Source organism: Streptomyces sp. NBC_00576, assembly GCF_036345175.1.
Taxonomy (GTDB): Bacteria; Actinomycetota; Actinomycetes; order Streptomycetales; family Streptomycetaceae; genus Streptomyces.
Genome location: NZ_CP107780.1, coordinates 7296084 through 7353754, shown reverse-complemented (window position 1 = coordinate 7353754; position 57671 = coordinate 7296084). Strand labels below are relative to the sequence as shown.

Here is a 57671-nt window from a genome sequence, read left to right as displayed (position 1 = left end):
CCGAACCCAGACTCGGTACGTCGATCCGGGCGACGCCGACGGCCGCGATGTCCCCCACGGCGAGGTCGGCGCCCCGGAGCCCGGTCACGCCGACCGCCCCGACCTGGCTGATCTGCCCCAGCTGCGGCATGCTCACGCTGCCGAGCCCGCTCAGCTGGGGCACGTTGACGCTGCCGAGCCCGCCCAGCCGGGGCACGTGCACGCCGCTCAGCCCGGAGACGGCCGGCAGGTCGGTGATGCGGGCGCTGATGGCGGGCACGGGCGCGGTGAAGGACCCGCCGAGCCCGCTCAGACCGCCGGTGAGGTTGATGTTGCCGAACGTGGGCGACAGGTTGAGCGGCGGCAGGCTCGTCAGCCCCGAGCCGAGCCCGCCGGCCGGGGTGGGGGTGAAGCCGGTCAGGTTGACGTGCGAGAGGCCACCCAGGTCGGCACCGGGCCGCAGCAGCGTGAGCCCCGACGCGGCGGCGCCGCTGATCTTGCTCGACATGCCGAGGAACTGGCCCCCGGCGAAGGCCCCGTACCGGTACATGCCGAAGACGCCGCGGTCGATGAAGCCGATCCTGAGCGCGAAGAGCAGGCCGTTGCCCATCTCGTCCGCGGCGACCGGCAGGAAGAACCGCAGCCCGTTGAGCCCGCGCACGCCGTTCAGCATCGCGCTGCCCAGCGAACCGCCGAGCCGCCCGATGCCGTTGAGGCCGCTGATCACGGTGCGCACCGCGAAGAAGCTCTTCACACCCAGCAGGTTGATGACGGTCAGCTCGCTGGCCACCGGGACGACACCGAAGCCCTTGCCCAGGCCGGCCCCGCCCATGGTGAAGCCCTTCAGCCCCGGCATGAACATCAGGGGCGTAAACTTCACCCCGTTGATGCCGCGCAGGCCGCCGTTCAGCCAGACCCCGGTGGCCCGGAAGGCGTCGTCGACGCCGAACGTCATGCGGCCGAGCAGCCCGAGCGCGTTGGGCCCGCCCAGGAGCAGGTTCTTGCCGCCCTGGAAGGCGGAGACACCGGCCCCCTTCAGCCCCTTGAACACCGCGCCGACGTTGATGCCCTTGGTGGTGGGCGCGATGACACCCAGGATGGAGAGCACCAGTTGGGTGACGCTCGCCTTGCCCTGGGAGAAGTCCACCGCCGTCTTGATCAGCAGTGCGACGTTGAGCCCGATGGCGAACAGCGCCAGCGGGCCGCCGACGATGATCGCGGGGATGATGAGGATCAGCGCCAGCCAGCCCAGCGCCTTCCAGAACTCCTCGCACTCGTCGATCGGCGAGGCGATGCTCTCCGCCGCCGTGGTCAGCGCGCTCGCCGCAGTGTCGGCGGCCTGTGACAGGACGTCCTTGGCGTCCTCGGCGGTGGCCTTGTGCGTCTCGCGTCCCGCGTCGTCGTCCTCGGCCAGCGCGGCCGCCGCGGTCAGGGCGGCGTCGGCCCGCTGCTGCTGGGTGAGCATCACGCCGACGAAGGTCCGCAGCGCTGCCTGGGCGTCCTCGTGGGCCTGGCGGAACGTGGTGACGTAGTTGCGCAGATCGCCGTCGATCACCTTGCGCAGCGCGTCCGCGGTCTCGCCGATGAAGGCGCCGTCCGTGGTGTTCTTGATCTCCGTCAGTCCGGAGTCGATGGTGTCCGCCAGGGTGACCAGGGCGCCCTGCGAGGTGATGATCTCGTCGATCCGGGCGGCGTCGCCCGGGGTGGGGTCACCGCCCATGCCGAGCGCGCTCCAGTCGGCGGGACGAGCCATCGGGGCGCCTCCTTCTGCTTCCGGGACGTACGTCGGGACGCACGCGGGACGTAACGCGGGACATTTCACGGGACGTGCTTGCGGGCCATCGTCCGTACCGTCCACGCACCAGGACCCCGCGATGGTTCAACGCCCGGGAAAATATTGCCCATTGAACCTTCCTGGGGTCCTCGTGCGTGGAGAGGTCGGAAGAGGCGGACAGCACCCCAGGAGGTACGACGCGTGGCGGACTTCTCCATCGACTACTCGGCCCTGCACACGGTCCAGAAGAAGATGCACGAGCTGGCCGACCAGGCCGACTCGGGCGGCGCGACCGGTGCGTTCAAGGAGGTGGGCGAGGACACCGCCAGCGAGCGCAGGGCGGTCTTCGGCGACTCCGGTCTCTCCTCGGCCTTCAACCTCTTCTACCGCCGCTCCAGCTCCCGTACGAAGCAGGCCAAGGACGGGCTCGGCGAACTGGCCGATGTCTTCAGCTCCGTCGCCAACACGTTCTTCGACGCCGACTCCCAGCTCTCCAGCGCGGCCGGACTCATGGGCTCCAGCATCGGCCTCGACGACTGGAAGAACGACACTGAGGCGTACGAGGACTGGCAGGAGGACAAGACCGCCTGGGACGCCTACCTCGACAAGATCGGCGCCGGCGAGTACTTCGACCAGCATCCCGACGCCGACATCGGTGAGGTCTGCCGGGCCGACGGCGCCCCCTCCTGGTGCGAGACCTGGCAGAACGACAAGGACGCCCCGGACCCGCCGGGCACCGCGCCGGAGAAGCCCTCCGCCGACCCGCCGACCACGTACACCTACGAGGACGAGAACGGGAAGGTCGAGGTCAAGGTCGAGCTGAACGACAAGTACGACGTCATGAAGGAGACGTCGACGATCACGACCCCCGACGGCCAGTCCTACACGTCGGTGACGACGTACGACTCCGCCCCGCAGGTCATCGATCCGCCGGGCAACGGCACCAAGGACGCCTTCGACGCCCGCGACTACACCATGGTCACCACCTACGCGGACGGTTCGAAGACCACCAGCGTCTTCGCGATCGGCGACGACGGCTCGGGAACCATGACGAGCACCGACCAGGACGGCAAGGTCACCGTCTCCACCCGCTCCGGCCCGGACGCGGAATGGGTGACCCCCGAAGACGAAGACGAAGAGTAGAGATCGGGAAAGGACCCCTCCCCCATGGCAGCCAACATCAGCCTCTCGTACACCGAGATCGAGCGTGTCGCCAACATCCTGGACACGAGCGTCGACCACACCCTCGTCCCGCGCATGGACGAGGCGAAGCTCGAAGTGGACGGCCTCCTGGAGACCGCCCTCGTCCTCACCGAGTCCAGCCCCGCCCTCCAGTCGCAGTACGAGAAGTTCACCAACTCCCTGAAGGAGGCCACCGACAGCATCAAGGGCTACGCCGAGCAGTTCCGCAAGATCATGGAGTCGGTGAAGGGGATGGACCACGACATCGCCGAGAAGGTCAACAGCAGCGGCCAGTAGCCCTCTGACCCCGTCACCAGCCCCGTAGCCCGAGCAGTCGGTCACCCCTCAGGAGGAACACGATGGCAGCAGGAAATCCCGATGTCCTTTTCGATTACGACGAGATCGCCCGGGCCGCCACGACCATGGGCAACAAGCTCACCGACATCTCCAACGAACTGGCCAATCTGGAGACGACGGTGAGCGGCCTGCTCCAGGACGGCCTCGTCTTCGAGAAGGCCAGCCCCGCGCTCAAGGACGCGTACGACGCCTTCAGCAAGCAGATGAAGTCCTCGGCCAGCAACATCGGGGAGTACGGCAAGAGCTTCACGGAGATCGGCAATTCGATCGCCGAGTCCGACCAGGACATCGCCAACGAGGTCCTCAAGGCCCAGAACGAGGCGAAAGCCTGACCCGGTAAGGCCAGTTACGCGTAAAGGGGGGTGGGGCCGCTGTCCGGCGGCCCCACCCCCCTTACGTCTTGCTCGTCCGCGGTGACCGGGCGGCTCAGCCGTCCAGCACGGTGAGCGGCACCTGGACCGCGATCGGCGCGCCCGCCTCGCTCGCCGTCCAGCCGCGGCCGGGGGCCAGCGGTGTACGGACCTGCTCGGAGGAGATCCGCACGCCGATGAGGTCGCCCTCGCCGATCGACTTCGGCCCGAGCAGGATGCCGCGCCGCGAGCGGCGGGCGATGCCGACCCAGCCGAGGGAGCTCATCGACTCGGGCAGCCCGGCCAGGAGCAGGCCCTGCTGCCGGTCGCGCCCCGAGGTGGCGACCTGCCGGAGCACCTTGTCGGCCCCGCAGGCCAGCAGGAGGTCGGCGTCGTCCACGACCACGACCACCGGTTTGCCCGCGACCGCGCGCAGGGCCTGGGTGACCGCGTCCGCCGACGGGTCGTGGTCGGTGATCACCTGGGCGAGGTCGTGCGCGGCGAGCTGCCGCAGCTGTGAGTCGCGCGGCGCGAGGACGACGAGTGCCGTGCCGCCCATCAGCAGGGACACGCACATGGAGGCGAGCGTCGTGCTGCGCCCCGAACGCGGGGGCCCGGCGACCATGAAGGAGCCGCCGCTGGCCGCGAAGTCGAAGCCGAGGGGTTCGGCCGCGTCGCCGCCGATGCCCAACAGGGCCCACAGCGGACGGCGCTCGGCCTCCGGTACGCGGTCCGCAGCCTCCTGGAAGCCGATCAGGGAGGGGAGTTCCTCGATGCGGAAGGGGCGGCGGACGACCGGGAGGGCGGAGTCGCGGGCGGTGGTGCGGCGGCCGATCTCGGCCAGGGCCTCGCCCTGGTCGACGCCTTCCTCGGTGGGCAGCAGCGCGATCTGCGCCTCGACCCCGCTGGGGGCGTGCCAGCCGCGGCCGGGCGGGATGTGCGCCGGGACCTTGCTGCGGCCCATTCCGGCGACGTTGTAGTCGCTGAGGTCGGCCTGCTTGAGCAGGAACCGGCTGTCGTTGTGGGCGGCGAGCCGGCCGCCCAGCAGGATGCGCTCGGAGGTGGCGATGACATGGATGCCGGTCGCCGCGCCCTCCCTCAGCAGCCGCACGACCTCGGAGTGCAGCCGGCCCCCGTCGTAGTCGTCGAGCATCGCGCTGAGCGCGTCCCAGCCGTCGATGAACAGCAGCAGATGGGCCGGGCGGCGGTCCTTGGGAAGCTTGGCGCGCAGTTCGCCGATGCCGGCGGCACTGTGCTGCGACACCAGACGCTGACGGATCGTCAACTCGGCGGTCAGGCGGGAGATCAGCCGCTCCAGGCGTTCCGTGTCGTGCCGTGAGACGACGGCGCCGCAATGCGGCAGCGACTCCAGGGCGGCAAGGCCGCCGCCGGCCGCGTCGATGCCGTAGATGTGCAGATCGGAGCTGGGGATGACGAGGGCGGCGGAGCCCGCGACGGTCCGCAGGAACTGGGTGCGTCCGGAGCGGGGCGAGCCGATGACGTAGAGATGCCCGAAACTCGCGAAGTCGATCGTGCCGAGCCGCTGTTGCTGGAACTGTGGGACGTCCATGAGGGCGTACGGCACCAGCGGCAGCCCACCGGGCTCGGGCGGCGGACAGGGCGGCAGGGACTCCATGCGGACGGTCTCGGCCAGCGGGGGCAGCCAGGGGCTGCGCTGCGGCTTGTAGTCGTCGAGGAGTTCGGCGGCCCGGCCGAGGGCCTCGACCAGGGCGCTCAGGTCGGTGACGGGTTCCTCGCCACTGGTGGCGTACTCGGCGAAGTCGTGCTCGTCCTCCGCGGCGGCCAGTTCGGCGGGGCGGCCCAGCCGGTTCCAGGTCAGCTCGACACCTCGTACGGGACGGGACGAAGTCGCCGACTCGGGTGCGGCGACGGCTCCGGCGCGCTCGGCGCCCACCCAGGCCGTCTGGAACGGGGTGGGGGCGCCGGCGCCGCGCCGGATGAGGGCGCGGCCGGGGGTGGAGGGCGAGATGCTGGCCGCTTCCGGCGCGTTGATGATGTCCTGGCTCTCGGAGCGGTCGGTCACGCGCAGGGCGATCCGGAGGTTGGTGTTGGCCTTGATCTCGTTGCTGACCGAGCCGCCGGGCCGCTGGGTGGCGAGCACGAGGTGCAGGCCGAGCGAGCGGCCGCGCTGGGCGAGGCTGATCAGACCCGGCACGAACTCGGGCAACTCCCTTACAAGGGTGGCGAACTCGTCGATGACCAGGAGCAGGCGGGGCAGCGCGGGCAGCTTCGGGTCGCGGGCCCGCTTGGCTCGGTACTCGGGGTGGTCCTTGGCCTCGACGTCGGCCAGTACGCGCTCACGGCGGCGCAGTTCGGCGTCCAGCGAGGCAAGCGCCCGCTGCACCAGATGGCCGTCCAGGTCGGTGATCATGCCGAGGGTGTGCGGGAGTTCGGCGCACTCGCGGAAGGCGCTGCCGCCCTTGTAGTCGACCAGCACGAAGGCCAGTTCGTCGGGCCGGTTGGCGGCGGCCAGCGAGGCGATCATGGTCTGGAGCAGTTCGGACTTGCCGGATCCCGTGGTGCCGCCGATCAGCCCGTGCGGCCCGTCCCTGACCAGGTCGAGGCGGAGTTCGCCCTCGTACCCGGCGCCGAGCGTGAACGTGGTGGAGGCGGGCCGGCGGGCCCAACTCGCCGCGATTGCGGCAGGGTCGGGCGGTTCCTGGCCGAGCAGTGGCAGCAGCCGTACGTCGGAGGGCAGCCCGGAGTCGCCGTCGACCGTGACGTCCCGTACGGGCGCCAGCGCGCGGGCGACCTCCTCGCACCAGTCGGCGCCGACCAGGTCGGCCCGGACGTCCTCGACGGAGGGTACTCCGGACGCCCGTACGGTCAGCCGGTTGCCCTCGGTCGTGATGACGGCGGTGCACTCCTCGGGCAGCAGCCGTTCGCGCTCGTCCACGCACAGGCTGAAGATCCGCACGCCGGGCCCGCTGGTCAGGACCTGGACGACGCCGGGCACGTCCCGCAGCCGCCGGGCCCCGTCGAGGACGACGAGGATGTCCGGTTCGCGCAGCAGGGTGTGGCCCAGCGCGGAGGTGGCGGCGGACGTCCTGGCCTGGATGTCGGCGATCAGTTCGTTGACGCGGTGGGCGGTGCTCTCCGGGTCGTTGCCGAGCGAGATGACCGAGCCGCCGCGGTCGGGCCGCAGATGCGGCAGCCAGCGCACCCAGTTCCAGGCGTCGGCGTGCGCGTCGTCGGTGAGGACGACGATCCGCAGGTCCCGGGGACTGTGCAGGACCGCGGCCTGCGCGACGGCCCAGCAGGCCACCGTACGAGGGGTGTCGCCGGGCCCGGACAGGCCCACCACCCCGAAGTCGGCCAGCTCGACGCCGAACGGCACGTCGGCCAGACGCCAGTGCACCTGGCGGTGGTTGGACTCGCGGGCCTGGTCGTCGATGCGCTTGAGGGACGGGCGGGTGACCGTGCCGAGCCGGAGGGTGAGGTGGTCGGGGTCGCGGCGGCGGCGCTGCCACAGCAGGCTGCCGGGGCCGGTGGCGGTGAGCAGGACGGTGGCCGGGTCGGGGAAGGTGATGTTGCGCAACTGCCGTTCCGCCACGGTCGCGTCGCGCATCTCCAGCTCCAGGGAGGCGCGGCGCAGCCGGTAGACGCGCAGTGCCTCCTCCTGCTGCTTGCGCCCGGTGCGGCGGCCCATGATCCAGTTGCTGACCGCCATCATCGGCGTGAAGAAGATGAAGATGATGAAGTAGAAGGACCGGAACAGGCTCATCATGACGAGGCCCATGACCAGCGGCATCAGCATCATCAGCAGTGGGAACGGCCGTGAGCCGCGTTCGCCGGGCGGACCCTGCATCCGGATCTGCTCGCTGTCCAGGTGCGGGGCGATGCGCGGCGGCCGGTTGTACTCGATGGCCAGGCCGTCTGCCGAGGGGTTGACGGCCGCGTCCGGGTCGAACAGCGGGCAGAGCCGCAGCAGATGGTCGCCGAGCGACAGATCGGCGTATTCGGGCCAGTCCTCCGAGCCGTCGTCCGGCGGCGGAAGCCAGCCGACCGGGGGCGGCGGGGGCTGTTGCGGCAGACCGTCGGGGCCCGGCCGGGCGGGCTGCGGGGTGTGCCCGCCGGGGCCGCCGTCCTGCGGGCCCGCCGGTTCCTCGGCGGTCAGCGGAGTCCCGGTCTCCGGGTCGACGGGCGGCGGCGGGGTCAGGCTGCGCAGCCCGCAGCGGGCCGGGTCTGAGTCCTCGGGCAGCCGGTAGGTCACCGTGCCGTCCGTCCCGACGGTGATCCACACGCCCTGCTCGGGCGCGCCCCCGCCGTCCAGCCGCAGGGCGCACCCCCGGTTGGTGCCGGCCTCGTGACTGCCCGGGCCCAGCCGCCAGGACCGCCCCGCGCCGGGCCCGCCCACATGCCGGATCTCCACCAGCTCCGGGTCGGAGGACGGCGGTTCCCAGGCGCGGGTGGCGGTGCCGGCCGGCACCGGGGCGCCCAGGCCGACCACGACACCCTCCCGGATGCCGCTGGCGCCGACGGGCAGATCGGGGCCGAGCAGCCGGTCGCCCAGATACAGCGGCCCCGCCTCCAGGGCGGCGCCGAGGTCGCCGACCGTGGCTCCCTCGGGCAGGTCGAGCAGATGGTCCGCCCGGCGCCCGGCCGGGTCGGCGGTGGTGAGGATGAGGTTCACTTGGGTCCAACCGTGCGCGGGGGTCAGCTGTGCGTGGACGTGGTGCCGGGGCCGGTGGCCCGAGCGGAAACCGGGCCGCGGGGATCGGCCGCGCGGGAGGCGCCGGGGCGGGGGGCCTCGGAGAGAGAAGCCTCGCCGCTCTCGTGCAGGGAGGTCACGGAGGTGGTGGCGGCCGTACCGGAGGTGGCGCGGGCGACGATCGCCGCTCCTTCCCCGGTCCCGGTCGGAGTGCCCCCCTCCTCCTCCTCGAACAGGTCGCGCGCCTGGCGGCCGTCCAGTCCCGTCGAGGCCTCGGCGGCCGGGGCGGGCGGTAGGACGGGCGGGATCGAGGGCAGCACCTTGGCCACGGCGCTGCCCAGCGGGCCGCAGCGGGCCAGCAGCGGGGTCCCGGTGACGGCCACCCGGCCGTGCCGGTCGGTCAGCAGCGAGCGGACGTACCCCCGGCCGGGGCCCAGGACCACGGCCCGGACCGTGGGGTCGTCCCCGGGCGGGGCGGCGAACTCCGGGGGCAGCGGGTCCGGCAGTTCGGCCGCGATCAGCACGGGCGCGATACCGAGCCGGGGCGGGGTCTCCCGGGCGGTCCGGTAGGCGGACCGCACCGGAGGGCCCGGGTAGTTCTGGTGCACGCCCTCGGCGACGACGACCAGCGGGCTCGGCAGCCGTACGTCGAGCTGCGCGGCGACCGCCTGGACCAGGGCCGTGGCCGCCCGGTCGTTCCCGGTGACGGAGAGCACGGGCGGACCGACGGCCAAGTCGAGGAAGGCCGCCGACCGGTCCACCTCACCGACAGCGACGATGATCGGGCGGATGTCGGCCGCCTCCGGTGTCACCGAGGGCAGGTCCGCGCGGGCCACGAGCCAGCGCTCCGGTTCGTCCGGCTCAGTCCACCACACCCCGTCGGGGTCGGGCTGCGGGAGTTCGGTCCCGGCGAGGAGCACGGCGACCGAGTCGGAGTCCACCAGCGCGGCGTACGGTCGGGCCGGTGCGGCGGCCAACCGGGCCGCGGCCAGGGCCCGTTCGGCGTCCCGCCAGGTCTCGGGGGCACCCAACCGCCGTACGAGCAGCCGCAGACTGCTCCGGTGGCGGTACCAGGCCCGCACAGGCGCGGTGAACGCGTAACGGGTGACGGCCAGTTCACGGCGCAGCCGCGCCCAGGCCGCGCGCCAGCCGCCCCAGCGCATCGCCCACACGCGCAGCAGCAGGAAGACCAGCAGCAGCGCCCCGGCGATGCCGAGCACCCGGTAGATGGTGTCGCTGTGCTGCCGGAAGAAGACGAAGGGGTCGGTGTTCCTCATGCCGCCTGGATCTGGTCTCGTAGCGCCAACAGGGCATAGTGGTTGCGGGACTTGACGGTGCCCTGCGGGACGCCGATGGTCCGCGCGGCCTCCGCCCGGGTGTGGTCGCGTAAGTGGATGTGGAACAGCACCTCGCGGTGCTCGGGCGACAGTCCCGCCAGGGCCAGCCGGACGACCTGGCGGGTGGCGACGCCGTCGGCCAGGTCGCCGGCACTGTCCGGCCGGTGCACCATTCCGTCCGGAATCACGCCGACCGGGATGGCCCGGTCGCGCCGGTGGGCGTCGACCGCGAGATTGCGGGCGACGCGGTAGAGCCAGGCGATCCGGCGGTCCTCGTCGTGCCGGTCGAGGTCGGCGGCGAGCCAGGCCCTCAACATCGTCTCCTGCACGATGTCCTCGGCGCGGTGCCTGTCTCCTGAGGTGAATCGGTACACGTAGCGGAGCAGACGGGCACGGTAGCGCTCAGCGGTGGGGGGAGGAGAGCCGGACGGTCGAGCGTGAGACATGGTTTGGCTCCAACGACGCTCTCTGTGGGGCGACATGGGGACCGCGTGCTTACTGAGTCGCGGCGGAACTCCGAGGCTATTGACATCCTGACGATTTTTCCTGTATCAGTTTTTGCCCAATACAGACAAAACCGAGCAGAGTTAGCTCAGATCCAGCTCAGAGTTCGATTTCCATTCCGTCACGACAACGCGCAAGTAGCCCAGTCGGGAAGGAATGCCGCGCCCAGCAGGAATGCCGCACGGCTCTACGGCAGCCCCCAGGGCTCCCCCCGCTCCCCCAGAAGCACCGGGCCGATCACGAGGTCGGGCCGCTCCCCCGCGTACAGCAGCACCTCCCGGCCCTTGGCCAGGTCGATCGTGAGGGTGCCGTCCTCCGATGTGTGCGTGCGGGCCGGGGTGCCGTCGTCCAGTACCGCCGTCAGCGGACCGCCGGTCAGGTCGTGGGCCAGGCGCAGGGGTTCGCCGGCCAGGCTTCGTATCCGGATGAAGCGGGTGGCGCCGGCCGTGCGGGCCGCGCTGACCAGGAACGCGCCCTGGGTGCGGAAGTCGTGCAGGGTGACGTCCGGCCAGGTGGACGGGACGGCCGGGAAAACCCGTACGACGCCGCCCCAGCTCTGGCAGAGCATGTCGTGCAGGGACTGGGAGGCCGACAGCGGGGTCTCGATGACCGGACCGGCCTCCGTGTAGTGGGTGTTGGCCCGGCACGGGTAGCGCGTGGTCGGGTCGAAGAACTTCTTCAGGTAGGTCAGTGACGTGTCGCCGCGGCCCATCATCGCGTACAGCGACGCGGCGCCCGTGTAGCTGTAGCCGCGGTGGGCGCCGGTCAGCGCGTGCCAGCGGACGACCGACTTCTCGATCAGCTCGCGGTGCTCCGGCTGGTCCCAGTTCACCAGGTACAGCGGATACACCATCAGCAGGTGGGAGTAGTGGCGGTGGGACTGCGCGTACGGGGTGTCCGCGCCGATCATGAAGCCGTTGCCGTCCACGGGGTACGGCGTCAGCCTGGCCAGGGTCTCCTGCCAGCGGGGTGCCAGGGGGTCGTCGACGCCCAGGCGTTCCGTCGCCTCCAGGAGTGCGGTGCAGCCCCAACGGATGAGCGACAGGTCGTAGTTGGTGTCCTGCGGGGGGACGACCGGGTACTCCGGGGAGAGGGTCGACGGGAGGTGCAGTCTGCCGTCGTCTCCTGGCTGGAGGAAGTGCAGGTAGTAGTTGATCGCCCGGCGGAGCAGGGGATAGACGGTGTCCCGCAGCAGCTTGTCGTCCATGCTGTGGCGGTAGCTCAGCCACACGTTGTGCAGGGCCCAGGTCAGATCGCCCACTTCGGCGCCGGTGCCGGGCCTGCCGACGCCCCGGTTGGCGAACATGTCGGAGCTGCGGCCCACTCCGGCACTGTCCGAGCGGTAGGCGGCGGGCACGTTCGCGGTCAGTTGTTCCTGGTTCTGGCGGAGGGTGGTGGCCAGCGAGTCGAGTTCCAGGTGGTTGGAGCCGTGGATGAGCCAGTACTCCAGTTGGACGTTGAGGTTCCACCACACCGCCGGCCAGGGCGTGGGCTCCAGCCAGGGGCCGCAGGTGGCCATCGGCGGGCCGCCGGCGACACTCGCCGACGCGACCTTGTAGAGCTGGATCCAGTGGAAGCTCTGCAGCCGCTCGTCGGGGAACGAGACGAAGCTCTTGCGGTAGTACGCGTGCCAGTTACGGGTGTGCGGGGTGCGCAGGGCCGTGTACGAGGCGGCGGTTCGGCGGATTCTGCTGAGCGAGGCTTCCCCCGCCCGCGTGTCCGACGGGTGGCTGTGCGCGACGGTGAGGACGAGGGTGTCGCCCGACTTGCGGTACGCCGTCGCGGTCTGGCCGCCGCCTGTCAGGGGCTGGAGGACCTGCTCGACACCGCCGGTGGTCCGGGTCGTCCACGGTGGGTTCGGGACGTAGTCCGCCGGCGGGGCCTCGCTGACCTTGCGGGGGCTGATCGCCTCCTCCGGGTGGAACGTCCAGCGGACCTCCTCGTCGCCGTCCGCCGTGACGCGGGCGGCTAGGACGCCGTCGTGGATGAGGGCGGCGAGGGTCAGGGTGCCCTTGTCCGTGGTGATCGTGCCGGTCAGTTCGGCGTTCCACAGGCTCAGCCGCCAGTCCACCGCGGTGATGGTGCCGACCGGGTCCAGCGTCAGGTGTCCCACGGGGAGCCTGCAGGTGCCCCAGCCGCTCCCCAACTCCGGGCGGTGGTCCTGGACTTCGCCGTGCTGGACGGTGAAGCGGATGGCGTTCGCGCCCGGTTCCCTGTAGATCATGCTGCCCAGCCGCCCGTCCCCGAGGAACGGGCCCTCGTGCCACAGCGTGGGCACTCTGCGCCACAGCAGGTCCTGCTTGCGCAGGAAGCCGGCCCAGGCCGCGTCCGAGTCCATGCGGTTGCGAAGCTTCCAGGGGCGGCGGCCGGCCACGGCGGCATCGCCTGCCGGACCGGCGGGATCGGCCTGGGCGGGTTGGGCTGCCTGGGCGACCTGGGGCAGGGCGGCAAGTGTCGTACCGCCCAGCGCCGAGCCGAGCACTGCTCTTCGAGAGGTCATGCGGGTGCCTCCAGGAGGGGGGAGTGTGGCATCGTCGGCGTCAGACCCAGTTGGCCGGTTCGGCCAGGGCATAGGTCGAGGCGATCCGATGGTTGTCGTGCAGGATCGTCAGGGTCCGCGGGCCGCTGGGCGTGCCATCGCGCCAGGCGGTGCAGTAGATCCCGTTGGACCAGCGGATCGTCCGCGAAGTGGACGGCAGTACGGTGATGCCGGTCCGGCTCACCGTCCGCGTGCCGTTCAGCCACACCTCGAAGGCGCCCCGGCCGTCGCCGTCGAGCTTCAGCCGGGTGACGATCCGGATCCAGGTGCCCCGCAGACCGCTGATCGACCCGGCCGTGCCGTTGATGCCCCCGGAACCGCCGAACCGGATCTCCGATCCGATGACGAACATCAACAGCCAGGGCCCTTCCGGGTCTTCGGGCGACCACTGCTGGAAGGTGACGTTCTGGTTGTGGAAGGTCCAGTCGGACGCGAGCCGGATCGCCTGGCCGTAGTACCGGTCCTCGCCGACGCTCTGCGCGCCGCGCCGGATCACCTCGGAGTGGTAGCCCCCGGTCTCGTCGATGTACGTCTGGGTCGCCGCGAGCGCGTGCGCGCCTTTGTAGGTCGGCGAGTCGACGGTCTCGATCACGCCGTCCTTCTGTGTGTAGGCGTGGTCCCAGCCCTCGACGCTGCCGCGGTTCTGGAAGTGGACCTCGTCGGCGGCCTGGGCCCGTCCCGGCAGGATCGCGGCGGTGGCGCCGGCGAGGCCGAGTCCGCCGAGCGCGGTGAGTGCGCTTCGTCTCCGCACGGCTCACCGCGTCCAGTAGGTGAGGTTGCGGAAGCGTGCTTCGGCCCGTCCGGCGCCGTGGTGGTAGACGCCGTTCTTGAAGTGGCGGGTGGCGGGGCCCCGGTCCTGCGTCGCGAGGACCAACTCGTCGTCGAAATAGACGTCCACGCTGCCTGCCGAGGCGTTGTGCGCGATTTTGACGTTGAACCAGGTGTCGTACGCATTGGTCTTCAGGACCGTGCGGTCGTACGCCCGTACGGTGCCGCCGTTCGCGTTGTAGGCGTTGAGCATGAAGTCCGTGGCCGGGGTGCCGGCGGGGTGGATCACGCGGAGGATCTGTACGAAGGTCGCGCCGTTCGTGCCGGCCGGGAGGTACACGTCGGCGTCCCACATGTGCCGGCCGGACGTGTACTCCTGCTTCCAGCGCATCTCGGTGCGCGGGTCGGTGGAACTGCCCTGCGAGAGGGGCTCGTCGGTGTCGTACACCCACATGCGGTGGACGCCGCCGCTGTTGCTGTACCGGTCGCTCAGGTCCAGGTTCCACGGCTTGTGCATGCCGTACGTGAACGTGGTCTTCGTCCAGCCGTCCGTGGGGGACGCGGCGGAGGCCGCAGGAGCCGCGGAGGCCGTCGACCGGGTCGTCGACCAGACGGCGCCCGAGGCGAGTAATAAGCCTCCGGCTGCCAGAACCGTACGCCTCGACGGAGTCGCGGGAGTCATGGGCATGCCAATACGACCTTTCCGGGGACCCCTTTCCAGGGGTTGGCGATTCATCGGATCTATCCTTCGAGGCGAGCGTAGGACTAGACCAGATGGGCGGTCAATATTCCCGTCCGGATTCACGTCCGCCGAAGATAGATCCGATGTACGCCGACCCCTGCCTGCCCGGCTACTCCCCTCGCGGACCCGGGTTGAACACCGGGTGGTAGCTCTCCGGCGGAGCCAGATAGCTGACCGGCAGTCCGCCCGTGTCGATCACGATCTGGTCCACGGCGATCGCCGCGTCGACCATGAAGAGCCGCAGTTCGTGTTCGCCGGGTTCGGTGACCGTCACCGTGGCCGTCAGTCTCTCGACACCGTCCTCCACCTGGCGGGCCCAGGCGTCACCCCGGTTGCCGGTGGCGACGGACTGCCCGGACAGGACCGTCACCGGCTGGTCGTCGAGCGACACCGCCACCCGTCGTCGGCCCCGCTCGTCGAGCGACGGCAGCCGGAAGACGGTGACCGAGAAGGTGCCGGTACTGCTGAAACGCACCCGGTATCTCAACTCCGGTGCCCGGGCGGCGAAGTCGGCCGTGACCGGCGCCGCCGTCGACGGCACCGCCTCCACCGCGCCCGTGCGACGGCCCAGCCCCCGCACGGTACGCCAGCGGGCCCCGCCGCGCGCCACCCGGCGGTCGGTGTGCGCGGCGTCGATCGAGACGTACCCGTGCGCCTCGACGAACCCGCGAGCCAGGCGGCGCGCCCGTTCACCGTCGTTGCGCACACTCAGCGGTACGTCGACCCGTTGCCCGGCGTCGGACCCGCTCACGGTGACCGTCGCGTCGTACGTCCCCTCGGGCACCCGGTCCCAGTCGATCTCCACCCACACCCTGGTCTGGTCGGTCAGGGAGCCGCCCGACTCGCTCAGCCGGACCCAGGGATGACTGGCCTCGGCGGTCCAACTCATCGCCAGGAAACCGGTGTTGAAGACATCCAGGAAGCGGCGGTCGCGGGTGCCGGAGAAGAAGGACAGCGGGCGGGCCGTCCCCGTCTCGTTGCCCTCCGACGCCACCCCGAGGCCCGACGTCTCCTGCCGGGCGACCCTGGTGACGGTCGGGCGGCCCGGGGCCTTCGGGATCTGCGAGGGGTACGGGTTGACGATCCCGTCCCATTTTCCGCCCGCCACCTCGGTGTTGTAGCGCTTGGTGAGCGCCGCCTCCGTGGTGTGGGCCGCCTCGGCCAGGTCGGCGAAGCGGTTCGTCCCGGCGCCGCGTCCCTGGCGCCGCGCGAGCGCGTTGCGGTCCGCCCAGTAGTACTTCAGGTTCATCAAGTAGGCGCCGTGCACCGGGTATTCGACCAGTTCGAAGTAGGCGTCCCGGTAGGCCTCGGGCAGCTTGGCGCCCAAGGTCCGCGCCCGCTCCAGCAGTTGCTCGTACGCTGCCGTCCGGCGGCTCGCCTCGTCGCCGTGGTGGACCACGGAGATCAGGCCCGGGGCGATGAACTCCGGGCGCAGTTCTGCCGCGAGGCGGTAGTACTCGGTGCGGATCGCGGCGATCTCGCGGCCGTGGCGGCGCCCGAACTGTCGGCCGGCCCACTCGACCAGGAAGCCCTCGACGTCGTCCGCGTCCCACCGGTTCACGTCCCAGGCGACGTCCATGGCGAAGGACAGCCCGTTCTCGATCGACTTGAGGTCCCCCACGTTGAAGATCCACATGCGGTCGGCGCCGTGCTCGTACACCCGGCGCAACTCCTGCCAGACCTTGGCCGGTTGGGTGGTGTCCAGCCACAGGTAGCTCTTCGGGCGGCCCCAGTAGGAGAGGTGGTAGTAGATGCCGTTGCCGCCCGCCCGCCGCCGCTCGGCGTCGTTGGGTAGCTGGCGCATGTTGCCGTGGTTGTCGTCCGGCCAGATGAGCGTGACGTCGTCGGGCACCTGGACGCCCGCGTTGTACAGGTCCAGCACCTCCTTGTACGGGATGAAGATCTGCGGCTCGGCCGCCGCACCGACCTCCTCGGTCAGGATCCGGCGCTGGTCGGCGATGATGTCGTTCATCACCACGACCTTCTCGGGGATCGTCGTGGCGTACTTCGTCTCCAGCGCGCTGTCGTGCAGGCCGCGCATGCCGAGCGTCCAACTGCTCTCGTAGGTGGCGTTCTGGCGGGCCCGGGCTCTCCAGTAGTCCGAGATGACAGCGGGGTTCACCGTGTAGTCGTACACCGGCAGGCTGCCGTCGGGGTTGCGGTGCTCGGCCGCCCACGGGTCCCATTCGTGGACACCGTTGCGGAGCAGGGCCTCGGGGTGGCTGGAGCCGACGACTATGCCGTAGTACTCGGCCAGTTCGGGGTTCTCGCGGTGCTTGTTGAAGAAGTCGGAGTACGGATGCATGGCCGGCCAGAGGTAGTTGGCCTTGAGGCGCAGGAGCAGTTCGAAGACCCGCTTGTACGTCTCGGGGCCGATGTTCTTGTCCGGTTCCTGGGTGCGGTGGGACCAAGTGGTCAGGTTCTGCTCGTCGTTGATGAAGATGCCCCGGTAGCGGACGGAGGGCTCGTGGCGGGTGCAGGAGCCCGCCGGCACGGTCACCTCGTCGCGGTGCTCCACGGGCACGTCGGCCCACCAGTACCAGGGCGAGACGCCGATGCGTTCCGAGGTGTCGTAGATCCCGTAGATCGTGCCGCGCCGGTCGCTGCCCGCGATCACCAGTGCGCGGTCCACCCCGGGTAGCGGACGGTCGACCACCTGGGTCACCGATGCCTCCCAACTCCCCTTCACCCGGGAGACGTTGAGGCGGCCCTGGGCGATGAGCCCGTCAATGACGGGGCTCGCGCCGATCGTGCCGACGACGACCAGGTGCGCCGCCTTCTCGGGGAGGGTGTGGATCAGCTGGGGGCGGGCGGCGGCGACCCGTTCGACGTCTGCCTGGAGGTCTCCGGCCGCGCGGATCACGGCGGGGTCGTCGGCCGCGTCCACGAACACGTCGGTGGCCGATCCGCCTCGCACCAGCGGGAATTCAGGTCTGGCCGTCCCGGCCGAGGGCGCGGCGTGGGCGGCCGTGGGGAGCAGACCGGGGAGCAGCAGTGGGGTCACTCCGGCGGCGGCCATTCCGCGCAGGAACGACTTGCGGGTCCATGGCAACGCCGGGGGCGGGGTCTGCGGTTGTCGCGACGGGCTCTGGGGTTCGTGGTGCGGCACGAGACGCTCCCTTTCCGCCCAGAGCCCCGCGTCGGCTCTTCGCACAGCCGGTCCGGGGAGCTGAGCGTATGAGTGGCTGTGAGCAGGCGAAAGGCGCGCTTGCCAACGACGGGCACGCTGGCATGGTCAGGCTAGAAAGCGCTTGCCATGCACCCTAGGACAGCCCCGGCCCGAACGTCCATACCCGGCATCACCCTGCGCCCCGCACGAACCACTCACCGTGCAGGGCGCAGGACGATACGGGAGTCGTGGAGTACGTCCTCAGACGTACTCCGTCGCCGCGTCGAGCAGCCAGTCCGTCAGATAGCCGGCGAAGGACGAGCGGACCAGTACCCAGAATCCGGCCCGGGGCTCGTCCCGGGCGACCAGCACGATCTGGGTGCGGCCCAGGGTCGTCTGGGCGCAGCGGCCGGCGCCGAAGGCGCGGGGATGCAGGTCCAGCGGGCAGCCGTGGGCCAGCAGGTCGCGGGCGCGGGGGCCCGTGACGAGGAGCGTGGTGCGCTGGGCGGAGACGTCGGTGACGGAGACCGGCTCATCGCCCGCCGCCGCCCTGATACGGCTCTCCAGGTCCCGTTCGCTGCCGGGCGGCCCCACGACCAGCCACTCGTCGGGCCCCAGCCACAGGGCGACCAACTCCCCTGTACGTACGACGGTGTTGGGCGCCAGTGGCAGCGGGATGTCGAGCGCCAGCCCGACCGCGTCCGCCGCCCCTCCCTTGGCGTCGAGGCGCACGTTGAGCTGGGCCAGGAAGGGGAGTTCGGCGAGTCGGACCGCGCCCGCGGAGGTACGGGTGGCGGCGGCCAGACGGCCGGCCGCGTCCGACAGGGGAGACACGGGGGACGCGGAAGGAAGGGGGAACGCTGGGGACGGGGAGGGCCGGGCGGCGCTCAGGGTGGTGGTGTCAGCCATCTCGGCGGGCTCCCTCGGGGTCGTAGAGGACGGGGCTCGCGACGGTCACGGGGACCAGACGGTCGCCCACGGGTGCGTACAGCCGTTCGCCGACGCGTTCCCGGCCGCCCTTGATCAGGGCGAGCGCGAAGGTCCGGCCCAGAGCGGCGCTGCGGTAGCTGGAGGTGACGTGACCGAGCATCGGGACGGGCGGCGCGGGCAGCACGCTGTCGGCGACCAGTTGGGTGCCCTCGGGGAGGAAGGCGCCGGGGTCGTCCGGGAGCAGGCCGACCAGGTGCTTGCGGTCGGGGCGGACGGCGTCGGCACGGGCGTAGGACCGCTTGCCGATGAAGTCGGGCTTCTTCTTCGACACCACCCAGCTCATGCCGAGGTCCTGCGGAGTGACGGTGCCGTCGGTGTCCTGGCCGATGATCGGGTAGCCCTTCTCGGCACGCAGGACGTGCATGGTCTCCGTGCCGTAGGGCGTGATGCCGTACGGGGTGCCGGCCTCGTACAGCGCCTCCCAGAGGGCGCGGGCCTCCCACGGCGACACGTTGATCTCGTAGGCCAGTTCACCGGAGAAGCTGATCCGGCACACCCGCGCGTCGATGCCCGCGACGAGCGTCTCGCGCCAGGCCATGAAGGGGAAGTCCGCGTTGTCCACGGCCAGTTGGGGCGCGAGGGAGCCGAGGACGTCCCGGGAGCGGGGGCCGACGAGGGCGACCGTCGCCCACTGCTCGGTGACGGAGGTGCAGTGGACGCGCAGGTCGGGCCACTCGGTCTGGGACCACTCCTCCATCCAGTCCAGTACGGCGGCGGCGTTGCCCGTCGTCGTGGTGACCAGGAAACGGTCCTGGGCGAGGCGGATGACGGTTCCGTCGTCGAAGATCATGCCGTCGGGGCGGCACATCACGCCGTAGCGGATCATGCCGACCTTCAGGGTGCTCATCATGTTGGTGTAGAGCAGGTCGAGGAAGACGCCCGCGTCCGGGCCCTGTACGTCGATCTTGCCGAGGGTGGAGGCGTCCATGAAGGCCACGCTGTCCCGGGCGGCGGCGCACTCACGCAGTACGGCCGCCTCCATGTCCTCACCGGCCCGCGGGTAGTACCAGGGGCGCTTCCACTGGCCGACGTTCTCGAACAGCGCGCCGTGCTCGATGTGCCAGGCGTGCAGTGCGGTCGTCCGGATCGGGTCGTGCAGCGCGCCCCGGTCGCGGCCCGCGAGGGTGGCGAAGGAGACGGGGGTGTACGGCGGCCGGAACGTGGTCGTGCCGAGGGCCGAGATGTCGACGCCGAGCAGTGCGGCGACGATGCCACTGGCCAGGAGACCGGACGTCCTGCCCTGGTCGTTGGCGGTGCCCGCTGTCGTGTAGCGCTTGGTGTGTTCCACGGAGCGCATACCGGCGCCGGTGGCGCGGGCCAGATCGTCCACGCTGACATCGCGTTGGAGGTCGACGAAGGAGTGGGTGTCGGAGACGTCCGGGATGGCGTACACGTGCATGGGCGGTGTGTGGGGCTGCGCGGCCGGGTCGGGGGCGGGGAGGCGGGGTGCCTCGGGTGCGTAGCCCTCCGCCGCGAGCGCGCGGGACGCAGCGGCCACGCCCTGGTCGAGGACCGAGGGCAGGTCCAGGACGCCGGCCGCGCTGCCCGCGACCTCGACGGCCTGCCGGCAGGTGTCGGGGACGAAGGTGCCGAGCGCGCCGTCGTAGCGGAGCTTGCCGCCCGCCTGGCTGAACAACTGGGCCACCGGGTTCCAGCCGCCGGAGACCAGGAGCAGGTCGGCGGCGAACTCCCGCTGTCCGGTGGCTTTTCCGGCTTCTGCGGGCTCTCCTTCGTACGGGGCGACCGATACGGCGGTCAGGCGCGCGTCGCCTTCCGCGTTGGCTTCCGCGTCGCCTTCCGTGCCGACGACTGCGTGTCCGGGCAGGACCTCGATACCGGCCGCCCTCGCGCGCTCGGCCCACTCCCCCGGGTAGGGGCGGGTGTCGACGATCGCCGCCACGTCCACCCCCGCTGCGGTGAGGTCCAGGGCCGCCGCGTACGCACTGTCGTTCGTGGTGAACACGACCGCCCTGCGGCCCGGCAGGACGCCGTGGCGGTTGACGTACGTACGCGCCGAGGCGGCCAGCATCACTCCGGGGCGGTCGTTGTCCGCGAAGGCCAGCGAGCGTTCGTGGGCGCCGGTGGCGAGGACGACGCGGCGGGCGCGGATGCGCCAGACGCGTTCGCGGGAGACGTTCTCGGGGGCGGCTGCGCCGAGGTGGTTGGTGCGGCGTTCGACGGCGAGGAGGTGGTTGTCGTCGTAGTAGCCGAAGACCGTGGTTCGGAGGAGGACTCGTACGTCGGGGGCCGCTTCCAGGCGGCCCGTGGTCTCCGCCACCCAGTCGAGGTGTTCGGCCGTGCCCAGGAGGCTGCCGCCCGGTTCCGGTCGGTCGTCGGCGAGGATGACTCGGGCGCCGGTGCGGGCGGCCGCTGCGGCGGCTGCGAGGCCTGCGGGGCCCGCGCCGACGATCAGCAGGTCGCAGTGGGCGTGTACGGCGTCGTAGCGGGCCGGGTCGGGGGTCGTGGCCAGGCGGCCCTGGCCGGGGAGGCTGGTTGCTGCCAGGCCGTCGTACAGCTCGACCGTGGGGGCGGGGAGCATCGGTTCGGGGAACGGGGCCTCGATCTGGATGACGGCGTTGGGTTCCTCGACGCCGGCCGAGAAGATGCCCCTGGGGCGGCCGAGCTTGATGCTGGTGCCTGTTTGGATGATGCCGTTGGCGAGGAGGGCGGAGGCGAGGGTGTCGCCTTCGTAGCCCTGGTATTCGGTGCCGTCGAAAGTGAACGTGAGCGGGTTGTTCCTGTTGATCCGGCCGCGGGTGGGGAGTCTGAACGGCTGGGATTCTTCCCCCACCCCGCCCCTTCCCGAAAGTTCTGGGGGCTCTGCCCCCAGGCCCCCGGTCGGCCCTGAAGGGGCCTCGTCCTCAATCGCCGGACGGGCTGAAAATGCCGCCGGCCGGGGCTGGGAGGTTGCCGTTCGCCTCGCTTCCTCCACCACCGGGCGCTCCTCTCCCGCCCGGTACACCGCCAGGATCTCGTTCGTCCCGGTGTCCCGTACCGCGTTGAACCAGCGGCGGCAGCCCGCCGCGTGGGTCCAGCGTTCGGCGAAGGGGCCCTTCGGGTTGTCGCGGAAGAACAGGTACCGGGCCCACTCCTCGTCGGTGAGGGCCGACGGGTCCTCCGGGTACGGCACATGTGCCTGGCCGCCGTAGTGGAACTCGGCCTCGTCGCGGGGCCCGCACCACGGGCAGGGGATGAGCAGCATGTCGTTCGGCTCCCTTGGGGATCCCTAGTGGGCCACCGCGGCCGCGCCGTGCTCGTCGACGAGCGCGCCGGTGGTGAAACGGTCGAGCGAGAAGGGGGCGTTGAGGGGGTGGGGGGTGTCGTGGGCGATCGTGTGGGCGTAGACCCAGCCGACGCCCGGGGTCGCCTTGAAACCGCCCGTTCCCCAGCCGCAGTTGAGGTAGAGGTTGTCCACCGGGGTGAGGCCGACGATCGGCGACGCATCCGGGCTCACGTCGACGATGCCTCCCCATGTACGCAGCACATGGGCCCGCGCGAAGACCGGGAAGAGTTCCAGGGCCGCCGACATCTGTTCCTCGATGATGTGGAACGCGCCGCGCTGTGTGTACGAGTTGTACGAGTCGATGCCCGCGCCCATCACCAACTCACCCTTGTGCGCCTGGCTGACGTACACGTGGACCGCGTTGGACATCACCACCGTCGGGTGCACGGGTTCGAGGAGTTCGGAGACCAACGCCTGCAACGGGTGGCTCTGGAGCGGGAGTTCGATGCCCGCCATCGCCGCCAGGACCGAGCTGTGGCCCGCCGAGCACAGCGCCACCTTGCCCGCCGCGATCGGGCCCAGGGTCGTCTGAACCCCGACCACCCTGCCGCCGACCACATCCAGGCCCGTGACCTCACAGTTCTGGATGATGTCGATGCCGGCCGCGTCCGCCGAGCGGGCCAGGCCCCACGCCACGTGGTCGTGCTTCGCGATGCCCGCACGCGGCTGGTAGGTGCCGCCCATCACCGGATAACGCACGTCCGGCGAGATGTTGACGATCGGGCAGACTTCCCTCACCTGCTCGGCGTCCAGCCACTCCGCGTCCACACCGTTCAGGCGGTTGGCCTCCACCCGGCGCACGCTGTCGCGGACGTCCTGGAGGCTGTGGGCCAGGTTCAGCACGCCGCGCTGCGAGAAGAGGATGGGGTAGTCCAGCTCCTCCTCCAGGCCCTCCCACAGTTTCAGCGAGTGCTCGTAGATGCCCGCGCTCTCGTCCCACAGGTAGTTGGAGCGGATGATCGTGGTGTTGCGGGCCATGTTGCCGCCCGCCAGCCACCCCTTCTCCAGCACGGCGACGTTGGTGATGCCGTGGTTCTTCGCCAGGTAGTGGGCGGTGGCGAGGCCATGTCCGCCGCCGCCCACGACGATCACGTCATAGCTGCGCTTCGGCTCGGGCGTGCGCCACAGCCAGTCGGGGTGCTCCGGCAGCTCGGCGCCGGGGGTACGGGGGCTCATCGCGCGTCTCCGTCTTCTGCGGTGAGTGGACTGGGGGTGCTGAGCGCCTCCGGCGAAGTCGGGTGCGCAACCGCGCCCCGAAAGGGGCGCGGGGCGGTACCCATCTGCGGCTCCGCCGCGGGGCGCGACCAGCCCCCACCGGCCCGCAGATTCATCGCCGCCCTCCCAGCGGAGCGCCTACCCACGGAGGCGGGACATCGTCGGGTCGAACAGAGGCTCCTCGGCGACCACGGCCTCTACGCGCTGGTCGAAGTAGCCGATGGTCAACGCCGTTCCAGGGATGGCCAGTTCGGCGGGCAGCCAGGCGTAGGCGATGCCCTTGCCGATCGTGTAGCCGTAGGAGGCGCTGGTGACGTAGCCGACGGGCCGGTCACCCTCGTCGTACACCGGTTCCTTGCCCATCACCACCGACCGGGGGTCCTCGATCGTCAGGCAGGTGAGCTTGCGTCGTACGTCCGTCTTACGGCGTTCCAGTGCCGCCTTGCCGACGAAGTCGCCCTTGTCGAGCTTCACCGCGAAGCCGACGCCGGCCTCGTACGGGTCGTGCTCGTACGTCATGTCGGTGCCGAAGGAGCGGTAGCCCTTCTCCAGGCGGAGGCTGTTGAAGGCGCCGCGGCCCGCCGCGATGCCGCCCAGCGGCTGCGCCGCCTGCCAGAGGGTGTCCCAGAGTTTCTGGCCCTGGTCTGCGGTGGTGTAGAGCTCCCAGCCGAGTTCGCCGACGTACGACAGGCGCATCGCCGTCACCGGGACGCTGCCGATGTAGGCGCGCTTGGCGCGGAAGTACTTCAGGCCGTCGTTCGAGAAGTCCTCGTCCGTCAGGGGCTGGAGGACCTTGCGGGCCAGCGGGCCCCACAGGCCGATGCAGCACGTGCCCGGGGTGATGTCGCGGACCTGGACCGTGCCGTCGGCCGGGAGGTGACGGGTGAACCAGTCGAGGTCCAGGTTGCCGTTGGCACCCACCTGGAAGAGGTCGCGGCCGAGGCGGGCCACGGTGACGTCGCTGCGGATGCCACCGTCGTGGTCCAGGAGCAGGGTGTACGTCACCGAGCCGACCGACTTGGCCACCTTGCTGGTCGTCAGACCCTCCAGGAAGGCGGCGGCACCCGGGCCGGTCACCTCCAGGCGTTTGAGGGCCGTCATGTCGTACATCGCGACCGTCTCGCGGGTCGCCTGGGCCTCGGCGCCGACGATCGGCGACCAGTACTGCGCCGCCCAGTCGCCCGGGGTGGGTACCGAACGGCCTGCCACCAGGGGTGCGTTGGCCTCGTACCACTGCGGGCGTTCCCAGCCGTTCGCCTCCAGGAAGAAGGCGCCCAGTTCCTTCTGACGGGTGTGGAAGGGGCTGGTGCGGATCGGGCGCGGGTGCCCGGACGGCTGGAGGGGGTGGAGGATGTCGTAGACCTCGACGAAGTTCTGGCAGTCGCGGGCCAGGACGTACTCCGGGGAGAGCTGGTGCGGCTCGAAGCGGTTGAGGTCGCACTCGTGCAGGTCGAAGGAGGAACAGAAACCGTCGACCAGCCACTCGGCCATGGCCCTGCCCACGCCCGCCGAGTGGGTGACCCACACCGCCTCGGCGACCCAGAAGCCCTTGACGTCCGGGGACTCGCCGAGGAGCGGGAAGTTGTCGGTGGTGAAGGAGAACAGACCGTTGATGCCCTCCTCGACCTTCGCTTCCTTCGTCGAGGGGAGGAGTGACTGTGTCTCCGTCCAGGCGGGCTCGAAGTCGTCCTCGGTGAACTTCAGCACCGAGGGCATCCCCCCGGCCGTGTCCGCCTCGTCGAAGGAGAGGATGTCGTCGGCCGAGATCGGCATCGGGCGGTGGCCGTAGTAGCCGATGCCGATGGTGTCGAAGCGGTCGCGGTAGTAGAGGTCGGCGTCCTGGTGGCGCAGGATCGGGCGGACCGCCTCCTCGGTCTGGCCCGCGAGGGCGGGGACCGGGCCGGTCCAGGCCAGCTGGTGGGCCAGGGGGGTGAGGGGGAGGTTGAGACCTACCATGCGGGCGATCTTCGGGCCCCAGATGCCGGCGCAGCACACGACGATGTCGGCCGGGATCTCGCCCTCGGAGGTGAGAACGCCCGTGACCTGGCCGTCGGTCTGCTGTACGTCCAGTACCTCGTGGCGGGGCAGGAAGCTCACGCCTCGTTCGGTGGCCCGGCGGATCTGCGCCTCGACGGCGAGGACCGCCTTGGCGAGGCCGTCCGTGGGGACCAGGAGGCCGCCGAGGACCCGGTCGCGGTTGACCAGCGGGTGGTGTTCCACGCACTCGTCGGCGGTCAGCAGGCGGGACTCGATGCCCCAGGACGTGATCCAACCGTGCCGGCGGTGCAGTTCGGTGAGGCGCTCGGGGGTGGTGGCCACTTCGAGGCCGCCGACCTGGAGGAAGCAGGGCTGGCCGTCGACGTCCAGGGAGCAGAACTTCTCGACGGTGTAGCGGGCCAGCTCGGTCATCGTCTTGGACGAGTTCGTCTGGAAGACCAGGCCCGGGGCGTGCGACGACGATCCCCCGGTGGCGGGCAGCGGGCCCTGGTCGACCACGGTCACTTCGGTCCAGCCTCGTGCGGAGATCTCGTCCGCGAGTGCCGCGCCAACGACGCCCGCTCCGATGATGACCACTCGGGGTCCCGCCATCGCCGCACCTCCGGTTGAAAACCAGTCCAGGCCCTCAGTGTCAGTTGCTGTCTACGCAACATGACTCAGGTTGCGCAACTCAATGTGCCTGTCGTGCAGGTGGGTGTCAAGGGCCCACCCACCAGCCCGTCCGGCGTTTGAGGACGAGCGCTTTCGGCGCGAACGGGGGTTCGGGGGCAGCGCCCCCGAGGATGGGACAGGTAGGGGCGGCGGGGGCGAAACACAGCAGTGCCCGGCAGCCGGCGCACGCGTACGCGCACCGCCCACCGGGCAGCCGTGCTCAACCCACTCCAGGCACTACTTGATCCAGGCGTCGACCTTCGCCTTGTTGGCGTCGACCCACTTCTTCGCCGCCGCCTCGGGGGTCATCTTGTCCTCGGCTATGTACTTGGCCACGGTGTTCTGGTCGTCGTTCGTCCAGGTGAAGTTCTTGACCAGGTCATAGGCCGGGCTGCCCGACTTGGCGAACTTCGCGCTGACGATCTTGTCGAGCTTGTACACGGGGTAGTCGCACGCGACCTTCTCCAGGTCGGCGTCGCAACCCGCCTTGTACTCGGGCAGCTTGATCTTGACGAGGGGCACCTCGGCCATGAACCACTGGGGCTCGTAGAAGTAGCCGATCACCCATTCCTTGTTCTTCTCCGCCTTGCGGAAGGCCTGGATGAGCGCGGTCTCGCTGCCCGCGTACACCACCTTGAAGTCCAGCTTCAGGTTCTTCACCAGCGCCTCGTCGTTGGTGACGAACGACGGGTCGCCGTCGAGGAGCTGGCCCTTGCCGCCCGACTCGGAGGTCTTGAACTTCGCCGCGTACTTGTCGAGGTTGTTCCAGTCGGTGATGTCCGGGTGCGCCTTGGCCAGCCACGGCGGCACGTACCAGCCGATCAGACCTTCGTTGCCGGTCGCGCCGACCTCGACGGCCGTCTTCTGGTCGGTGATGTACTTCTTCTTCAGGTCGTCGTGGCCCCAGTTCTCGATGACGGCATCGACCTCGCCCGTCCCGAAGCCCTGCCAGGCGATCGCTTCCTTCAGGTCCTTCTTGGTGACCTTGCAGCCGAGGTCCTGCTCCGCGACGTACGCGACGACCGCCGCGTTCGCCTCGTAGCCGACCCACGGGTTGACCGCGAGGTTGAAGGTGCCGCACTTCGCGGAGGACCCGGAAGAGGTGTCGGAGCCCGCGGGGTCGTCGCCTACCTTCGCGCCGCCGCAGGCGGTGAGGGTGAGGGCGAGGACGGCTGTGCCGACCGCGCCGGCTCTCCACTTCGTTGCTTGCCTTGCCATGGTGGGTTAGCTCCTTACGCGCTGGTACGCCGCGCCGCTGCCTGAGTGATCCGGTCGAACATGACTCCGAGAAGGACGATGGCCAGCCCCGCCGCCAGCCCCTTCCCGTACAGCTGCCCCTGCGAGAAGCCGGCCACGACGTCGTAGCCGAGGGCGCCCGCGCCTACCAGGCCGCCCACAACAACCATCGACAGCACGTAGATCAGACCCTGATTGGTGGCCAGGGTCAGGGCTCCTCGTGCCATCGGCAGCTGGACCTTGGTGATGATCTGCCAGGTGTTGCACCCGGCGGAGGTGGCCGCTTCCACGGTGGTCGCGGGCACGTTCCGTATCCCGTCCGCGATGATCTTCATGGCGACGGGTGCCGCGTAGACGATGGCCGCGACGATCGCCGTGAAGCGGGTCGCGCCGAACAGCGCGAGGAACGGTACGAGGTAGACGAACGGCGGCATGACCTGTGCCGCGTCCAGGGTGGGACGGATCAGGCGGTCCGCGAGCGGGCTGCGCCCCATCCACACGCCGACGACGACGGCCAGCAGCAGCGTCATGACCGTGGCCACGAGCGTGGACGCCAGGGTCGTCATGCTGTCCGACCAGACACCGGTGGCGACCAGCAGACCGACGCACACGGCCGTGGTGACCCCGGACCGCCAGCCGCCGAGTACCGTGCCCAGCCCGATCAGGACCGCGCCGACGAGCCACCAGGGGGAGTCGGTGAGCAGGGTCTGGAACGGGTTGAGCAGACCGTTGGTGAGGGCGTCCCGGAAGGCGTTGGTGAGGCCCGACAGGTTGTCCTGCACCCAGGTGCTCGCGGTGTCGGCGCCGCTCGCGACGGAGCTGCCGACACTGCCCTCGCCGGGGAACTCTGCCGCCCATAGGTAGGTGTGCGACAGGTAGACGAGGACGGCGGTGACGGCCGCTCCGGCCACCACCAACTGCCGCCGCCTGGCGAGGAGTCGGCCGCCCGAGCGCCGGGCCGCCTCCTCACGCACACTCGCCGCGGTCGTGACGCGGTCGAGGACGATGGCCATGACCACGATGGCTAGGCCCGCATTGAAGGCCGTACCCACGTCGAGCGACTGCAGGGCCTGGATGACGGTCTTGCCCAGGCCGGGCGCGTCGATCAGGGCGGCGATGGTCACCATGGCGAGGGCCGCCATGATCGTCTGGTTGATGCCCATCACCACGGTCCGCTTCGACATCGGCAGCAGGACCTTCAGCAGCGACTGCCAGCGGGTCGCGCCCAGCGAGTCGGCCGCCTCGACGGTGGTCTCCGGCACGGACCGGATGGCGTGCGCGGTGATTCGGATCGCCGGCGGCGCCGCGTAGATGACGGTGGCGATGGTGGCGGAGGCGCCGCCGATGAGGAAGAACAGGGTCAGCGGGGCGAGGTAGACCATGGTGGGCATCGTCTGCATGAAGTCGAGGAACGGCGTCATGATCCGGTTGACCCGGTCGGACAGCCCCGCCCACACGCCCAGCGGGATCGCGAACAGCAGCGCCACGAACACCGCGGAGAGCGTCAGCGCGAGCGTGTCCATGCTCTCCTGCCACAGGCCCTGGAGCCCGAAGAAGGTGAACCCCGCCACGGTCAGCAGCGCCACCCGCCAGTTGCCCACGGCCCAGGACACGAACCCGGCGATGCCGACGACACCGAGCCACCCGATCTGCGGCAGGGGGCGGGTGTCGGACGGCTGGGAGATCAGGTGCTGGACGAGGGTCGCCAGGTTGTCGATGACCAGGCGGATCTCGTTGAAGAAGTAGAGGAAGAGCGGGTTGGAGTTGCGGTTGGCGCCGATCGAGTCGTTGACGTCGTTCAGCCACCGGTGCAGATCGGTGAGGTCCGCCGCCGCGAGCGTCAGGGTGTTCGTGCCGCGCAGTACGGCGAACAGCACCAGCCAGACGACCAGGATCGCCCCGACCACCATGCGGCGGCTGACCCGCCGTACGGCCGCTGCGGGCGCCGCCTCGGACACGGCGTCCGTCTCCTGCGGCGGCTCCGGTACCGGGGGTTTCTCCATGGCGACGGTCATCGCTTGTCGCCGCCTTCCTGCCCGGCGACCACCGCGAGGATCTCCTCGTCGCCGACCAGGCCGATCAGCTTGCCGTTCTCGACGACCTTGACCGGCTTCTCGGCGGCGAGGACAGCCCGGGTGGCTTCCCGCACCACGACGTCCGGACCCAGCTCGGGGCCGCCCAGATCGTCGCCGTCCACCGGCGGGCGCATGATCCAGCGCAGGGTGAGGACGTCGGCACGCGGCACGTCCTTCACGAACTCGCGTACGTAGTCGTCGGCGGGAGCGCCCACCAGCTCATCTCCCGTACCGCACTGAACCATCTTGCCGTCGCGCATGATGAGGATGCGGTCGCCCAGTTTGAGCGCCTCGGAGAGGTCGTGGGTGATGAACACCATCGTCTTGCCGACCTCGTGGTGCAGCCGGATGACCTCGTTCTGCATGTCACGGCGGATCAGCGGATCGAGCGCCGAGAACGGCTCGTCGAAGAGAAGGACTTCCGGATCGCCCGCCAACGCCCTTGCCAGGCCCACGCGTTGCTGCATACCGCCGGAGAGCTGATCGGGGTAGGAGTTCTCGTACCCGGAAAGCCCGACCAGCTCCACAACCTCCAGGGCCCGCTTCATACGCTCGGCCTTGCCCATCCCGCGGATCTCCAGCCCGAAGCTGACGTTGTCGACAACGCGCCGGTGCGGAAGCAGCCCGAAGTGCTGGAAGACCATGGAGAACTTCTCGCGGCGCAGCTCGCGCAGCCGCTTGTCGTCGGCGTCGCGGATGTTCTCGCCCTCGAAGACGATCTCACCGGCGGTGGGTTCGATCAGCCGGGTGAGACATCGCACCAGGGTCGACTTGCCGGAACCCGACAGACCCATGACCACGAACACCTCGCCGGGCGCCACGTCGAAGTCGATGTCGCGTACGGCGGCGGTACATCCCGTACGGTCCATCAGCTCGCGTCGGGTGAGCCCGCACAGCTCCTCCGACTCCGGCACCCGCTCGGCCTTCGGCCCGAACACCTTCCACAGGCCGCGCACGGAGATGACCGGCGTGCCGTCCGAGTCCTGGGGCGTGCCGCGCCGCTGCGGCACCTCGGTCTGTACTGGGGTCACGATCGACCTCTTTTCGGCGTTCAGCCGCGGAACCAGTGCTGCGGCCGGGGTTGGATGTTCTGCCAGATGTGCTTGGGCTCTCGGTACTCGTCAAGGCCGCTCGGTCCCAGCTCCCGGCCGACACCCGAGTGCCCGAAACCACCCCATTCCGCCTGCGGCACATAGGGGTGGTAGTCGTTGATCCACACGGTGCCGTGGCGCAGCCGCCGGGCGACCCGCTGGGCCTTCCCGGCATCCTGCGTCCACACGGCCCCGGCGAGTCCGTACTCGGTGTCGTTGGCGATGCGTACGGCATCGTCCTCGTCGCCGCTGAAACGCTCCACGGTGAGCACGGGCCCGAAGGACTCCTCGTGCACCACCCGCATGTCCTGAGTGCACTCGTCGAGCACGGTGGGCGGATAGTAGTGGCCGTCGGCGAGCGAGGGATCGCTCGGCCGCTCACCACCGCAGCGCAGTACGGCACCTTCAGCCAGCCCGGCCGCGACATACGCCTCGACCTTCTCCAGGTGCTGGGCGGAGATCAGCGCGCCGGTCTCGGCCTCGGGGTCGAAGGGCCCGCCGAGCCGGATCTGCCGGGCGCGCCGCACGACCTCGTCCACGAACCGGTCGTGGAGGGAATCCTCGACGATGAGCCGCGCACCGGCGGAACAGACCTGCCCGGAGTGCAGGAACACGGCGGTGAGCGCGAAGTCCACGGCCGTCTCGAAGTCGGCGTCGGCGAACACGACGTTGGGGTTCTTGCCGCCGAGTTCCAGGGCCACCTTCTTCACGCCGGCGGCGGCGGTGGCCATGATGCGCTTGCCGGTCTCCAGGCCCCCGGTGAAGGAGACCATGTCGACGGCGGGGTCCTCGGAGAGCGGCGCACCCACCTCGGGCCCGGCACCCAGCACGAGGTTCGCGGCACCCGCCGGGAGTCCGGCTTCCGCCAGCGCCCGCATCAGGAGGATCGAGGTGGAGGGGGTGAGCTCACTGGGCTTGAGGACGATCGTGTTGCCGGCGAGGAGGGCCGGGGCGACCTTCCAACTGGCTTGCAGAAGGGGGTAGTTCCAGGGAGTGATGAGCCCGCACACACCGATGGGCTCGTACACCACCCGGCTGACGGCGTCGTCGCGGCCGGTGTCGATCACCCGGCCGGCGTCGGTGCCGCCGATCCCGCCGTAGTGGCGGAAGCAGGAGACGACGTCGGCGATGTCGTACTCGCTCTCGACCAGCCGCTTGCCGGTGTCCAGCGACTCGGCGCGGGCGAACTCCTTGGCGTCGCGCTCCATGATGTCCGCGGTGCGCAGCAGCAACTGGCCACGCTCCCGTTCGGGAGTACGCGGCCAGGGTCCTGTGTCGAAGGCACGGCGGGCGGCGGCGATCGCGGCCTCGGCGTCGGGCCGCGTCCCTTCCGAGACGGTGGCGGCGAGCCTGCCGTCAGCGGGACATCGTATTTCCCGGCGGCCACCGGCAACCGGTTCCCGCCATTCACCGTCCACATACAGGTCTGCCACGCGCCAAGCCTTTCCACAGGAATTCGTTGCGCATCGTGCACCCAATTGCTCGTGGTGGAACACCCTCGCGAATGTGCGGACATACGTCAAGTAGTTGGCGGATGACGATTTCGACAGGCGGGCGGCTGGGCGCGAAGCCGCGAGCGCGGTGGCGTCGACAGTCATGAGCGCAGTTCCTCGGCCGCCCTTGACCGGAGCGGTCACCGAGCCGACCATGTTGCGTATCGCTCACCATGTTGTGCAATACGCACCGACGGAGGTCGACGTGTCCCCTAAGTTTCCTCGACCCGTACCTGGCAGTGAGTACGTCCTCACCCTCTCGTGCCCCGACAGCTCGGGGCTGGTCCACGCCGTGAGCGGCTTTCTCGTCCGGAACTCGGGAAACATCCTGGAGAGCCAACAGTTCGATGATCGGCTCCAGGGCCGTTTCTTCATGAGGGTCCACTTCGATGTTTCCGATCCGAACGCCGACCTGGAAAACCTGCGTTACCGATTCGGTCCCGTCGCCGAGGCCTACGGCATCTCCTGGACCCTGCGGGACGCGTCGACGCCGACCCGGACCCTGATCATGGTGTCCAGGTTCGGCCACTGCCTGAACGACCTCCTCTTCCGTTGCCGCACGGGCGGCCTCAACATCGAGATCCCGGCCATCGTCTCCAACCACCGCGACTTCGAGGGCCTGGCGGAGAGCTACGGCATCCCCTTCCACCACATCCCGGTGACGCGGGACACCAAGCCGGAGGCGGAGGCGCGGCTGCTGGAGCTGGTGCGCGAGCTGGACGTCGACCTGGTGGTGCTGGCCCGCTATATGCAGGTCCTCACCGACGACCTGTGCAAGCAGTTGGAGGGGCGCGCGATCAACATCCACCACTCCTTCCTCCCGAGCTTCAAGGGCGCGCGTCCGTACGAGCAGGCCTACGACCGCGGCGTGAAGCTCGTGGGCGCGACGGCGCACTATGTGACGTCCGACCTGGACGAGGGGCAGATCATCGAGCAGGACGTGGTCCGGGTGGACCACTCGCTCGACCCCGGGGAGCTGGTGACGGTGGGGCGGGATGTGGAGGCGCAGGTGCTGGCGCATGCGGTGAAGTGGCACAGCGAGAGCCGGGTGATGGTGGAGGGGAATCGGACGGTGGTTTTCCGCTGAGGTTCGTATACAGGCCGGGTGAGTACAGCCCAGGTCGCGCGCTTTTCCCACCCAGTCGGGCCCTCGCGGCGTCGGGCCCCGCTGCGACGGCTTCGATCATCTCCCACTCACCGCGCCAGGCCGCGAGGGCCGGGCGGCGGTCGCGCTCCTTTGTCGCTCCCGGGCGCCTTTGACGACATGGCGGTTCCAACACCTCAGGTGTTGTCCATGCCCCGGGCGGCGGGGCTGCGGGAGATCAGTCCGGTCTCGTACGCGAAGACCACCGCCTGTGCCCTGCTGTTCAGGGTGAGCTTGCTCATGCAGCGGTGGACGTGTGTCTTGATGGTCGCCGTGCTGAGCACGAGCCGCTGGGCGATGTCGGAGTTGGACATGCCCGCCCCGACGAGCCCGAGGACCTCCAACTCCCTGGGGGTCAGGGTGTCCAGCGCGGAGTGCGGCTCGGATGCGGCCGGGCGGGGGGTGTAGGTCTCGATGAGTCCTTTGATCACTGGGGCGCTGAACAGCATGTCGCCGGCGTGCACGGTGTCGATGGCGGCGAGCAGCCGGTCCGGTGGAGTGTCTTTGAGCAGGAAGCCGCAGGCGCCGACCTTGAGAGCGCCGTAGACGTACTCGTCGAGGTCGAAGGTGGTCAGGACGAGGACCTTGGGGGGCGGGGGCGCGGCCTGGGCGAGGATGCGCTCGGTGGCGGTGATCCCGCTGATGCCCGGCATGCGAATGTCCATCAGGATGACGTCGGGTCTGGTCCGCGTGGCGATCTCGATGGCCTCCCCGCCGTCCCGCGCCTCGCCGATGACCTCGATTCCCGGTGCGGCCCGCAGGAGTGCGACGAGTCCCGAGCGGATGAGGAACTGGTCGTCTACGACAAGCACTGTGGGCATGCGTGGTGTCGCCTTCCTGCGGCTGCCCGGCCTGGAGCCGAGACGCTTGTTCACCTGTCGCGGGACACCGGAACCATCAGCGCGACTTCGAACCCGCCCTGCGGGCCAGGGCCTGCCGTCACCGTCCCGCCGTAGACACCGGCCCGCTCACGCATCCCGATCAAACCATGACCGCCGGGCCCCGCGGTGGTGGCGACGGGAATTGCCTGTCCGTCGTCGGCCACCCGGACACGGACCGCGGCCTCGTCGAAGTGCACCGCGACACTCGCGTTCGCCGCCGGCGCGTGCTTCATGACGTTGGTGAGAGCTTCCTGGATGACCCGGAAGACACACAGATCGACACCCGGCGGCAGCGCGAACGAGGCACCCGTGATCCGGACGTCGACGGAGACACCCGCGGCTTCGACGCGCCGGGCCAACTGGTCCAGCCGCCCGAGTCCGGGGGCCGCGGTGTGGTCACCCCCCTCTTCCTCCTGGGCACGCTCGGTCCCTTCCTTGAGCACGACCAGCATGCGGCGCATCTCCGCCATGGCCTCGTGAGCGCTGCCCGCGATGGTCTCCAGCGCCTCACGGGCCGTCCCCGGGTCGGAGGTGAAGACGTATCCGGCCAGGCCGGTCTGGACGGAGATCGCAGACACGTGGTGGGCGACCACGTCGTGCAGTTCACGCGCTATGTTCATGCGCTCGGCCATGACGGCCCGCTGCGCCTTCTCCTCCTGCTCCAGGCGCAGTTGCTCGCTGAGCACCGCAAGGCGCTCGCCGCGCTCCGCGAGCCGGCGGGACCGGTCGCCGGTCACCCAGGTGACGGCGACCGTCACGGTCACGAAGACCACACTCAGCGGGCCGATCCCGGGCTCGGCGAGCCGCGTGCCCCACAGCAGCACGAGCAGCGACCCCACGGCGCACTTCGCCACGAGCCTGCGCGGGCACCGCGCCGCGACGGTGTAGAACGCCAGGCACAGCCCGCAGACGACGACCGGGTGGTAGTAGGCCAGGGTGAGATAGCACAGCGCGCAGGCCGCCGTGCCGATGAGCACGGTCAGGGGAGCCCGGCGGCGCACGGCCAGCGGCAGATAGACCAGGGCGAGCAGCACGTAGGCCCATACATCGGTGTGCCGCCAGTAGCCCTGCGAGTTCGGCAAGTTGCGCAGCATCGTGCCCATGATGCCGAGCGACACCACCGCGTAGACGAGGTCTGCCACCTGCGGGAAGGCCCTGCGAACCGCCGGGCTCCACGTGCGCTGCGCGAACATCGTCCGAGCGTAGGCCCCGAGCAATCGCTCCACCCCGCTTTCCACCCCAGCTACACCCCAGGTGGTACACCGCCAACCGGCGTCAAGCGGCGAAGGCTGACGTGCGCGCGCTTCCCTGGCCGAAGGTCAGCTCGGACGACTCGTGGTTACGGATCTCCGCGCAGATCAACGAGCACTGTGGGCAGGCGTGGTGTCGCCTCCCTCGCGGCTGCCCGGCCGGGAGCCGAGACGCTTGTTCACCTGTCGCGGGACACGGGGACGGTGAGTTCGACTTCGAAGCCGCCCTGCGGGCCGGGGCCGGCGGTCACCGTCCCGCCGTAGACACCGGCCCGCTCACGCATCCCGATCAGGCCATGGCCGGCGGGCCCCGCGGTGGTGGCGACGGGAATTGCCTGTCCGTCGTCGGCCACCCGGACACGGACCGCGGCCTCGTCGTAGTGCACCGCGACACTCGCGTTCGCCGCCGGCGCGTGCTTCATGACGTTGGTGAGAGCTTCCTGGATGACCCGGAAGACACACAGATCGACACCCGGCGGCAGCGCGAACGAGGCACCCGTGATCCGGACGTCGACGGAGACACCCGCGGCTTCGACGCGCCGGGCCAACTGGTCCAGCCGCCCGAGTCCGGGGGCCGCGGTGTGGTCGCCCCCCTCTTCCTCCTGGGCACGCTCGGTCCCTTCCCTGAGTACGACCAGCATCCGGCGCATCTCCGCCATGGCCTCGCGAGCGCTGCCCGCGATGATCTTCAGCGCCTCACGGGCCGTCTTCGGGTCGGAGGTGAAGACGTATCCGGCCAGGCCGGTCTGGACGGAGATCACGGACACGTGGTGGGCGATCACGTCGTGCAGCTCACGGGCAATCTTCATCCGCTCGGCCATGACGGCCCGCTGCGCCTTCTCCTCCTGCTCCAGGCGCAGTTGCTCGGTGAGCACCGCGAGCCGTTCACCGCGCTCCGCGAGCCGGCGGGACCGGTCGCCGGTCACCCAGGTGACGGCGACCATCACGGTCACGAAGGCCGCGCTGAACGGGCCGTTCCCGGGCTCGGCGAGCCGCGCGCCCCACAGCAGCACGAGCAGCGACGCGGCCGCGCACTTCGCGGCGACCCTGCGCGGGCACCGCGCTGCGACGGTGTAGAGCGCCAGGCCCAGTCCGCTGACAACGACCACGTGGTAGTAGGCCAGGGTGAAGTAACACAGCACGCAGGCCGCCGTGCCGATGAGTACGGTCAGGGGAGCCCGGCGGCGCGCGGCCAGCGGCAGATAGACCAGGGCGATCAGCACGTAGGCCCATACATCGGCGTGCCGCCAGTAGCCGTGCGGGTCCGGCCAGTTGTGCAGCATCGTGCTCGAGATCCAGACCGAAACCACCGCATAAACAAGGTCTGCCACCTGCGGGAAGGCCCTGCGAACCGCCGGGCTCCACGTGCGCTGCTCGAACATCGTCCGAGCGTAGGCCCCGAATAATCGCTCCACCCCGCTTTCCACCCCAGCTACACCCCAGGTGGTACACCGCCAACCACCCTGGTTGCAGACGGAGTTCAACCCACAGTGGGGCGCGAGGGGAAAGCCCTTCCGGCTAGCTTTCCATCTGCGACAACGACCGGCCGCTCATCCCCGGTCGCATGCGGTGCGATCGCCACGGCACCGCAGGAAACAAGGGGACTGCGCAAATCGAAGCTCTCTGACATGCAACCCGAAGCGCGAAGGAAGCGTTCGCGCCCTTGGATTCGCGCACCACGGTCCACCGCTCCTTAGCCCTTTCCGAAAGGCTGATTCCCGTGAGTTCACGACTGCTCAGAACAGTTCTCCCCCTGCTGCTGGCCGCCAGTTCGTCTCTTCTGCTCACCAGCAACGTCCACGCGGCTTCCTACGACGGGCAGGACCCCACATACAGCGGCTGCGCACATGGGGCCTACGTGGCCAAGTCGGCTACGGACCGCTACTACAGCTCGACGTACGGGAAGACTGTCTCCGTCCAGGCGAACCTGTGGTACAGCCCCACGTGTCGAACAGTGTGGGCCGTGGTCGACAACACTGTTCCTGAGCAGTACTGGTCCGGCATGGGCTGCAACGTCTGGCGCAACAGTGACGGCAAGCGCTATGGCTGCTCGCGCAAGACCGGCACCAACGAGATGATCTCGATGATGCTCAACGACAAGGATGTGACCAGCTACGCCACTGCCTGGAGCTACATCGGCAACGACCCTCACGAAATGTACGCGCGCACTGGTTCGTTCTGACGAGGACCAGACCGCCAAGGGCCTCAGGTCGGTCTGTACGGCGCCGATCGAGGACGCGACCTCCGCCCGGCCCATTCCCCCTGCATGCCTACAAGACTGGCCCCGACTCGCCCGAGCCGGGGCCAGGGCCAGGGCCCGAGATTTTCAGCAGCGCTCCACCTTCCGCGGGACAGATGACACACCCCGTCAGGAGTGATGCGGACGGTCACGCCGCGGTTGACCGCTTCCCGAATGTTGCACCGAGTACGGACATAGCCGCCCGCCCTCCCCGGGGTCGTCGCTGTAGTAGCTCGTCCCGACGGCACCCCGTGACGATCGAATCCCCGGTTGCCGCGAACCTCGTCGTCTCGCGCGGCGTGGTCCCCGTCCGCGACTCCAAGAACCCGGACGGTCCGGTACTGGACATCCCCGCCGCCTCGTTCGCCTCCTTCGTGGCGAGCGTCAAGACCGGAGAGTTCGGCACCTTCTGACCACCAGGCCGGCTGCCGCCCCCTCAGCCCGTCCGGCGTTTGAGCACGAGGCCCCTGCAGGGCCGAAGCGGGGGTCTGGGGGCGGCAGCCCCCAGTAACGCTCACCACTCCCAGCGCGCCCACGAGGCGAACCTCAGCCGCCCAACCGTTCCAGCACAGCCCGCCGCCACCGCTCCGTCTCCGCGACCTGGTTGAACGTGAACAGGTGCAGCCCCGCCACCCCCGCCCCAGGCGCCGTGAGCGCCCCCTCCGTCCGGGAGAGCAGCCGCTCCGGCGAGTACCCCCCGGGCGCCGCGAACCGCAGGAACCACGACGCGTGCTTCGTCAGGAAGCGCGTCGACTCCCCCACCCCGATCTTCGTCGCCATGGACAGCAGCTTCGCCCGCTGCACAGGCCCCGCGACACCCACGTACACGGGCAGGGAGACATCCCGGCGCCGCACCCGCCCGACCCACTCCCCCAGCACGCGCGCGTCGAAGCACAGGTTGCTCACGATGTACGTGGCGTGCTCGCGCTTGTCCCACATCGCCTGGATGGTGACGTCGTCGTGGATGAGGGGATGGCTCTCGGGGTAACCGGTGACGCCGACGTGCGTGAACGGGCTGCCCAGCTCACCGAGCCTGCGCAGCACCGGCAGGGCACCCTCGTAGGCTCCCGCGGGCGGATTCGCGTCGCCCGCGGGCACGAAGACGTCGTCCACGCCCACCTCGCGCAGCCGGTCGACGACGTCCTTCAGATGCGCGTCGTCCCGCAGCAGCCGGGCCGGCACATGCGGGACGACGCGATAACCGTGCGCCGCCAGCCGCCCGGCAAGGTCGAGGGTCGGCTCCAGCCCCTTGACCGGCGACGCCGTCACGGTGATGACGACATCGCGCGGAACGTGGGCGAGGACCTTCTCCTCGGTCGCCTTCGCGGGCAGCACCTCATAACGGACGCGCTCCAGCAGCGCCCTCAGTCCTGAGGCACCCACCCTCTACCCGGCCTGCGGGGCGTCGGCGTCACGGTGGCGGTAGTACGCGGCCTTGGAGGCAGGCAGCGGCTGCTTGCCGAGAATCAGATCGGCGGCCTTCTCGGCGATCATCATCACCGGCGCGTAGATGTTGCCGTTGGTGACGTAGGGCATCACCGAAGCGTCGACGACCCGCAGCCCCTCCACACCGTGCACCCGCAGACTCTCCGGGTCGACAACGGCCATCTCGTCCGCCGAGGGCCCCATCTTGCAGGTGCAGGACGGGTGCAGAGCCGTCTCGCCCTCCTTGGCGACCCAGTCGAGGATCTCCTCGTCCGTCGCCACCTTCGCCCCCGGCGAGACCTCTCCGTCGTTGTACGGAGCCATGGCCGGCTGGTTGAGCAGCTTGCGGGCCACGCGGATCGCCTCGACCCACTCGCGCCGGTCCTGTTCGGTGGAGAGGTAGTTGAAGCGCAGCGCCGGATGTTCGCGCGGGTCTGTGCTCTTGATCTTCACCGAGCCGATGGCGTCGGAGTACATGGGGCCCACGTGCACCTGGTAGCCGTGGCCGCCGGCCGGGGACGAGCCGTCGTAGCGGACGGCGATGGGCAGGAAGTGGAACATCAGGTTGGGGTAGTCGACGTCCTCGTTGCTGCGGGCGAAGCCCCCGGCCTCGAAGTGGTTCGTGGACGCCGGTCCCTTGCGGAACAGCCACTGGAGCCCGATGAACGGGGCGCGCCACTTCGCCAGGTACGGCTGCATGGACACCGGCTGTTTGCAGGCGTACTGGATGTACACCTCAAGGTGGTCCTGCATGTTCTCGCCGACACCGGGGAGATCGTGGACGACATCGATGCCCAGCGCCCCCAGCTCCTCGGCGTTGCCGACGCCCGAGAGCTGGAGCAGCTGCGGGGAGTTGATCGCGCCGCCGCAGAGGATGACCTCCTTGGCGCGGACCTGCTGGGGCGCCCCCTTGCCGCGCTGGTACTCGACACCGACGGCCCGCTTGCCCTCGAAGAGGACCCGGTTCACGAAGGCACGTGTCTTGACGGTGAGGTTGGGCCGCTTCCGTACTGGCTTGAGGTACGCCTTGGAGGCCGAGAGCCGGCGTCCCCGGTGGACGTTCCGGTCGAACTTGGCGAAGCCCTCCTGGCGGTACCCGTTGACGTCGTCCGTGGGCGCGTACCCGGCTTCCTCGGTGGCCTTGAGGAAGGCGCCGAAGAGCGGGTTGGTGGCGGGGCCGCGTTCGAGGACGAGGGGGCCGTCGTGGCCGCGGAACTCGTCGTCCGGGTCGGCGGCGAGACAGTTCTCCATGCGCCGGAAGTACGGCAGACAGTGCGCGTAGTCCCAGCTCTCCATGCCGGCGTCGGCTGCCCAGCGCTCGTAGTCCATGGGGTTTCCGCGCTGGAAGATCATGCCGTTGATGCTGCTGGAGCCGCCGAGCACCTTGCCGCGCGCGTGGTACACGCGCCGGCCGCCCATGTGGGGTTCGGGCTCGGACTCGTACTTCCAGTCGTAGAAGCGGCTGCCGATGGGGTAGGTCAGGGCCGCGGGCATCTGGATGAAGACGTCCCACGGGTAGTCGGACCGGCCGGCCTCCAGGACCAGTACCTGGTTCGCCGGGTCCGCGGACAGCCTGTTCGCAAGTGCGCTGCCGGCCGATCCGCCGCCGACGATGACGAAGTCGTATTGCAGGGGAGCCATGATCTCTCGTCTCGCTCGCGCCGTAGATACGCGAGGCATGCTAATCGAGTAGCGTTATGCGCACCAGGTTGCGGGACACGCAACGTGAAAGGTCTTGGTTTCCGAGCTGTTACTTGCAGTGGTGTTGTTTACTGCGCGTATAGTTTCGTTGTGAGCAACCACAGCACAGACCCCGAAACGTCCAATTCACAGGCCGGCGGAGTGCAGTCGGTCGACCGCGCGATCAGCGTTCTGGAGATCCTCGCCCAGCGTGGCGAGGCAGGCGTCAGCGAGGTCGCTGCCGAGATCGATGTTCACAAATCCACGGCGTTCCGGCTGCTCGGCGCGCTGGAGGCACGCGGTCTGGTGGAGCAGGCAGGCGAGCGCGGCAAGTACCGGCTCGGCTTCGGCATCGTGCGGCTGGCCGGCGCGGTCACGGGCAGTATCGACATCACCCAGCAGGGCCGTCCGGTCTGCGAACAGCTCGCCGAGGAGATCGGCGAGACCGTCAACATCGCCGTGCTGCAGGAGCACTACGCGGTCAACCTGTTCGAGGCACGCGGCCCGGGAGCCGTCAGCGCGTACAACTGGGTCGGCCAGCTGACCCCGCTGCACGCCACCTCCAGCGGCAAGATCCTGCTGGCCCACCTGCCCGCGAAGGAGCGCGCCTCGCTGCTGAACGGGGCGGGCCTGAAGAAGGTCACCCCGCACACCATCACGGCGAAGACGAAGCTGGAGAAGGACCTCGCGGAGGCGCGGGAGCGTGGGTACGCGTGGACGCAGGAGGAGCTGGAGATCGGGCTGCACGCGATGGCGGCGCCGATCCGGGACCACACCGGGACGGTTGTCGCGGCGGTGAGTGCGTCCGGGCCTTCTTACCGGTTCACCGAGGAGCGGTTGCATGAGCTGGCTCCGGTGCTGGTGAAGGGTGCGGCGGAGATCAGTCACCGTATGGGGTATCTGGGGTGAGTTCGTTGAGTGCGGGCCGGTGGGGGCTTGTCGCGCAGTTCCCCGCGCCCCTTACACGCGCCCCTTAAGGGCGCGTGCCCAGGCGCTCGCTCACCCAGTCGTGGAAGGCGCCGATGTGGTGCTCGCTCGGCACCAGGACGCCGCCCTTCGCGTAGAGCCGGGAACGCATCCCTGGCTGGGTGCGCTCGCAGGCCTCGAAGTCCTGGCGGTTGACCCGGTCGAAGAGTTCCACGGACCGGCTGACGTCCTTGCCGCTCTCGACGACGTGCGGGAGGTACAGCCAGTCGCACTCGACGATCGTGCGGTCGGCGGCCACCGGGTACATGCGGTGGAAGATCACATGGTCGGGTACGAGGTTGATGAACACCTGCGGTTTGACGGTGATCGCGTAGTAGCGGCGGTCCTGGTCCTCGGCGACGCCCGGGATGCGGTCCAGGCCCTCGGAGCCGTCGATGGTGAAACCCTGGACCTCCCCGCCGAACTCGGCGCCGTGGCCGACGTAGTACTGAGCGGCGTAGCCGTCGGCGAACTCGGGGAGCACCTCGGTGAGTTCGGGGTGGATCGTGGCGCAGTGGTAGCACTCCATGAAGTTCTCGATGATGAGCTTCCAGTTGGCCTTCACGTCGTAGACGATCCGCTTGCCGACCGAGAGGTTGTCGACGTCGTAGTGCTCGATCGACTCGACGTCACCGAGCCGGCCGATGACCTCGCCGATGACGTCCTCCTCGAAGGACGGCGGGTTCTCCGCGAGGCAGACCCAGACATAGCCGAGCCATTCCCGGACGGCCACGCTCACCAGGCCGTACTCGGTGCGGCCGACGTCCGGCATCTTGGTGAGGTTGGGCGCGGCGACGAGCTTGCCGTCCAGGCCGTAGGTCCAGGCGTGGTACGGACATTGGAAGGCCCGCTTGACCTCGCCGGACTCCTCCGTGCAGAGCTTGGCGCCACGGTGCCGGCACACATTGAAATAGGCACGGACGGAGTTGTCCCGCGCCCGCGTCACGAGGATGCTCTCGCGACCCACGTCAACGGTCCGGAAGGCGCCGGGCTTCGCCAGCTCGGACGCGCGCGCGACACAGAACCACATGGTCTCGAATATGTGCTCCTGCTCCTGCTCGAAGATCCCCGCGTCCGTGTAGGAGGAGCCGGGAAGGGTGGCGATCAGACTGTCGGGCAGGCTGTTCGAGGTCACGGTGCACTCCTCGGAGAAACGTTGTGGTGGTCAGGATCGGTCAACGAGATATCGCGTAGCGCCCCGTAGGGGCGCACGCGATAGGGGCGCGGGGAACTGCGCGACCAGCCCCCACCGGGCCCGCAGCCAAAACTCACCGCACCCCCGGCACAGCACTCAACTGCTTACGCCACCGCACAAACAGCCGAGGCTGATTCATCCCCAACACAGCAACCGCCTCCCCGGCCCGCCGATAAACGGCCAGGACGTTACGGTCACCAACCGCACCCTCCTCGACCGTCACGCTGTCCGCCCCAACCGCAAACCCGGCGAACTGGATCTTCACCCCGTACTGATCGGACCAGAAGTAGGGCGGCCGGGGCACCCCCGGCTCCACCGCACCCCCGGCCAGCAGCGTGGCCACAGCGGCAGCGGGCCGCTCCATCGCGCCGGTCCAGTGCTCGACCCGGCGATGCGCGCCCACCCGGGGGTCGTACCAGTTGGCGCAGTCGCCGACCGCGACCACACCGGCGAGGCTGGTGCGGCCGTCGGCGCCGCACTTGACGCCGTTCTCCAGGGCGACGCCGGATCCTGCCAGCCAATCGACGCAGGGCCGCGCACCCACGCCGACGACGACGATGTCGGCGGGAACGCTGCGCCCGTCGTCGAGCAGCACGGCCTCGACCGCCCCTTCTCCGCTGAGCCCTTTCACCCCCACCCCGCACAACAGCCGTACGCCGTGGTCCGCGTGGAGGCCCGAGACGACGGCGCCCATGGTCTCGCCCAGCGGTCCGGCGAGCGGTGTCGGGGCGGCCTCGATCACTGTCACGTCGAGGCCGAGGGCGTACGCGGTGGAGGCGACCTCGGCGCCGATGAACCCGCCGCCGATCACCACCAGCCGTCCACCGCGGGCCAGTTCGTCGCGCAGGGCGCGGGCGTCGTCGAGGGTGCGCAGGGTGTGCACGCCGACGAGACCGTCCGCACCCGGCAGGGTGCGGGCGGCGGCGCCGGTCGCGATGACGATGCCGTCGGCGCGGATGTTCCGGCCGTCGGCGAGGCGGACGGACCGGTCGGTGCGGTCGAGGCCGGTTGCGCGGGTGCCGAGCAGCCACTCGGCGCGCAGGTCCTCGCCGTCCGTCTCCAGTCCGAGATCCGCCTCGCCGAGGGTTCCGGCCAGGAACTCCTTGGACAGTGGCGGCCTGTCGTACGGGCGGTGGGCCTCGTCGCCGATGAGGACCAGCCGCCCGTCGTAGCCCTGTGTGCGCAGGGAGCGAGCCGCCGACAGTCCGGCCAGCGAGGCGCCCACCACCGCCACTGTTCTCACGCGGGACCCCCGGCGAGCCGGGACGCGATGCACGGGGGCAGGTTGGGGGCGTCCGTGGACACCCGTACGTAGATCATGCCGTCCTCGACGACGACCTCGTGCGTCCGCACCGGCAGCTTGGCCGGCGGGGAGTCGACCGCGCCGGTGCGCAGGTCGAACTTCGAGGCGTGCAGCGGGCATTCCACCTCGCAGCCCTCCAGCCAGCCGTCGGCGAGCGACGCATCCTGGTGGGTGCAGGTGTCGTCGATGGCGAAGACCTCGCCGTCGTCGGTGTGGAACACCGAGACCGGCGGGTCGATGTCGAGCCGGAAGGCCTCACCTCGCGGAAGATCCGCGAGACGGCACGCGGGAATCATCATGACACCTCGGTGCGTATAGCGAAACGGATTGCGGTAAGCGCAACGTCAGTTTGAGGGCGCCCAGAACCCTTGTCAAGAAGTCCAGGGGGCCGGGACAAGCCATTGCACGGGTTGCGTCCTGAACAACACTACGCACATTGCACAACTTGAAACCAAGCGAGCCCGATGCCGGAATGAGCGCGTCAGAGCAGCTCAGACAGGTATCGGGCAGGCATTGGGTAGATATCGGCAAGCGAAGTCCCCCACTCCGGGGGCGTACGGCTCGCCGGACGGACCGAACGGTCAGAAACCGCGGTCGATCCACTCCTGGAGGTGCGGGGCCTCGGCGGCGACGGTGGTCGTGTCCCCGTGCCCTGTGTATACGACGGTGTCCCCGGGCAGGGTCAGCAGCCGGTCCCGGATCGAGTCGACGATGGTCGGGAAGTGGGAGTAGGAGCGGCCGGTGGCGCCGGGGCCGCCCGCGAAGAGCGTGTCGCCGCCGAAGAGGGCGCTCAGGGCGGGTGCGTACAGACAGACCGCACCCGGGGCATGGCCGGGCGTGTGCAGCACGGTCAGCTCGGCCCCGGCGACGGTCAGCACCTGGCCGTCGGTCAGCGAGGCGTCGGGCTCCCGGTCCGGGTGGGTCTGCTTCCACAGCGGCAGATCGTCGCCGTGGAGGAGGATCGGGGCGCCGGTGCGCTCGGCGAGGGCGGGGGCCGCGTCGATGTGGTCGTTGTGGGCGTGGGTGCACACGATGGCGGTCAGGCGCCGGTCGCCGACGGCCGCCGCGATGGCGTCGGCATCGTGAGCGGCGTCGATGACGACCGCTTCACTCTCATCGCCGATGATCCACACGTTGTTGTCGACGTCCCAGGTGCCGCCGTCGAGCGAGAAGGTGCCCGAGGTGACCAGGCGTTCGATACGGACGCCGGCCATCACAGCACCACCACCGAACGCAGCACGTCGCCACCGTGCATCCGCTCGAACGCCTTCTCGACGTCGTCGAGCGCGATGGTCTCGGTCACGAAGGCGTCCAGCGGAAGGCGGCCCTGCAGGTGCAGGTCGATGAGCATGGGGAAGTCGCGGGAGGGCAGGCAGTCGCCGTACCAGGACGACTTCAGCGAACCGCCGCGCCCGAAGACGTCGATCAGCGGGAGTTCGAGCTTCATCTCCGGCGTCGGCACCCCGACCAGGACCACTGCCCCGGCGAGGTCGCGGGCATAGAACGCCTGCTTGTACGTCTCCGGGCGGCCCACCGCCTCGATGACCACGTCGGCGCCGTGGCCGCCGGTCAGCTCACGGATCGCCTCGACGGCATCGGTCTCCCTGGAGTTGACCGTGTGGGTCGCGCCCAGTTTGCGGGCGGTCGCGAGCTTGTTGTCGTCGATGTCGACGGCGATGATCTTCGCCGCGCCGGCCAGGTTCGAGCCGACGATCGCCGCGTCCCCGACCCCACCGCAGCCGATGACCGCGACGGAGTCGCCGCGACCGACGTTCCCGGTGTTGATGGCGGCGCCGATACCGGCCATCACGCCACACCCCAGCAACCCGGCGACGGCAGCGGAGGCCGACGGATCGACCTTGGTGCACTGCCCGGCCGCGACGAGGGTCTTCTCGGCGAAGGCACCGATACCCAGCGCCGGCGACAGCTCGGTGCCGTCGGTGAGGGTCATCTTCTGCTTGGCGTTGTGCGTGTTGAAGCAGTACCAGGGCCGCCCGCGCAGACAGGCCCGGCAACTCCCGCACACCGCACGCCAGTTGAGGATCACGAAGTCACCGGGAGCCACATCCGTGACCCCCTCCCCCACCGACTCCACGACACCGGCGGCCTCATGGCCGAGCAGGAACGGGAAGTCGTCGTTGATCCCGCCCTCGCGGTAGTGCAGGTCGGTGTGACAGACCCCGCAGGCCTGGATCTGGACCAGCGCCTCGCCCGGACCGGGGTCCGGCACGAGGATCGTCTCCAGGCTGACGGGGGCGCCCTTGCCCCGCGCGACGACAGCACGGACCTGGTGAGTCATGGCCACTCCTCGGCTGGTACGAAACGGCTGACACAGAACCGGGATGTTGCTCATTACGGCACACATCTCACGTGTCGCAACACAGCATCATCGAGTGCCGACCACCGGTCAAGGATTCAGACGTTCCTCCGGTACTGGCCCCCGATCTCGAAGAACGCCTCGGTGACCTGGCGCAGGGTGCACACCCTGGCTGCGGCCATCAGGGCCTCGAAGGCGTTGTCGCCACCCGTGGCGGCCTCCTTCAGCCGGGCGAGCGCCTGCGTGGCCTCCGCTCCGTGCGTGTTCTGGAAGTCGCGGACGCGCGCGAGCTGGGACTCCTTCTCCGTCTCCGTGGCGCGGGCGAGCTCGACCTCCTGGGGTGCTCCCCCGCCACCGGGCCGGCGGAAGGTGTTGACGCCGATGATCGGCAGCGTGCCGTCGTGCTTGCGCTGCTCGTACAGCATCGACTCGTCCTGGATGCGCCCGCGCTGGTAGCCGGTCTCCATGGCACCGAGTACGCCACCGCGCTCGTTGATCCGGTCGAACTCGGCAAGCACGGCCTCCTCGACCAGGTCGGTGAGCTGGTCGATGATGAACGACCCCTGGAGCGGGTTCTCGTTCATGGCGAGGCCCCACTCGCGGTTGATGATGAGCTGGATCGCCAGCGCCCGCCGCACCGACTCCTCGGACGGGGTGGTGACGGCCTCGTCGTAAGCGTTGGTGTGCAGGGAGTTGGCGTTGTCGTAGATGGCGATCAGGCCCTGCAGGGTGGTGCGGATGTCGTTGAAGTCCATCTCCTGGGCGTGCAGGGACCGCCCGGAGGTCTGCACGTGGTACTTCAGCTTCTGGCTGCGCTCGCCCGCCCCGTACCGGTCCCTCATCGCGACGGCCCAGATCCGGCGGGCGACCCGGCCCAGCACGGAGTACTCCGGGTCCATGCCGTTGGAGAAGAAGAACGACAGGTTGGGCGCGAAGTCGTCGATGTGCATACCGCGCGCCAGGTAGGCCTCGACGTAGGTGAATCCGTTGGCCAGGGTGAAGGCGAGCTGGCTGATCGGGTTCGCCCCGGCCTCGGCGATGTGGTAGCCGGAGATGGACACGGAGTAGAAGTTGCGGACCTTCTGCTCGATGAACCACTCCTGGATGTCGGCCATCATCCGCAGACTGAACTCGGTGGAGAACAGGCAGGTGTTCTGCCCCTGGTCCTCCTTGAGGATGTCGGCCTGCACGGTGCCGCGCACGTTCGCGAGCGCGTGTGCCCGCAGCTGGGCAGCCTCCTCGGACGACGGCTGACGTCCTTCCGCCGCACGGAACTTCTCGATCTGCTGGTCGATGACGGTGTTGAGGAAGAACGCCAGCACAGTCGGCGCAGGGCCGTTGATCGTCATCGACACCGAGGTCGTCGGCCCGACGAGGTCGAACCCGTCGTACAGCGCCTTCATGTCGTCCAGGGTGGCCACGGAGACACCGGACGTGCCGACCTTGCCGTAGATGTCGGGGCGTTCGTCGGGGTCCCGGCCGTAGAGGGTGACGGAGTCGAAGGCGGTGGACAGCCGGGTGGCCGGCTGGCCCTCGGACAACAGCTTGAACCGTCGATTGGTACGGAACGGATCACCCTCGCCGGCGAACATCCGCGCCGGGTCCTCGCCGTCGCGCTTGAAGGGGAACACACCGGCGGTGAACGGGAAGAGGCCCGGCAGGTTCTCCCGGCGCCAGAACCGCACCAGCTCGCCGTGGTCGGTGAAGGCGGGCAGCGCGACCCGGGGGATCTTGTTGCCGGAGAGGGACTCGCGGTTCAGCTTCGTACGGATCTCCCGGTCCCGTACCTTCACCACCTGCTCGTCACCGGAGTACGACGCCACGACCGCGGGCCAGTTCCGGATCTGGTCCCCGATGTCGTGCGGGAGATCCCGGTGGGCGTCGGCAAGCAGCGACTCCACACCCCCCGCCTCGGCCCCGGCCTCGACGAGCTCGCCCCTGACGGCGTCCAGCCGCTGCACCCGGCGGGCAGCCTCGGCCAGCGACTCGGTCTCGGCGTGGTACGCGCGGACCGCGTCCGTGATCTCGGCGAGGTAGCGCACCCGCTCGGCGGGTACCACGCGCCGGATGCCGGAGGAGTGCCGTACGGCGACCGGCGCCAGGGCGCCCTCGGACAGCGGCAGCCCCCGCTCGGCCAGACCTGCCCTCAGGTGCTGGTAGAGCGCGGTGACACCGTCGTCGTTGAACGTGGCAGCCGAGGTGCCGTACACCGGCATGTCCTCGGGCTTCTTGCCGAACGCCTCGCGGTTGCGCACCAGCTGGCGGCCCACGTCGCGCATCGCGTCCTTGGCGCCGCGCCGCTCGAACTTGTTGATCGCCACGACGTCGGCGAAGTCGAGCATGTCGATCTTCTCCAGCTGCGAGGCGGCGCCGAACTCCGGCGTCATCACGTACATCGACGTGTCGACGTACGGAACGATCGCCGCGTCACCCTGGCCGATGCCCGGCGTCTCCACGATCACCAGGTCGAACCCGGCGGCCTTGACCACGTCGATCACGTCGGACAGGTGCTCGGGCAGCTCACGGCTGCCCCGGGTGGCCAGGCTGCGGAAGAAGACCCGGCTGCCGTCCAGGGAGTTCATCCGGATGCGGTCGCCGAGCAGCGCCCCGCCGCCACGACGCCGGGTCGGGTCGACGGCGATCACCGCGATCCGCAGCTTGTCCTGCTGGTCGACCCGGAACCGCCGTACCAGCTCGTCGGTCAGCGACGACTTCCCGGAGCCGCCGGTACCGGTGATCCCGAGAACGGGCGTGACCCGTGCCGCGGCAGCAGCACGCACCTGCTCCAGAAGCTCCGGGGGCAGCTTGCCCAGCTCCGCACCGGTGATGGCACGGGCGATGGCGAACCGGTCGCCGGTGAGGACGGCGGCGGCGTCGACCGCCTTGCTGTCCCAGAGATCGAAGTCACAGTCCTTCACCACCGAGTTGACCATCCCGGCGAGGCCCATCCGCTGCCCGTCCTCGGGCGAGAAGATGGTCACGCCGCTGCGGCGCAGCCGGGCGATCTCCTCGGGCACGATGACCCCGCCGCCACCCCCGACCACCTGAATATGCTCGGCCCCCTGCCCGCGCAGAGACTCGACCAGATACTCGAAGTACTCCACATGCCCGCCCTGGTACGACGAGACGGCCACCCCGTGCGCATCCTCCTCCAGCGCCGCGTCCACGACCTCCCGCACCGACCGGTTGTGCCCCAGGTGGATCACCTCGGCACCCTGGGACTGGAAGATCCGCCGCATGATGTTGATCGAGGCGTCATGCCCGTCGAACAGCGCCGAGGCGGTGACCAGACGGACGGGATGCACGGGACGGTGGAGATCGTTAACGGTCATGGGGGCCTTCCCAAAACGCGCCGGAGCACTGGCTGCCAGCTGCCGGGCTGTCGATTTACTTGGACGTCCTAGTAAATAGGATACTAGGACGTCCAGGTAAATAGCGGGAGGGACACACGCTTCCAACCCGTCCGGCCGCCCCCAAATGTGCCGCACGCCATTGTGCAACTAGTTGCACAATCCCACCCCCGTCCTCTACAAAGACAGGACCGACCCCGCCGCGCCCGCCCCGCCCGCCCCCCGGAGGCCCCCATGAGCCACTACCCCCACCTGCTGACCCCCCTGGACCTGGGCTTCACCACCCTCCCCAACCGCGTCCTCATGGGCTCCATGCACGTCGGCCTCGAAGAAGCCGAACGCGGCTTCGAACGTATGGCCGAGTTCTACGCAACCCGCGCCCGAGGCGGCGTCGGCCTCATCGTCACCGGCGGCATCGCCCCCAACGACGCCGGACGCCCGTACGAGGGCGGCGCCAAACTCACCACCGACGCGGAAGCCGAGCAGCACCGGACGGTCACCGACGCCGTACACCACGAGGGCGGCAAGATCGCGCTGCAGATCCTGCATTTCGGCCGGTACGCCTACCACCAGGACCTGGTCGCGCCGAGCCCCCTCCAGGCACCCATCAGCCCCTTCCCCCCGCACGAACTCACCGACGCCGAGGTCGAGCAGACCATCGACGACTACGCCCACACCGCCCTCCTCGCCCGCCGGGCCGGCTACGACGGCGTGGAGATCATGGGCTCCGAGGGCTATCTGATCAACGAGTTCATCGCCGCCCCGACCAACCACCGCACCGACCGCTGGGGCGGCTCGTACGAGAACCGCACGCGCTTCCCGCTCGAAATCGTCCGCCGGGTACGCGAGGCCGTCGGCGAGGACTTCATCCTCATCTACCGCCTGTCGATGCTGGACCTGGTCCCGGGCGGCTCCACCCTCGACGAGGTGATCACCCTCGCCCGGGCCGTCGAGGCGGCCGGCGCGACCATCATCAACACCGGCATCGGCTGGCACGAGGCCCGTATCCCCACCATCGCCACCTCGGTGCCGCGCGGCGCGTACACCTGGGTGACGAAGAGGCTCATGGGCGAGGTCGGCATCCCCCTCGTGACCACCAACCGCATCAACACCCCTGAAATCGCGGAGGAGTTGCTCGCCGACGGGTGCGCGGACATGGTGTCGATGGCCCGCCCGATGCTCGCCGACCCCGACTTCGTGAACAAGGCGCGCGACGGGCGCCCCGAGGCGATCAACACCTGCATCGGCTGCAACCAGGCCTGCCTGGACCACACCTTCAGCTTGAAGATCACCTCCTGCCTGGTCAACCCGCGCGCCTGCCACGAGACGGAACTCGTCCTCTCACCGACCAAGCTGCGCAAGCGGGTTGCCGTCGTAGGCGCCGGCCCCGCCGGACTCGCCTGCGCCGTCTCCGCCGCCGAACGCGGCCACCACGTCACCCTCTTCGACGCCGCGTCCGAGGTCGGCGGCCAGCTGAACGTCGCCCGCAAGGTCCCCGGCAAGCAGGAGTTCGACGAGACCCTGCGCTACTTCCGCCACCAGCTCGACGCCCACGACGTGGACGTACGCCTCAACACCCCGGTGACCGCAGCGGCATTGACCACGTACGACGAGATCGTCGTCGCCACCGGCGTCACCCCTCGCACCCCCGACATCCCCGGCGTCGACCACCCGAGCGTCGTCGGCTACCTCGACGTCCTGCGCGACAACGTGCCCGTCGGCGACCGCGTCGCGATCCTCGGCGCCGGCGGCATCGGCTTCGACGTCGCCGAGTACCTCACCGACAGCGGCGACAAGACGAGCGAGGACCCGGCGGCGTACTTCCGCGCCTGGGGCGTCGACATGGACTACCGCACCCCCGGCGGCCTGGCCGCACCCGAGCGCCCCGCGCCGCCGCGTACCGTCCACCTGCTCCAGCGCAAGGCGTCCAAGGTCGGCGCCGGACTCGGCAAGACCACCGGCTGGATCCACCGCGCCGAACTCAAGCACCGGGGCGTCACCATGACCCCGGGCGTCCAGTACGACCGCATCGACGACGCCGGCCTGCACGTCACCGTCGACGGCACCCCCACGGTCCTACCGGTCGACACCGTCGTCCTGTGCACCGGCCAGGACCCGCGCCGCGACCTGTACGACGAGCTGCTCGCCGCCGGCCGCAGCGTGCACCTGATCGGCGGCGCCGACGTGGCCGCCGAACTGGACGCCAAACAAGCCATCAAGCAGGGCACCGAGGTGGCAGCGGCGCTCTGACGACCGTACGGACGCACCCCGTACGAGCAACACCAGAACAGATAACCCCGGTCCCTAGGATTGAGCCATGTCCCTCCCGCACGCGATCCTCACCGCCCTGCTCGAAAAGCCGTCCTCGGGGCTGGAGTTGACCCGCCGGTTCGACCGGTCGATCGGCTACTTCTGGTCGGCGACACATCAGCAGATCTATCGCGAGCTGGGAAAACTGGAGGCCGAGGGACACATCCGGGCCCTGCCCACCGAGCAGCCGACCCGCGGGCAGAAGAAGAGCTACGAGGTCCTGCCCGCGGGCCGCGCCGAACTGGCCCGCTGGACCGCCGCACCCCAGGACCCGAAGCCCTACCGCGACACGATGCTGCTGCGCCTGCGCGCCTCGGCGGTCGTCGGCACCGAAGGCATCGAGGCCGACCTGCGCCGCCATCTCACCCTGCACCAAAGCCAGTTGGCCGAGTACGAGGAGATCGAGAAGCGCGATTTCCAGCCCGGCCGCGACGCCCCCCAGGACCGCCTCCAGCACCTGGTCCTGCGTGCGGGCATCGACCTGGAGACCTTCTGGACCCAGTGGCTCACGCACGCCCTGACGGAGTTCGCGGAGCTGCCCGACAAAACCACATGAGCGCCCCGTCCCCGAGGCTGGACCTCGGACACAGGGCGCTCATGCCGGTCGACGCAACCGGACCGGTCGACTCAAACGGCGTAAGTGGGCGGGCAGTTGGTCAGAGCCGGAAGACATCGAGGAAGGAGCTCCAGAATCCCTTCTTGCGCTGTTCCTGACGGGCCGCCGGAGCCGGCGTCGACTGCGGGGCAGGACGGTGGACCGGTTCGGCCGCCGGCAGCGGCGCCTGGTTGCGCAGGGCCGCCGCCACCCGGGTGGCCGGCGTCGGGCTGAACCGCACCGGGAGCGCGGCCAGCGCGCGGTGGAAGGGGCCGGGGCGCCACAGCAGGCTCTCCTGCGGGACCGCGAGGGTCAGGTCGGGCAGCGCGTTGAGGATCTTCTCGATCGCCGTGAGCGCGATGACCTGGGCCGGGTCCTTGGCGGGGCAGGCGTGCGGTCCCGCGCCGAAGGCCAGGTGCGCGCCCTTGCTCGCCATCTGGCGGGCCTCGTTGAGGGCCGGGTCGCTGTTGGCGGCGGCGAAACTGATGACGACCGGGGTGTTCGCGTCGACCGGTACGCCACCGAGGTCGACGTCCTGCAACGGGTAGTGCGTCGCATAGTTGGCGATGGGCGGGTTGTTCCACAGCACGTGCTCGATGGCTTCCTCGACCAGCATGCCGCTGCCCCGCTCCGACGGGCCGTCGGACAGCAGCAGGAGCAGGGCGCTGGCTATGAGGTTGCGCTGGGGCTCCAGACCCGCGCCCATCAGCACGATCAGCTGGTCCCTCAGCTCCTCGTCGTTGAGGCCGGCGGAGTGCTGGATGAGCCAGGAGGTCACGTCCTCGCCGGGCTCGCGGCGCTTGAGCGTGATCAGTTCCTGGAGGCAGGTGGCGACCTGCTCGATGCCCTTGAGAGCGTCGTCCTGGCCGTCGAACATGGCGGACATACCGGTGGTGAGGCGGTCGCCGATGTCGGCCGGGCAGCCAAAGATCTTGTTGAACAGCAGGAGCGGGATCAGCTTGGCGTAGTCGTTGAGGAGATCGGCCCGGCCGCGCTCGCTGAACTGGTCGATCAGATAGTCGGCGATGGGCTCGACGTCGCGCCGGATACGGCTGATGTTCAGCTTGGCGAGGCTCTCGGTGACGGCCTTGCGCAGCCGCAGATGCACCGCGCCGTCCGTGAACAGGACGTTGGGCCGGTACGCCATCATCGGCAGGACGGGGCTGTCGAGGGAGATACGGCCCTCGTTCAGGGCGGTCCAGCGGCGCGAGTCACGGGCGAACAGGGTGGTGTTCTGGAGCACCCTGAGAGCCATCTCGTGCTGGACGACGAGTGTGGCGTCCACGCCCGGGGCGAGCTCGACGGGTGCCGCCGGGCCGTGGGCGCGCAACTGGTCGTAGATGCGGTGCGGTTCGGCGGCGAAGTCGGCGCCGTGCATGGGGCATCTGGCGGGAGCGCTCGGCGTGGCACCCGCGTGCTGTGTGTCCATGGGGTTCCTTAGGGTTCCCCGCGCCTCGGGGCGGGGGACGGGGGTGAGGAAAACTTGTACGGGGCCCTGGTCCGGATGGTCCGGGCCCCTGCCCGGAAGTGCTGCCCGGACCCTGGTCCCGGCCCCCTGTCCGGACCCCCTGTGCGGGGAGGGGCCCGAAAGGGAGGACCGGGGCTCAGGCAGCGCGGGTGAGCAGGTGCTGGACGAGGGCGATCAGCGCCCTCGCGGACGACTTCGGGTCCCGGGCGTCGCAGTAGACGACCGGGGTGTCGGGCAGCAGGTCGAGGGCCTCGCGGATCTCGTCCTCGTCGAACTCGGCCGCCGGGTCGAAGGTGTTGACGGCGATGGCGTACTCCAGGCCGTACTTCTCGACCAGGTCGATCACCGGAAACGTTTCCGCCAGCCGGGACGGGTCGACGAGAAGCAGTGCTCCGAGCGCGCCGCGGGCCATGTCCTCCCACAGCTGCATGAAGCGCTGCTGACCGGGCGTACCGAACAGGTACAGCACCAGTTCCTCGCTCAGCGTGAGCCGTCCGAAGTCCAGCGCGACCGTGGTCGTCACCTTGTCCGGCGCGCCCTTCAGGTCGTCCACCTGAGCGGACGCCTGGGTCATCTTCTCCTCGGTGCGCAGTGGGGCGATCTCCGACAGCGAGCCGATGTACGTGGTCTTGCCCACGGCGAAGTGCCCTACGACAAGGATCTTCGCGGTGGTGGTGACCGCGTCTGAGACGTAGATCGTCTCAGCCGTAGAGCGATTCGAGTCCATGCAGCACCTTTTCGATGATTCCTCTGTCGACGGACTGGGCGCGTGGGGGCGCGGCACGGCGCAGGAGATGACCCTGTTCGAATAAATCGGTCAGCAGGAGTCGGGCGACCCCCACCGGCAGCGACAGGTGCGCGGCGACCTCCGCGACGGAGAGGTAGCCGCCACCGCACAGGTCCCAGATGGCCCGTACCTCGGGGCTGGCGCCGAGCGGCACCTCCCGGTCGGGAGCCAGTGTGACCAGGGTGTGCAGGGACAGGTCATCGGCGGTCGGCAGCCGCCGCCCGCCCGTGATGACGTACGACCGGACGAAGTCGCTGGTGACCGTGACCGGAGCCTCGTCGCCGTGCGCGTTCATGCGTCCGCACCGGCGTTCTGGCGCGGCGGGGTGGTCATCGCCTTGCCGAGCGCCCCCACCTGCTGCTGCATCCGGAACGACATGGCCTCCATGTCGACGTCCAGCGCGGCCGACACGGCGAGGTAGGCACCGCTGCCGGCGGCTATCAGGAAGATCCAGCCGCCGTCGTACTCGATCAGCGTCTGCTTCCACAGACCGAGTCCGAAGCCTACGAAGGGGGCGACGGCCCGGCTGAGGGACTGCATCGAGCTCATCGCGGCGGCGTTGGTCTCCGCCGCGTCGCGCTCGATGTCACTGGACCGCTCCAGGAGGAGGCCGTCGGCCGAGACGAGGATCGCGTGACGGGCGCCGCGCACCTGCAGCACGTCGTTCAGCACCCACGACAGATCGGGATTCACTGGTCCTGTGGTCCTTCCATGGTCGTCGTATCCCGCCCAAGCAGCGTTCCGCGCTGGAACGCACCGATACGTGAGGCCGTCACCTCGGTGTTGTGCTCCGGCTGGGCCGGCTCCGGCGGCGGTGGCACCACCGCGACCGGACTGCCGCGCCGCCGCCGCTTGGGCAGGCCGCCGGCAGTCGTCCCGATCGGACGCGGCGGTCCGCCCGGCGTGGCCACCGGGGTCAGCCGCTGCGGGGCCACGGCAGGTGCCTCGGCCTGCGGTGCGGCCTTCGCGCGCCCGCCCTCGGGCTCGGGAACGTCCGTCGTCAACAGGTTCTCTGGCAAGAGAATCACCGCCCGTACGCCGCCGTAGGGCGACACCGAATCGACCGAGACCTTGAAGCCGTACCGGGTCGCGAGCATCCCGGACACGGCGAAGCCGAACTTCGGCGGGTCGCCGAGGCTCGTGATGTCGACCGGTGCCTGCGGGGAGAGCAGGACGGCGGCGCGCGCCTTCTCCTCCGTGTTCATGCCGAGGCCGGCATCGTCGACGATCAGGCAGACACCGGTGGGTACGGCCTGGATGTTGATGTCGACGCGGGTGCCGGGCGCGCTGTAGTTGGTGGCGTTGGCCAGCAGCTCGGCGAGGACGACCGCGATGGGCTCGACGGCCCGGCTGGCCACCGAGACGTTGACCTGGGTGTTGATGGTGACGCGGTCGAAGTGCTTGATGCGGCCCTGGGCACTGCGGGCCACGTCGTACACGGAGGCGGTGTTCTCGCGCCGGCCGAGCCAGCCGCCGCACAGCACGGCGATGCCCTGCGCACGGCGGCCGAACTGGCTGTTGGTGTGGTCGATCATCATCAGGTCACCGAGGACCTGTTCGTCGTCGCCGTAGCGGCGCTGCGACTTCTCGATGATGAGCTGCTGTTCGTCGGCGAGTACCTGGAGCGTCCGCATCGCGGACTTCAGGACGGCCTTGGTGTCTTCCTCCGCATCCTTGCGCACCGCCGCGAGGTCGCCCGCGTGCTGCGCGTTCAGCTGGGTGTATTCCGCATAGAGGCGGTCGCGTTCGCTTTGTGCGGCTTCGCGGGCGCTCTGCAGGTCGTTGCTCTTCCTGCGGAGCGCCATGTTGGTTCTGCGGGCTCGCATCACTGCGACGACCGCAGCGACCAAGACCACGAGCAAGATCCACAGCAGTGGATCCTGGATCAATGACGTCATGAGACTCTCTTCAAGTCGCCTTGCGACAGGAGCAGTTGCAGTCCGTTGGGTCCTGGCCTGGAACTCGGGCCTTGCCCGGTGGCGAACCTTACCGGCGGACCAACTCAGCCACTCCTTCGCGATGGGGGCCCTTAGAGACTGCCCCCGTGCGCTTGGCGCGCCTCAGCCTACTGAAAGTGGGATGATCTTAACAGTCAAGTGAGCGTCAAAAAGGTTCCGTTTACGCTTACTTGGAGACCTTCACACAGGATTCGCGAACGGGCCCACGACAGTTGAGGACCCGAGACCTCCGGACGCGCGAAGGCCCGCCCCCTGATTCTTTCGGGGAGCGGGCCTGTGGTGACGGACGCTCAGGCGGCGTCGGCGCGGAGGTCCGCCTCGGCGGGCCGCCAGTAGACGCCCCCGCTGCGCCGCAGATGGTTCAGGTCCACCAGATACCGGCGCAGCGTCACATGGTCGATACGGCTCGCGCCCTCGCACCACACCCGCAGCCGCTCGTCGACGAGCCGCTCGGCGTACTCGACCCCGGGCTCGAAGGTCTCCTCGGTGATGTGCCGGAGCACGATCAGCTTCCGGCTCCAGCGGGCGGGCAGCCGCACGAGTCGGCCGTCCTCCCGTACGAAGGTCCGCAACACGTTCTGGGTCTGCTGCCGCTCGTTCTGCTCGGCTTGGGGGTCGGATGCCATGCCCGGAGGCTAACCCGTGCACGAGCGGTGTCCCACCACTTCTGCCGTCACCCCTTTGCCGAGACCGCTCTTCGAAAAGGGTGACGCCCGGCTGAACGCCGTTACCAGGCGTGAGCGGGCGCGTTGTAGGGGAAGTGCGGGCGCGAGTCGAGCGCCCGCATTTCATCGAACCAAAGGAGAACGTGATGTCTCGCATCGCGAAGGCAGCCGTCGCCGCTCTCGGCACCGGTGCCGTGGTGCTCGGCGGTGCCGGTATGGCCACCGCTGACGCGGATGCCCAGGCCGCGGCCATCGGCTCGCCCGGCGTCCTGTCCGGCAACGTCCTGCAGGTTCCGGTCCACATCCCGGTCAACGTCTGCGGCAACACCATCAACCTCGTCGGTCTGCTGAACCCGGCCTTCGGCAACACCTGCGCCAATGTCAGCGGCCACCACCACAAGGGCAACCCCGGCCCCGACCACCACCAGGGCAACCCCGGCCCCGGCGGATACGGCAACTGACACGCCGTAAGGCAAGCACCGGAAGAGCCCCGACGGATCCACCGTCGGGGCTCTTCCGCGCTCGTACCGCTTTCCGTCCCTCGTCTACCCGTACTTCGTTACGCGTACCGGTAGACGCCGCTGTGGTCCTCCAACTGGTCCGGCGTCAGGTCCCACGGCGGCAGCGTCTCGTGCCGGGCGACGACCCGGCCGCGCTGTGCGTCGCCGGACCGCGGCGGCCGGTCGGGCAGATAGCGGGCGCCGGCCCCGTGCCGACGCTGCCAGCGCGACCAGCACAGGTCGACGAAGGCGTGGTGCAGCCAGAAAACGGGGTCGTTGACGGAGGCACCGCC

42 protein-coding genes and 2 pseudogenes (2 of these 44 cut by a window edge) are annotated in these 57671 nt (G+C 69.7%); 10 read left to right on the top strand and 34 right to left on the bottom strand.

What is annotated here, in order from left to right; all coding sequences use genetic code 11:
• A protein-coding gene (locus OG734_RS32100) for a hypothetical protein (protein ID WP_330290928.1) crosses the window boundary here: on the bottom strand, positions 1 to 1732 show its beginning. 7040 nt of this gene lie to the left of the window's left edge; 1732 of the gene's 8772 nt are visible here — the first part of the coding sequence; its start codon is at positions 1730 to 1732; the stop codon falls past the left edge of the window.
• 222 nt (positions 1733 to 1954) lie between these two features.
• Between OG734_RS32100 and OG734_RS32095 the strand changes: the two genes are divergently transcribed.
• The 3 genes from OG734_RS32095 to OG734_RS32085 all read left to right on the top strand — a co-directional run bounded on the left by OG734_RS32095 (position 1955) and on the right by OG734_RS32085 (position 3624).
• Positions 1955 to 2896 (top strand): serine/arginine repetitive matrix protein 2, encoded by a 942-nt coding sequence (locus OG734_RS32095; protein ID WP_330290927.1) that lies wholly within the window; start codon positions 1955 to 1957, stop codon positions 2894 to 2896.
• A gap of 24 nt (positions 2897 to 2920) precedes the next feature.
• The gene (locus OG734_RS32090) at positions 2921 to 3232 is read left to right on the top strand and encodes a hypothetical protein (RefSeq protein WP_330290926.1); all 312 of its coding nucleotides are present in this window, start codon (positions 2921 to 2923) and stop codon (positions 3230 to 3232) included.
• Positions 3233 to 3294: 62 nt separating this feature from the next.
• Positions 3295 to 3624 carry a hypothetical protein gene (locus OG734_RS32085; RefSeq protein ID WP_330290925.1) on the top strand — a complete coding sequence of 110 codons (330 nt, stop codon included), beginning with the start codon at positions 3295 to 3297 and terminating at the stop codon, positions 3622 to 3624.
• 94 nt (positions 3625 to 3718) lie between these two features.
• On the opposite strand, the gene OG734_RS32080 is transcribed toward OG734_RS32085, so the two are convergent.
• The 15 genes from OG734_RS32080 to OG734_RS32010 all read right to left on the bottom strand — a co-directional run bounded on the left by OG734_RS32080 (position 3719) and on the right by OG734_RS32010 (position 31285).
• Complete coding sequence (locus OG734_RS32080; RefSeq protein ID WP_330290924.1) at positions 3719 to 8296, bottom strand: FtsK/SpoIIIE domain-containing protein; 4578 nt, start codon at positions 8294 to 8296, stop codon at positions 3719 to 3721.
• Between the two features lie 23 nt (positions 8297 to 8319).
• Entirely contained in the window at positions 8320 to 9591 is a 1272-nt protein-coding gene (locus OG734_RS32075; RefSeq protein WP_330290923.1) for a hypothetical protein, read from the bottom strand.
• The gene (locus tag OG734_RS32070) at positions 9588 to 10097 is read right to left on the bottom strand and encodes a sigma-70 family RNA polymerase sigma factor (protein ID WP_330290922.1); all 510 of its coding nucleotides are present in this window, start codon (positions 10095 to 10097) and stop codon (positions 9588 to 9590) included. Before OG734_RS32070 ends, OG734_RS32075 begins: the two co-directional genes overlap by 4 nt.
• Positions 10098 to 10342: 245 nt before the next feature.
• Positions 10343 to 12655 carry a glycosyl hydrolase family 95 catalytic domain-containing protein gene (locus OG734_RS32065; RefSeq protein WP_330290921.1) on the bottom strand — a complete coding sequence of 771 codons (2313 nt, stop codon included), beginning with the start codon at positions 12653 to 12655 and terminating at the stop codon, positions 10343 to 10345.
• 40 nt (positions 12656 to 12695) lie between these two features.
• A complete protein-coding gene (locus OG734_RS32060) occupies positions 12696 to 13445 on the bottom strand; it encodes a polysaccharide lyase (RefSeq protein WP_330290920.1) in 750 nt (249 codons plus the stop codon).
• A gap of 3 nt (positions 13446 to 13448) precedes the next feature.
• A complete protein-coding gene (locus OG734_RS32055) occupies positions 13449 to 13979 on the bottom strand; it encodes a polysaccharide lyase family 7 protein (protein WP_330290919.1) in 531 nt (176 codons plus the stop codon).
• Positions 13980 to 14313: 334 nt separating this feature from the next.
• A complete protein-coding gene (locus tag OG734_RS32050; protein ID WP_330293865.1) occupies positions 14314 to 17223 on the bottom strand; it encodes a glycosyl hydrolase 115 family protein in 2910 nt (969 codons plus the stop codon).
• Positions 17224 to 17574: 351 nt separating this feature from the next.
• Positions 17575 to 18222 (bottom strand): sarcosine oxidase subunit gamma, encoded by a 648-nt coding sequence (locus OG734_RS32045; protein ID WP_330290918.1) that lies wholly within the window; start codon positions 18220 to 18222, stop codon positions 17575 to 17577.
• Positions 18215 to 21505, bottom strand: coding sequence for a sarcosine oxidase subunit delta family protein (locus OG734_RS32040; RefSeq protein WP_330290917.1), 3291 nt, complete (start codon positions 21503 to 21505; stop codon positions 18215 to 18217). Before OG734_RS32040 ends, OG734_RS32045 begins: the two co-directional genes overlap by 8 nt.
• Before the next feature lie 24 nt (positions 21506 to 21529).
• Positions 21530 to 22762 (bottom strand): sarcosine oxidase subunit beta family protein, encoded by a 1233-nt coding sequence (locus OG734_RS32035; protein WP_330290916.1) that lies wholly within the window; start codon positions 22760 to 22762, stop codon positions 21530 to 21532.
• 177 nt (positions 22763 to 22939) lie between these two features.
• Positions 22940 to 25390, bottom strand: coding sequence for a GcvT family protein (locus tag OG734_RS32030; protein WP_330290915.1), 2451 nt, complete (start codon positions 25388 to 25390; stop codon positions 22940 to 22942).
• 297 nt (positions 25391 to 25687) lie between these two features.
• The gene (locus OG734_RS32025) at positions 25688 to 26668 is read right to left on the bottom strand and encodes an ABC transporter substrate-binding protein (protein WP_330290914.1); all 981 of its coding nucleotides are present in this window, start codon (positions 26666 to 26668) and stop codon (positions 25688 to 25690) included.
• Between the two features lie 14 nt (positions 26669 to 26682).
• The gene (locus tag OG734_RS32020) at positions 26683 to 28701 is read right to left on the bottom strand and encodes an ABC transporter permease (protein ID WP_330290913.1); all 2019 of its coding nucleotides are present in this window, start codon (positions 28699 to 28701) and stop codon (positions 26683 to 26685) included.
• Positions 28698 to 29792 (bottom strand): quaternary amine ABC transporter ATP-binding protein, encoded by a 1095-nt coding sequence (locus OG734_RS32015; protein WP_330290912.1) that lies wholly within the window; start codon positions 29790 to 29792, stop codon positions 28698 to 28700. Before OG734_RS32015 ends, OG734_RS32020 begins: the two co-directional genes overlap by 4 nt.
• A gap of 20 nt (positions 29793 to 29812) precedes the next feature.
• Complete coding sequence (locus OG734_RS32010) at positions 29813 to 31285, bottom strand: aldehyde dehydrogenase family protein (RefSeq protein WP_330290911.1); 1473 nt, start codon at positions 31283 to 31285, stop codon at positions 29813 to 29815.
• A gap of 265 nt (positions 31286 to 31550) precedes the next feature.
• Between OG734_RS32010 and purU the strand changes: the two genes are divergently transcribed.
• Entirely contained in the window at positions 31551 to 32432 is an 882-nt protein-coding gene (gene purU / locus OG734_RS32005; protein ID WP_330290910.1) for a formyltetrahydrofolate deformylase, read from the top strand.
• Positions 32433 to 32626: 194 nt separating this feature from the next.
• Here the strand turns inward: purU and OG734_RS32000 are convergent, their stop codons facing one another.
• The 3 genes from OG734_RS32000 to OG734_RS31990 form a co-directional block, all read right to left on the bottom strand.
• Complete coding sequence (locus tag OG734_RS32000) at positions 32627 to 33310, bottom strand: response regulator transcription factor (RefSeq protein ID WP_330290909.1); 684 nt, start codon at positions 33308 to 33310, stop codon at positions 32627 to 32629.
• A gap of 50 nt (positions 33311 to 33360) precedes the next feature.
• Positions 33361 to 34563 carry a sensor histidine kinase gene (locus OG734_RS31995; RefSeq protein WP_330290908.1) on the bottom strand — a complete coding sequence of 401 codons (1203 nt, stop codon included), beginning with the start codon at positions 34561 to 34563 and terminating at the stop codon, positions 33361 to 33363.
• Positions 34564 to 34799: 236 nt separating this feature from the next.
• Positions 34800 to 36002, bottom strand: a complete 1203-nt coding sequence (locus OG734_RS31990) for a sensor histidine kinase (RefSeq protein WP_330290907.1) — start codon at positions 36000 to 36002, stop codon at positions 34800 to 34802.
• A gap of 338 nt (positions 36003 to 36340) precedes the next feature.
• On the opposite strand from OG734_RS31990, the gene OG734_RS31985 reads away from it, so the two are divergent.
• Together OG734_RS31985 and OG734_RS31980 are read left to right on the top strand one after the other, a co-directional pair.
• Entirely contained in the window at positions 36341 to 36802 is a 462-nt protein-coding gene (locus OG734_RS31985) for a DUF2690 domain-containing protein (RefSeq protein WP_330290906.1), read from the top strand.
• Between the two features lie 326 nt (positions 36803 to 37128).
• Positions 37129 to 37272, top strand: a pseudogene (locus tag OG734_RS31980) (DUF397 domain-containing protein); the annotation flags it as partial.
• Positions 37273 to 37405: 133 nt separating this feature from the next.
• On the opposite strand, the gene OG734_RS31975 reads toward OG734_RS31980, so the two are convergent.
• Both OG734_RS31975 and betA read right to left on the bottom strand, forming a co-directional pair.
• Entirely contained in the window at positions 37406 to 38242 is an 837-nt protein-coding gene (locus OG734_RS31975) for a 5,10-methylenetetrahydrofolate reductase (RefSeq protein ID WP_330290904.1), read from the bottom strand.
• Positions 38243 to 38245: 3 nt separating this feature from the next.
• Positions 38246 to 39925 (bottom strand): choline dehydrogenase, encoded by a 1680-nt coding sequence (gene betA / locus OG734_RS31970; protein ID WP_330290903.1) that lies wholly within the window; start codon positions 39923 to 39925, stop codon positions 38246 to 38248.
• Positions 39926 to 40126: 201 nt separating this feature from the next.
• Here betA and OG734_RS31965 point away from each other — a divergent pair, with 201 nt between their 5' ends.
• On the top strand, positions 40127 to 40873 hold the full coding sequence (locus tag OG734_RS31965; protein WP_330293864.1) for an IclR family transcriptional regulator: 747 nt from the start codon (positions 40127 to 40129) through the stop codon (positions 40871 to 40873).
• A 64-nt stretch (positions 40874 to 40937) separates the two neighbouring features.
• Here the strand turns inward: OG734_RS31965 and OG734_RS31960 are convergent, their stop codons facing one another.
• The 6 genes from OG734_RS31960 to icmF form a co-directional block, all read right to left on the bottom strand.
• Positions 40938 to 42065, bottom strand: coding sequence for an aromatic ring-hydroxylating oxygenase subunit alpha (locus tag OG734_RS31960; protein ID WP_330290902.1), 1128 nt, complete (start codon positions 42063 to 42065; stop codon positions 40938 to 40940).
• Positions 42066 to 42198: 133 nt separating this feature from the next.
• On the bottom strand, positions 42199 to 43368 hold the full coding sequence (locus OG734_RS31955) for an NAD(P)/FAD-dependent oxidoreductase (RefSeq protein ID WP_330290901.1): 1170 nt from the start codon (positions 43366 to 43368) through the stop codon (positions 42199 to 42201).
• Positions 43365 to 43727 carry a bifunctional 3-phenylpropionate/cinnamic acid dioxygenase ferredoxin subunit gene (locus tag OG734_RS31950; protein WP_327695012.1) on the bottom strand — a complete coding sequence of 121 codons (363 nt, stop codon included), beginning with the start codon at positions 43725 to 43727 and terminating at the stop codon, positions 43365 to 43367. The genes OG734_RS31955 and OG734_RS31950 overlap by 4 nt, the downstream gene beginning before the upstream one ends.
• Positions 43728 to 44009: 282 nt before the next feature.
• Positions 44010 to 44642 (bottom strand): MBL fold metallo-hydrolase, encoded by a 633-nt coding sequence (locus tag OG734_RS31945; protein ID WP_330290900.1) that lies wholly within the window; start codon positions 44640 to 44642, stop codon positions 44010 to 44012.
• Positions 44642 to 45727: an S-(hydroxymethyl)mycothiol dehydrogenase gene (locus tag OG734_RS31940; RefSeq protein ID WP_330290899.1), complete on the bottom strand. Its 1086-nt coding sequence runs from the start codon at positions 45725 to 45727 to the stop codon at positions 44642 to 44644. Before OG734_RS31940 ends, OG734_RS31945 begins: the two co-directional genes overlap by 1 nt.
• Positions 45728 to 45843: 116 nt before the next feature.
• The gene (icmF, locus tag OG734_RS31935; RefSeq protein ID WP_330290898.1) at positions 45844 to 49077 is read right to left on the bottom strand and encodes a fused isobutyryl-CoA mutase/GTPase IcmF; all 3234 of its coding nucleotides are present in this window, start codon (positions 49075 to 49077) and stop codon (positions 45844 to 45846) included.
• Between the two features lie 252 nt (positions 49078 to 49329).
• Here icmF and OG734_RS31930 point away from each other — a divergent pair, with 252 nt between their 5' ends.
• Together OG734_RS31930 and OG734_RS31925 are read left to right on the top strand one after the other, a co-directional pair.
• Positions 49330 to 51345 (top strand): NADPH-dependent 2,4-dienoyl-CoA reductase, encoded by a 2016-nt coding sequence (locus OG734_RS31930; protein ID WP_330290897.1) that lies wholly within the window; start codon positions 49330 to 49332, stop codon positions 51343 to 51345.
• A gap of 67 nt (positions 51346 to 51412) precedes the next feature.
• On the top strand, positions 51413 to 51961 hold the full coding sequence (locus OG734_RS31925; protein WP_330290896.1) for a PadR family transcriptional regulator: 549 nt from the start codon (positions 51413 to 51415) through the stop codon (positions 51959 to 51961).
• 100 nt (positions 51962 to 52061) lie between these two features.
• Here OG734_RS31925 and OG734_RS31920 read toward each other — a convergent pair whose 3' ends face one another.
• From OG734_RS31920 to OG734_RS31895, 6 genes and pseudogenes are all read right to left on the bottom strand, one after another.
• Positions 52062 to 53378 carry a cytochrome P450 gene (locus OG734_RS31920; RefSeq protein WP_330293863.1) on the bottom strand — a complete coding sequence of 439 codons (1317 nt, stop codon included), beginning with the start codon at positions 53376 to 53378 and terminating at the stop codon, positions 52062 to 52064.
• Between the two features lie 226 nt (positions 53379 to 53604).
• Positions 53605 to 54195 (bottom strand): GTP-binding protein, encoded by a 591-nt coding sequence (locus tag OG734_RS31915; protein ID WP_330290895.1) that lies wholly within the window; start codon positions 54193 to 54195, stop codon positions 53605 to 53607.
• The gene (locus OG734_RS31910) at positions 54170 to 54550 is read right to left on the bottom strand and encodes a DUF742 domain-containing protein (RefSeq protein WP_330290894.1); all 381 of its coding nucleotides are present in this window, start codon (positions 54548 to 54550) and stop codon (positions 54170 to 54172) included. The genes OG734_RS31915 and OG734_RS31910 overlap by 26 nt, the downstream gene beginning before the upstream one ends.
• Positions 54547 to 54948 (bottom strand): roadblock/LC7 domain-containing protein, encoded by a 402-nt coding sequence (locus OG734_RS31905; RefSeq protein ID WP_319090109.1) that lies wholly within the window; start codon positions 54946 to 54948, stop codon positions 54547 to 54549. The genes OG734_RS31910 and OG734_RS31905 overlap by 4 nt, the downstream gene beginning before the upstream one ends.
• A complete protein-coding gene (locus OG734_RS31900; protein ID WP_330290893.1) occupies positions 54945 to 56153 on the bottom strand; it encodes an ATP-binding protein in 1209 nt (402 codons plus the stop codon). The genes OG734_RS31905 and OG734_RS31900 overlap by 4 nt, the downstream gene beginning before the upstream one ends.
• 350 nt (positions 56154 to 56503) lie before the next feature.
• Positions 56504 to 56788 (bottom strand): annotated as a pseudogene (locus OG734_RS31895) (DUF2087 domain-containing protein); the annotation flags it as partial.
• Between the two features lie 236 nt (positions 56789 to 57024).
• On the opposite strand from OG734_RS31895, the gene OG734_RS31890 reads away from it, so the two are divergent.
• A complete protein-coding gene (locus OG734_RS31890) occupies positions 57025 to 57339 on the top strand; it encodes a chaplin (protein WP_330290892.1) in 315 nt (104 codons plus the stop codon).
• A gap of 98 nt (positions 57340 to 57437) precedes the next feature.
• Here the strand turns inward: OG734_RS31890 and OG734_RS31885 are convergent, their stop codons facing one another.
• Positions 57438 to 57671 carry the final stretch of a tyrosinase family protein gene (locus OG734_RS31885; protein WP_330290891.1) on the bottom strand. 636 nt of this gene lie beyond the right edge of the window, so 234 of the gene's 870 nt are visible here — the last part of the coding sequence; its start codon lies beyond the right edge, outside the window; its stop codon occupies positions 57438 to 57440.

Coding starts and splice junctions, on each gene's coding strand:
- OG734_RS32090 (WP_330290926.1), top strand. CDS start 2,921: ATGGCAGCCAACATCAGCCTCTCGTACACCGAGATCGAGCGTGTCGCC.
- OG734_RS32085 (WP_330290925.1), top strand. CDS start 3,295: ATGGCAGCAGGAAATCCCGATGTCCTTTTCGATTACGACGAGATCGCC.
- OG734_RS32075 (WP_330290923.1), bottom strand. CDS start 9,591: ATGAGGAACACCGACCCCTTCGTCTTCTTCCGGCAGCACAGCGACACC.
- OG734_RS32070 (WP_330290922.1), bottom strand. CDS start 10,097: ATGTCTCACGCTCGACCGTCCGGCTCTCCTCCCCCCACCGCTGAGCGC.
- OG734_RS32065 (WP_330290921.1), bottom strand. CDS start 12,655: ATGACCTCTCGAAGAGCAGTGCTCGGCTCGGCGCTGGGCGGTACGACA.
- OG734_RS32055 (WP_330290919.1), bottom strand. CDS start 13,979: ATGCACAAGCCGTGGAACCTGGACCTGAGCGACCGGTACAGCAACAGC.
- OG734_RS32050 (WP_330293865.1), bottom strand. CDS start 17,223: ATGGCCGCCGCCGGAGTGACCCCACTGCTGCTCCCCGGTCTGCTCCCC.
- OG734_RS32045 (WP_330290918.1), bottom strand. CDS start 18,222: ATGGCTGACACCACCACCCTGAGCGCCGCCCGGCCCTCCCCGTCCCCA.
- OG734_RS32040 (WP_330290917.1), bottom strand. CDS start 21,505: ATGCTGCTCATCCCCTGCCCGTGGTGCGGGCCCCGCGACGAGGCCGAG.
- OG734_RS32035 (WP_330290916.1), bottom strand. CDS start 22,762: ATGAGCCCCCGTACCCCCGGCGCCGAGCTGCCGGAGCACCCCGACTGG.
- OG734_RS32030 (WP_330290915.1), bottom strand. CDS start 25,390: ATGGCGGGACCCCGAGTGGTCATCATCGGAGCGGGCGTCGTTGGCGCG.
- OG734_RS32025 (WP_330290914.1), bottom strand. CDS start 26,668: ATGGCAAGGCAAGCAACGAAGTGGAGAGCCGGCGCGGTCGGCACAGCC.
- OG734_RS32020 (WP_330290913.1), bottom strand. CDS start 28,701: ATGACCGTCGCCATGGAGAAACCCCCGGTACCGGAGCCGCCGCAGGAG.
- OG734_RS32000 (WP_330290909.1), bottom strand. CDS start 33,310: ATGCCCACAGTGCTTGTCGTAGACGACCAGTTCCTCATCCGCTCGGGA.
- OG734_RS31995 (WP_330290908.1), bottom strand. CDS start 34,563: ATGTTCGCGCAGCGCACGTGGAGCCCGGCGGTTCGCAGGGCCTTCCCG.
- OG734_RS31990 (WP_330290907.1), bottom strand. CDS start 36,002: ATGTTCGAGCAGCGCACGTGGAGCCCGGCGGTTCGCAGGGCCTTCCCG.
- betA (WP_330290903.1), bottom strand. CDS start 39,925: ATGGCTCCCCTGCAATACGACTTCGTCATCGTCGGCGGCGGATCGGCC.
- OG734_RS31950 (WP_327695012.1), bottom strand. CDS start 43,727: ATGATGATTCCCGCGTGCCGTCTCGCGGATCTTCCGCGAGGTGAGGCC.
- OG734_RS31945 (WP_330290900.1), bottom strand. CDS start 44,642: ATGGCCGGCGTCCGTATCGAACGCCTGGTCACCTCGGGCACCTTCTCG.
- OG734_RS31940 (WP_330290899.1), bottom strand. CDS start 45,727: ATGACTCACCAGGTCCGTGCTGTCGTCGCGCGGGGCAAGGGCGCCCCC.
- icmF (WP_330290898.1), bottom strand. CDS start 49,077: ATGACCGTTAACGATCTCCACCGTCCCGTGCATCCCGTCCGTCTGGTC.
- OG734_RS31930 (WP_330290897.1), top strand. CDS start 49,330: ATGAGCCACTACCCCCACCTGCTGACCCCCCTGGACCTGGGCTTCACC.
- OG734_RS31925 (WP_330290896.1), top strand. CDS start 51,413: ATGTCCCTCCCGCACGCGATCCTCACCGCCCTGCTCGAAAAGCCGTCC.
- OG734_RS31920 (WP_330293863.1), bottom strand. CDS start 53,378: ATGCACGGCGCCGACTTCGCCGCCGAACCGCACCGCATCTACGACCAG.
- OG734_RS31915 (WP_330290895.1), bottom strand. CDS start 54,195: ATGGACTCGAATCGCTCTACGGCTGAGACGATCTACGTCTCAGACGCG.
- OG734_RS31910 (WP_330290894.1), bottom strand. CDS start 54,550: ATGAACGCGCACGGCGACGAGGCTCCGGTCACGGTCACCAGCGACTTC.
- OG734_RS31900 (WP_330290893.1), bottom strand. CDS start 56,153: ATGACGTCATTGATCCAGGATCCACTGCTGTGGATCTTGCTCGTGGTC.
- OG734_RS31890 (WP_330290892.1), top strand. CDS start 57,025: ATGTCTCGCATCGCGAAGGCAGCCGTCGCCGCTCTCGGCACCGGTGCC.